The sequence below is a fragment of the Nonomuraea candida genome (assembly GCF_000725485.1).
In the GTDB taxonomy this organism is placed as follows: Bacteria; Actinomycetota; Actinomycetes; order Streptosporangiales; family Streptosporangiaceae; genus Nonomuraea; species Nonomuraea candida.
In genome coordinates this window covers 112862-169346 of sequence record NZ_JOAG01000018.1, presented here as the reverse complement: position 1 = coordinate 169346, position 56485 = coordinate 112862, and the positions used below count along the sequence as shown (strand labels likewise).

The window sequence follows — 56485 nt, the reverse complement described above, 5'->3', positions numbered from 1 at the left end:
TTCGAGCGCGGCCGTGTAGACCTGCTCGTCCGGCACCACCCGGTCCACCAGGCCCATCGCCAGGGCCTCGGCGGCGGGGACGTGGCGGCCGGTGAAGATGAGGTCCTTGGCGCGCGCCGGGCCGATCAGGCGGGGCAGCCGCTGGGTGCCGCCCGCGCCGGGGATGAGGCCGAGCAGGATCTCCGGCTGGCCGACCTTGGCCGACTCGCCCGCCACCCTGAAGTCGGCGCAGAGCGCCAGCTCGCAGCCGCCGCCCAGGGCGTAGCCGGTGATGGCCGCGATGACCGGCTTGCCGATCCGCGCCACCGCCGTGAAGCAGGCCTGGAGGGCGCCGGAATGGGCCGCCATGTCGGCGTAGGACATGTCGGCCATCTCCTTGATGTCCACGCCCGCGGCGAACACCCGCTCCCCGCCGTAGATGATCACCGCCTGCACCTGCGGGTCGGCGTCCACGATCGCGGCCGCCTCGGCGAGCTCCTGCTGGACCTGGCCGCTGAGGGCGTTCATCTTCGGACGGTCAAGACGGATCGTGGCGATCTGGTCGGCCACCTCGACGCTCACAAACTCACCCATGAGCCGAACCTAACAGCCCCTCCCCGATCATGACCGGTGTGCCGCGGCGGACTTGACCGCGTCCGCGGACTTCTTGCTGCGCGAGACGCGTACCAGGGCCGCCGACAGGCGGGCCAGCTCGTCGCCCGAGTGCGCCAGCTCCGCCAGCCGCCGGGTCTGGCGCGGCAGCCCGAGCCTGCCCGCGCCGTCGAGCACCCTCTCGTCCAGGTGCGGCGCGACCTGCGGCCAGACGGCCTGGACCTCGCGCAGGAAGATGTCGGCGCCCGTCGGGCCGATGCCGGGGAACTCCGTCAGCAGGGCCACGATCCGCCGCGCGTCCCCCTCGGCCTCGTCGCGCAGGCGGCGCAGGTCGCCCTTCCAGCGGTCGATGGCGAGGGCGGCGCCGTCGCCGAGCATGGTGGCGGTGCGCTCGTCGTAGCGGCGGTAGTGGCCGCGGCCCAGCGCGTCCACCCGGTCCTGCCAGGTCGCCGCGCGCATGGCCCGCGGGGTGGCGTACCCGGCGGCGAACAGCTCCCTGGCGGCGGCCACCGCGACCTCCGCCGAGATGCGGGCGCTGAGCAGGGTGGCCAGGACGAGGAGCTGGTAGAGAGGTTGGGCCGGTCCGCCAGCTTGATGCCGGCCTCGGCGGCGTACGTGCGGCCGTAGCGGTCGAGCAGGGCGTCCAGCACGGCTGCGTCGGTCTTCCCCATGCCGCTGCGCCTACCCCCCGCCCGTTCGGGCATGCGGGCCGGGGCGCGCCCGGCCGGGTTCGGGGCCGGTGCTCGGGGCGGTGTCCGGGGCGGTGTTCGGGGCGGTGTTTGGGCCGGTGGACGTGGGTTAGGCGGAGGTCCAAACGCCTTCCCGATGTGACAAGGAGCAAGGCCGTGCTGACACTGACCGACAACGCCGTCGTCGCCATCCGCGATCTCATGGTCGGCGAGGACGTGCCCGCCGACGCGGGGCTGCGCATCTCCCCGAAGGCCGACGAGGCGGGGACTCTGGAGGTCTCGCTGGCGAGCACGCCGCACGCCGGCGACCAGGTCGTGGAGAAGGAGGACGTACGCGTGTTCGTCTCGGAGGACGCGGTGCCGATCCTCGACGACAAGGCCCTGGACGCTCAGCCCGGCACGCCCGGGCAGCCCACGTTCCGCCTCGACCGCCGGACCTGAGCGCCCCGGCCACCGGCCCCGTCTCGACCGGGGACCGATCCGTCTCGGCCGGCGGACCCGTCTCGACCGGGGACTCGTCTTGACCGGCGGGCCCGTCTCGACCGGCGGGTCCGAGCCTGGCCGGGGTCTCAGCCCTGGTCGGAGTCGTTCTCGGGCGGGCGGGCGTCGCCGAGGCCGAACAGGCCCACCAGGCTCCCGTCCGCCTGGGTGACCACGACGTGGTCCACCTTCGCCCGGTCCATGCGCCGGACCAGCGCCTCGACCTCCTCGCTCGGCCGCACGGTGGTGGCGCCGACCCGCATGGCGCTCTCGGCGGTGCCGTCGAGGTCGGCGCCCTTGAGTTCGCGCGAGCCGATGACGCCCTGCACGACGTCGTCCTCGTCCACCACGACCGCCATCCCGGCCGGGTCGGCGACGATGCGCTCGGTGAGCGGGCCCAGCGGGTCGTCCAGTGTGGCGATCACCGGGTCTCTGCGCAGGTTCTTCGACACCAGCGCGGCGTGGCCGTCGTAGGGCAGGTCGGCCGAGAGCCAGTCCATCTTGCCGACCCCGTAGTCGTACACGCGCGGGTGGCCCAGCCGCCGGAGCCGGTGCGCGGCGCGCGGGCTCAGGTCGCACAGCCAGTCGTGGCAGTAGACGATGACCGGCCGCTCCTTGTCCAGCGAGCCGTCCAGCGTGCCGTCGTCGATGCGGGCCAGCGGCACGTTGACGGCCTTGGGCAGGTGCGCCCAGGAGTATTCGCGCTCCGGCAGCACCTCGACGAGCTGGGCTTCCTGGGTGGCGATCAGGTCCTGCACGGCTTCGCGGTCGATGATGTGCGTCATGACCTGGTCGTACCCGGGATGGCGGCCCTCGCCCGCACCCCGCCTTGATCGTCTCAAGGCGGGGGTCGTCGGCCGGGTCGAGACCCGCCGGGCCGCCGGGCCTGACGGGCTCCGTCAGCGGATCTGGTGGAAACCTGCCAGGCTCGCGGCAGACCGCGCCTGACGGGCTCCTCAGCGGGCCTGGTCGAAGCCCGCCAGGCCCTCGGGCAGGCCGCGCATGACGGCCTGGACGATCTCCTGGTGCAGGTGCGGGCCGGGGTCGCGCAGGGGGCTGCCCTCGACCTCGTACCACTCGTCGGCGTCCAAATACTGGATGCGCACCGTGACCCGGCCGCCGGACGTCTCCGTCCGCACGGTCACCTCACCGGTGATGACGCCGACCTCCTCGGTCATCACCCCGCCGGGACCGGCGACGACGTCGCTCTCGCGGGTCTGCCCGCTCATTCAGCCGTTCTCCTGCCCGTAGCAGGTCGCCACCATCTCGGCCAGGGCGTCCCGCTCGATCTCGGTGACGGTGAGGTCGTAGCGGGACTTGACGTCGATCCAGGCCCGGCTGTACGTGCACCAGTAGCTGCGCAGCGGCGGCTTCCACTGGTCCGGGGACTGGTCGCCCTTCGACCTGTTCGAGGCGGCCGAGACCGCGATGAGCTGCGGCCCGTCCAGGTCGTTGGCGAACTGCCTGCGCAGGGCGTCGCTCCACTCGTTCGCGCCGGAGCGCCACGCCTGGGCCAGCGGCACCATGTGGTCGATGTCCAGGGCGGAGGCGTCGGTGAACTCCTTGCCGTCATACTCGCTGTGCCAGGTGCCGGAGATGGCGCGGCAGTCCTCGTCCTGCTTGACGTCCACGCCGTCGCGGGCCAGCACGATCTCGCGGGTGTCGCAGCCGTGGCCCAGCCGGGTCCAGTGCGGGAAGCGGGCGCGGCTGTAGCCGGCCATCGAGCGGGGCTCGGCGACGTCGAGCTGCCGGAGTCGCAGGGAGGCCGCCGGGGCGGACAGGGTGGGCGGGAGGCCGGCGGGGGCGGCGGTGACGGCGGGAGACGCGGCGGTGACGACAGGGACGGGAGGGACGGCAGGAGGCGCGGCGCCCGCGCCGGCGGCCGGAGCCAGGGCCAGGAGGGTCGCGGCCGCGGTGAGCGCCGCGCGGGAGGGCCATGATCGTGAAAACATGGCCCACGACTAACAGCGGCGATCACTCTGAGTGATCAGCCTCCCGCGCGGCTTGCCCTCTTCGACCCGGAAGATGGACCCGCCTTTACCGCCCCCCGTCACGCTCCGCGCACGCGCTCCTGGTCCGGCTCAGACAGGTGTCCGGCGCGGCTCACGCGAGCGGCGGTGCCGGAGCCTGGAGGTGCGGCGGAGCGGGGGCCTGCGTGCGCGGCGGGCCGCGGGCATGGATGCCCGGTGTGGGCGTCCGGGTGGGCGGCGGGGCCGGGGCCGGGCATTGTCGTACAGGAGGCCGGGCCGGACAAGAGGCGGGTGTGTCGCATGGGCAACCTGAAGCCGGAGCGGGTCTATGATGTTGGAAAGTAAAGCGGCGGGAGGTCGGGCATGCGGATGTCCCAGTGGGCCCACGACACGTTCGGGCAGCGCGTCCCCCTGATCAGGCAGGGCGTGGCCGAGGCGCTGTCGGTGGCGCTGAGCAATGCCCTCGACGCGCAGAAGGTGGCGCAGACCGATCACCTGCACCCGTTCGGGTTCACGCTCATGTCGCGCAAGTTCGAGGCGCTGGCCGAGGCGTTCGAGGACATGGGCGACGTGCGCGTCGTCAAGCCCGGCGGCTCCCAGCACGAGCTGGTGGTGCTCGACGGCAAGCTGCTGTTCCCGTTCCGCTACGCCAAGGACCGCTCGGTCAGCGTGATGAGCGCGCGCATCGGCGACGGGCGGCCGTCGTCGCTGGTGCAGGCACTGTTCAACCGGTTCGGGCCCGAGCCGCGCATGCGGCAGCTCGCGCTGCACGACGTCGCGCCGCACGCGGCGCCCGTCGCCGAGGCGCTGGGCGACCTGCCGGAGGACACCCGGCTGGTGCTGATCGCCTATGCCTGCAACGCCCACGCCGGGCTGCTCGACGCCTGGTGGGGCGAGGCCGAGCTGCTCGACCGCACCGGCAGCCTGCGCTGGCACCACTGCGAGGAGATCCCGCTGGTCCAGGAGGCGGCCGCGCCCGCCGGGCGCGACGACGCCGAGGTCGCCTTCGACCAGGGCGTGCTGCCCGCGCCCGAGCTCAACCCGCGCACGGGCGCCGCGCGCCTGGCCGCGCCGGTCAGCGAGCCGACCCCGATCAGGCCAGAAGCCGCCAGCGGTGCGTGAGAGCAAGCCCGGCGGGCCGTCCCCCCAGTCCGTCGCCGACGCGTTCGACGCCACCCGCCTCACCCAGGCCCGTCACCTGGCCGCGCTCACCAAGAAGGAGGTCGCCGAGCACCTCGGCGTCTCCCCCGCCGCGGTCGGGCAATACGAGTCCGGCGTCACCCGCCCCCGGGCCGACCTGATCCCGCGCCTGGCCGAGGTGCTGTCGGTGCCGATGGCGTTCTTCCTGCCCGGCCGGCCGCACGGCAAGCTCGACGGCTCCATGGCCCATTTCCGCAGCCTGCGCTCCACCCGCGCCTACCAGCGGGCCAAGGCCGTGGCCTTCGTCGAGCAGGTGTGGGAGCTGACCTACGCCCTGGAGAAGCGCGTCCAGCTCCCCGTCGTCGACCTGCCCGGCTTCGCGGGCGGCGAGATGCACTCCGCGCTGCCGCGCGACCCCGTCGGCGCGGCCCGCGCGCTGCGCGCCCACTGGGGCCTCGGCACCGGCCCGATCAGCCATCTCGTGCGCCGCATGGAGTCCCACGGCATCGTCGTGGCCTTCCCGCGCCACGACCCCGACGCGGTCACCGTCGACGCCTTCTCCACCTCCAGCCTGCCGCGGCCGATCGTGGTGCTGACGCCCAACAGGTTCGACGACATCTACCGTCACCGCTTCACCGCCGCCCACGAGCTGGGCCACCTCGTGCTGCACGGCGACACCGCGGCGGGCGACACCCAGCAGGAGCGCGAGGCCGACGCGTTCGCCGCCGAGTTCCTCACGCCGCGCGACAGCATCCTGCCCCACCTCCCGCTCCGCGCCGACCTGCGCAGGCTGGCCGAGCTGCGGCAGACGTGGGGGGTGTCGGTCGACTCGCTGCTCTACCGGTGCAGGGAGACCGGGCTGCTGTCCGACTCCGCCGCCGGGCGCGCCTACCAGCGCCTGGCCGCGCTGCGCGACCAGCCGGGCTTCACCAACGAGCCCGTCTCCGGCTATCCGGGCGAGCAGCCCGTGCTGCTGGCCCACGCCTTCGAGCTGGCGGGCCGGGAGAGCGGGCTCAGCGCGGCCACGCTGGCCCAGGAGCTGGCCTGGCCCATCGCCCGCGTACGCGAGCTGATCGGCCTGCCCGACCGGCGGCCGTCGCTGAAACTCGTCCCCTGACCAGCCCCGGCCCAGGCGGGTTCCCGGCCGGTTCCGCCGTGACGTGAGCGGCCGGCCGGCCGGCGTGAGGTGATCAGCGGGGGTCGGCCGTCAGGGTGAGACTGCCCGGCAGGGCGGCCACCGTGTCGCGGAAGCGGGCAGCCAGCTCCGGCACGGCCGGCTCCGGCACGGCCGGCTCCGGCACGGCCGGCCGGTCACCCGCCGCCGCGGCCCAGCCGCCCACGGCGTGCCGCCAGGCGGCGACCAGCATGTCGCCCAGGAGCCGGGGCCGGGCGTCGTCGGGCAGGTCGAGCCTGCGGTGCAGCACCTCGATCAGCGAGCACATGGTGCTCTCGCAGAAGTGCAGGTTGTGGGCGTTCATCGAGGAGGTGCTCTCGGACAGGCGGTAGCTCAGCAGGGCGCGCCCCGCCCACGCGTCGTCCGCCACCCGGTCCAGCGCCGTGAGCAGCGCGGTCTCCATCAGCTCCAGCAGCGGCCGCCCGTCGGCGGGGATCGTCTCCAGCTCGACGAGGAAGGCCCGCCACATGTCGTGCAGCGGCGCCATCGCGACGTCCTCCTTGCCCTCGAAGTAGCGGAAGAACGTGCGCTTGGACACCTCCACCTCCTCGCACAGCTCGTCGAGCGTCACCCCGCCGAAGCCCCGGTCGCCGAACAGCCTCAGGGCGGCGTCGATCAGCGCCTGGCGGGTGCGCTGCTTCTTGCGTTCGCGCAGCGGAGGTGCGGTGGTCATGAACGCAAGTGTAGCCGGAGCGGCTAACGCCACTTGCACGCTTATGCCACTCAGTGGCATAAATGGGGGCACACATCCCGACCGAAAGGCATCCGATCCATGCGAGCCCTGCTCATCGACCACACGACCGCCTCCGGCCTGCGCGCCGGCGAGACCGCCCCGCCCGTGCCCGAGCCGCACCAGGCCCTCGTCAGAGTGAGCGCCACCTCGCTCAACTTCGGCGAGGTCAAGCACGGCATCGCGAGCGCCCCGGACGGCGCCGTGCTGGGCTGGGACGCCGCCGGCGTGGTCGAGCGCGCCGCCGCCGACGGCTCCGGCCCGGCCGCCGGCACGCCCGTGGTCACCCTCGGCCTCGACGGCGCCTGGGGCGAGCTGCGCGCCGTCGACACCGGGCTGCTCGGCGTCGTGCCGGCCGGGGCCGACCCGGGCGCGATCAGCACGGTCCCGGTGGCCGGCGCCAGCGCGCTGCGCGCCCTGCGCAGGATCGGCCCCGTGCTGGGCAGGCGCATCCTCGTGACGGGGGCCACCGGGGGCGTGGGCCGGTACGCCGTGCAGCTCGCCCGCCTCGGCGGCGCCCACGTCGTCGCCTCCACCGGCGACCCCGCCCGGCACGGCGACGCGCTGCGCGCGCTGGGCGCCCACGAGGTGATCGCCCATCCGGAGCAGGCCGCCGACCCGGTGGACGGGGTGGTGGACAACGTGGGCGGCGGCCAGCTCGTGGCCGCCTTCGCCAAGCTGGCCCCGCACGGCACCCTGGTCTCCGTCGGGCACGGCACGGGCGAGGGGGAGACCTTCCCGTTCGGCGACCTCTTCGGCGACGCCGGCCGGCACGACCGTTCCCTGGTGACCTTCTACCTGCTGGACGGGGTGGACCTCGTCCCCGACCTGACCTGGCTGGCGGCCCGCGTCGCCGCCGGCGAGCTCGACCCCGGCATCTCGTGGCGCGGGGAGTGGAAGCAGGCCGACGAGGCCGTCGCCGCCCTGGTGGAGGGCCGCCTGCACGGCAAGGCCGTCCTCGACTTCGCCTGAGCCGGCGACGCATTCCGCGCTTCGGGGCGTGTCCTTCCTCCGGGGTCAGGCTCTGGTGAAGCGGGCGCCCCAGGTGTGGAGCTGGTCGCGGAGTTCGGGCGGGCCGATGACGTGGAAGTCGGCGCCGGCCACGCCCAGCACCATGGCCGCCCAGTCCAGGGTGTCCACCGTCATGTGGACCCGGCTGCGCCCGGCCCCGGCCTCCTCGACCGTGCACCACCGGCCGACGCGGTCGCGTACGTCCTGGGCCGGCGCCTCCACCAGGGCCTCCACCCGGTACGGATGCGGCAGCCCCACCAGCCCCGCCCGGACGTACTCGGCGGCGTCGGCGGCGGGCAGGTCGCGGGGCCGGAACCGGAACCCCGTGCCGACCGGCGCGGACACCCGGTCCACCCGGAAGCTGCGCCAGTCCTGGCGGGTGAGGTCGTAGGCGACGAGATACCACCTGCGGCCGAGGCGGACCAGCCAGTGCGGCTCGGCCTCCCGCTCGGTGCGCCGGCCGTCGGCGGCGGTGTAGGAGAAGCCGAGCCGCTCGTTGTCACGGCAGGCCAGCGCGATCGTGGTGAGCACGCCGGGATCGATGCCCGCCGCGTCCGCGCCGCCCCACCCGGCGGGCACGGTCATCGCGTGCAGGGCGTCGATCCGCCGCCGCAGCCGGGCCGGCATGACCTGCACCACCTTGGCCAGCACGCGTACGGAGGCCTCCGCGATGCCCTCCACCATCGCGCCCTGCGCGGTCGTCTGCAGGCCCACGGCCAGGGCGACCGCCTCCTCGTCGTCGATCACCAGCGGCGGCAGCGCCGCGCCCGCGGCGAGCTGGTAGCCGCCGGCCTTGCCGCGCTGCGCCTGCACGGGATAGCCCAGCTCGCGCAGCCGGTCGACGTCGCGGCGCAGGGTGCGCTCGGAGACTCCCAGCCGCTCGGCCAGCTCCGTGCCCTGCCAGTAGCGGTGGCTCTGCAGGAGGGACAGCAGCCTGAGCGTCCGGGTGCTGGTGTTCGCCATGTTTCTGATTCTCCTGGCACTTCCGGTCAAAAAGTGACCGGAATGGCAGAGAGAGTGGTCTTGTCCGGCAGCGCGAGGCCGCGTACAGCACGAACACCAAGAACCACCCGCAGCACGAACACCGAGAACCACGCGCAGCGCGAACGCCACCAAAGCCACGGATTCCCTGGAGGGCACGCCCATGATCGTCAGCGACGCGACCACCCCCGACACCGCCGAGGCCCCCACCACCGGCCGGACCGCCGCCGGCACCTCTCCTGCCGGGGTTCCCGCCGCTGGGGCGCCCGCCGTCACCGGGGAGCGGGCCGATCTGCTGGCCGAGCTGGCCCACGTCCGCGAGTTCCTGCGGCTCACCACCCGCGACCTCACCGACGAGCAGGCCAGGCAGCGCACCACGGTCAGCGAGCTGTGCCTGGGCGGCCTGATCAAGCACGTCACCAAGGCCGAGGAGGGCTGGTGCGACTTCATCCTGCACGGCCCCCAGGTGAGGCGCGACTTCAGCGAGATGACCGAGGCCGACTGGGCCGAGTGGGAGGCCGACTTCCGGCTGCTGCCGGACGAGACGCTGGCCGGGGTGCTGGATGCCTACGCGGAGGCGGCCCGGCGCACCGACGAGCTGGTGGCCGCGCTGCCCGACCTGGACGCCTCCCACCCGCTGCCCGAGGCTCCGTGGTTCGAGCCGGGCGCCCGCTGGTCGGCCCGCCGGGTGCTGCTGCACATCATCTCCGAGACCGCGCAGCACGCGGGGCACGCCGACATCATCAGGGAGTCCCTGGACGGCGCCAAGAGCATGGGCTGACCGGCCGAGCAACCCGGCGGCTCGCCCTCAGGCGAGCCGCCGGACCTCACGTGAGCCACCGGACCTCAGGCGAGCCACCCGGCCTCAGATGAGCCACCAGACCTCAGGCGAGCCGCAGATCTCCAGCGGGCCGCCCGGCCTGAAGCCGGCGATCCGGCCTCCTCAAGGACCCGCCGCTTGACCTCAAGTCGAGTCGAGGTTGCACGCTCGTAGGGCGAACCCGCACACGACCTACGGGGAGAACCACCATGCACGCCGTCGTCCTGCACGCCTTCGGTCCCGCCGAGAACCTCCGTTACGAGACCGTCCCCGACCCCGAGCCCGGCCCCGGCCAGGTGCGCATCGCCGTCAGGGCGGCGGGCGTGCACCTGATCGAGACGATCATGCGGGCCGGCCTGTCCATCGAGCTGGCACCGCCGCCGCCCGAGCTGCCGGCGATCTTCGGGGGCGAGGTGGCGGGCCGGGTGGACGCCGTCGGCCCCGGCGTGGACCCCGCCTGGATCGGGCGCGACGTGGTCACGTCGGCGGGCCGGCCCGGCGGGTACGCGGAACTGGCGGTGGCCGACGTGACCAGCCTGCACCGGCTGCCGGCCGGGCTGGGTCACGAGACGGCCGTCGTCATGATCGTCACGGGCACCACCGCGCTGCAGTTCCTCGACGTGGCCGCGCTGACCTCCTCCGACGTCGTCCTGGTGACCTCGGCGGCGGGCGGCATCGGCCGGCTCGTCGTCCAGTACGCGCGCCACCTCGGCGCCACCGTCATCGGCGCGGCGGGCGGCGAGGAGAAGGCGGCGGCCGTCCGCGAGCTGGGCGCGGACCTGGCCGTCGACTACGACCGGCCCTCCTGGGAGCGGGAGGTCGCCCAGTGGCTCGGCGGCCGCAAGGTGACGGCCCTGCTCGACGGGGTGGGCGGCGACAAGGCGCGGGCCGCGTTCGGCCTCCTGGCGGACGGCGGCCGGTACGTCACCATCGGCACCGCCTCCAAGCAGTCGTTCACCCCTGACCCGGAGGAGCTGAAGGCCCGGGACCTGACCGTGACCAACGCCCTGCTCCTGCTGCTCGGCCGGCCGGAGGACACGCCCCGCTACGAGGTCAGGGCGCTGGCGGCGGCGGCCGAGGGCACGCTCGTGCCGGCCGTGCAGACCTTCCCCCTCGCCGAGGCGGCACGGGCGCACGCCGCCCTGGAGTCGCGCCGCACCACGGGCAAGGTCATCCTCGTCCCGTAGAACGGCAGGCGAAAGCGTAGCGTTGCCGGTCGGGGTGGTAGGAGGAGCCGGTGACCGCCAGGCCGGCCTCGGCCAGCCGCGACTCCAGCTCGGCGGGCGTGAAGGGCCGGAAGTCGATGGGGTAGCGGCGGTGTTCGAGGCGGCCGTCCGGATGCTCCAGCAGGAACAGCACCTCCGCCAGGCACGGCTCGGTCAGGCGGTCGGGGATGGTCCAGACGTACACGCAGGTGGAGCGCAGGCCGTCGCGCTCGCGCACCCGGTCGGCGCAGACGACGCGCGGGCGTTCGCGGTAGAGCAGCTCCCAGTTGCGGGAGTCGACGATCAGCGTGCCGGTGGGCGCGAGCACCCGCCGCATCCCCGACAGCGCGGCCACCATGGCCTTGCGCGAGCCGGCGTGCGCCAGCGAGTTGCCGACGCACATGACCAGCTCGTACGGCCCCGCCACGGTTTCGGGCAGCTCCTCCCACCTGGCGACGCCCACCTCGACTTCGGGCGGCAGCCGGCGCCGGGCCTCGGCCGCCATCTCCGGGCTGCCGTCCGTGGCGGTCACCCGGAAGCCGGCGTGGGCCAGCGCCATCGCGTCCGTGCCGATCCCGCACGCGCAGTCGAGCACGGCGGCGCCCGGCGGCAGGCCGGCCACGACGGACTGGATGAACTCCATGCTCTCCTGGCTGGTGCCGCCGATCATGCCGGGGGCGGTGACGATCTCGTCCGGGAAGATCCAGTGGTAGTCGGTGGCGAGGTCACGGTAGTAGTCGGACACGGTTCGAGCGTCACACGGGTTCCCGCTGCGGTCCATCCCCCCGGGCAAACCGGACTTGTGCCTCACTAATGTGACATCCATGCCGCACCGGATCATGGATCCTGGAACCCCCGACTGCCGCAGCGCCTTCCGGTACCTCTGGTGGCTGGTGACCCGGCAGGGCGGCCGCGTCTCGCTGGGCGCGCTCCTGGGCACCGCCTGGATGGTGGGGCTGACGCTGCCGCCGTACCTCCTGTCCCGCGCCATCGACGACGGGCTGGCCACGGGGCGCTGGCCCGTGCTGGCCGGCTGGGCCGCCGCGCTGTTCGGCGCCGGGGTGCTGACCGCGTGGCTGGCCATCATGCGCCACCGCACGATGACGAAGGTGCGCATGGACGCCATGTTCCGGACCGTGCAGGTGGTGGCGCTCCAGGCGACCCGCCTGGGCGCGGCGCTGCCGCGCCGGGCGACGACCGGCGAGGTGGTCACGATCGGGTTCGGCGACGCGGCCGTGATGGCCGCCACGCTGACCGTCACCGGGCCCGGCGTCGGGGCGGTGCTGTCCTACGTCGTCGTGGCCGGGCTGCTGCTGGCCGTCTCGCCGCTGCTGGCGGCCGTGGTGCTGCTGGGCGTGCCGCTGCTGGTGGTGCTGCTCGGCCCGCTGCTGACCCGGCTGCGCGGCGCGGAGACGGGCTACCGGATCCGCCAGGGCGAGCTGGCCGCGCGCTTCGTGGACCTGGCGGGCGGCCTGCGGGTGCTGAACGGCATCGGCGGCAAGGACGTCTACGCCGAGCGTTACCGGCGCGGCTCGCAGGAGCTGCGGGAGCAGGGCTACCGGGTCGGGGCCGTGACGAGCTGGATCCACGCCCTCGGCGTCGGCCTGCCCACGGTGTTCCTGGGCGCGGTGACGTGGCTGGCGGCCCGGATGGCCGCGCAGGGGGAGATCTCGGTCGGGGAGCTGGTCGCGGTGTACGGCTACGCCGCCATGCTGGTGGTGCCCGTCTCGTTCTTCGTCGAAGGCTCGTACGACATCGGCCGGGGCCTGGTCGCCGCCCGCAGGACCGTGCGCTTCCTGACCCTGCGGCCCGACCGGGCCGAGGGCGGCCGGGACGCCCCACCCGGACCGGCCCCCTTGCGCGACCCGCTCTCGGGCGTCGAGCTGGCGCCGGGGAGGCTGACCGCGCTGGTCAGCGCCCGCCCGGCGGAGGCGGCGGCGGTGCTCGACCGGCTGGGCGGGCTCGCCGAGCCGGCGGCGACCTGGGGCGGGGTGCCGCTCGCCGACATCGACCCGGCGCGCGTGCGCGAGCGCGTCCTGGTCGCCGACAACGAGGCCGACCTGTTCGCCGGCACGCTGCGCGAGGTCCTCGCGGGCCGTGCGGACCCGGACGACGCGGCCGTCGCCCGGACCGTGCACGCGGCGATGGCGGACGACATCGTCCAGGCGCTGCCCCACGGGCTGGACTCGCACGTCTCCGCCCAGGGGCGCAACCTGTCGGGCGGCCAGCGGCAGCGGGTACGCCTGGCCCGCGCCCTGCTGGCCGACCCGGAGGTCCTGCTGGCGGCCGAACCCACCTCCGCCCTCGACGCCCACACGGAGGCGGCCGTGGCCGCGCGGCTGCGCGCCGCGCGGGCCGGCCGGACGACGGCCGTCGCCACCATCTCCCCGCTCGTCCTGGACCGGGCCGACACCGTGTACTACCTGGTCGACGGCACGGTGGCGGCGACCGGCGAGCACCACGACCTGCTCCGCGACGCCCCCGGCTACCGGCGGCTCGTCTCCCGGGGCGAGAACGGAGACGACGACCCGCCCCGCCCGAGCGCCACGACGGCCGGACACGGCCCGGCGCGCGGGAACGACGACCCGCCCCGCCCGAGCGCCACGACGGCCGGACACGGCCCGGCGCGCGGGAACGACGACCCGCCCCGCCCGGACACCACAGCGCCCGGACACGGCCCGGCGCGCGGGGACGGCCGATGACGGCCCGTGCCGGTCAGGACCCCGGCCGGCACCTGCCCGTCGCCGAGCCGGCCAGGACGCGGCGCGCGGCGCTGCGCCTGATCCGGCTGGACCGCCGCGCCTTCGCCGGCCTGCTGGCGCTCAACGCCCTGGCGGCGGGCGCGGGCCTGGCCGCGCCGTGGCTGCTGGGCCGCATCATCGACGCGGTCAAGGCCGGCGCCGGCGTCGCCACCGTGGACCGGCTGGCCCTGGCCATCCTCGTCTGCGCCGCCGCCCAGCTCCTGCTGTCCCGGTACGCCGGTTACGTCGGCCACCGCTTCGGCGAGCGCACGCTGGCCCGCATCCGGGAGCAGTTCACCGAGCGCGCCCTGGCCCTGCCCGCCTCGGCCGTCGAGCGCGCGGGCACGGGCGACCTGACCACCAGGGGCACCACCGACGTCGCGAACGTCGGGGTCACCCTGCGCGACTCGGGCCCGAACGTGGCCATCGCCGCCGTCCGGGCCCTGTTCATCCTGGGCGCCGTCTTCGTGCTCGACCCGCTGCTGGGCGCGTGCGGGGTGCTCGGGCTGGCGGGCATCTGGTTCGCCTCCCGGTGGTACCTGCGCCGGGCCGTCACGGCGTACCTGGCGGAGGGGGCCGCCAACTCGGCGCTGGCCGAGGAGCTGGCCGCCACCACCTCGGGGGCGCGCACGGTGGAGGCGCTCCGGCTCGAAGACCGCCGCCTGGAGCGCTGCCGGGACGCGATCGAGGAGTGCCGCCGCACCCGTCTGGGCACGTTGTTCCTGCGCACCGTGCTCTTCCCGATCGTGGACGTCTCCTACGTCGTCCCGGTGGTCGCCGTCCTGCTGGCGGGCGGCGCGCTGATGGTGCGCGACCCGGCGGCCATGACGCTCGGCACGGTCGTCGCCGCGGCCCTGTACCTGCGCCAGCTCGTCGAGCCGATGAACACCATCCTGGAGGAGCTGGAGCGCGTGCAGGCCGGCACCGCCTCCTTCGCCCGGGTGGAGGGCCTGGCCCTGGCCCCGGAGAACGGCTCCGCCGGCGCCTCCCCCGTGCCGGCCGACGACCGGATCGAGGTCAGCGGCGTGCGCTTCGCCTACGACGGCGGGCCCGCCGTGCTGCACGGCGTGGACCTGCGGGTGCGTCCCGGCGAGCGGCTGGCCGTGGTCGGCCCCTCCGGGGCGGGCAAGACCACGCTGGGCAGGCTCCTGGCCGGCATGGACGCCCCGCGCGCCGGCTCCGTCACGGTGGGCGGGGTGCCGGTGGCCGACCTGGACCCGGCCCAGCTCCGCGAGCGGGTCGTCCTGGTCACCCAGGAGCACCACGTGTTCCTCGGCACCGTACGGGACAACCTGCGCATCGCCGCCCCCTCCGCCACGGACACGGACCTGCGGGCGGCCCTGGCCGCGGTGGGCGCCGACTGGGTCGCCGACCTGCCCGACGGCCTGGACACCGACCTCGGCCACGGGGGCCACCGGCCGGACGGCGCGCAGGCCCAGCAGCTCGCCCTGGCCCGCGTGGTGCTGGCCGACCCGCACACGCTGATCCTCGACGAGGCCACCGCCCTGCTCGACCCCGGCACGGCCCGGCACACCGAGCGCGCCCTGGCGGCCGTGCTCAAGGGTCGCACGGTCATCGCCATCGCGCACCGCCTCCAGACGGCCCACGACGCGGACCGGGTGGCGGTGATGCGGGACGGGCGGGTCACGGAGCTGGGCACGCACGAGGAGCTGGTCGCGGCGGGCGGCGCGTACGCGGAGCTGTGGCGCTCCTGGCACGGCGGCCGGTGAGGCTCACGCGATGACGGCATCCCCTTCGGAGGCGTCAAGACTGAAATTTATCTTCGTAAAGATCTCGCCTGCGAAGGAAAATGTTGAGACGCTGTGCTGGCACCACGCACCCCCAGTCCCGAGGAGTGGTCCATGCGCAGACTACTGGCGATCTCCCTGGTCGCCCTGCTGCCCTTAAGCTACGTCACCGCCGCGCACGCCCAGGAGCCCACCGACCGCCAGCGGGCCTTCGCCGCGGCGGCCGAGGAGTTCCAGGTGCCGGAGAGCGTGCTGCTGGGCGTCTCCTACCTGTCGTCCCGCTGGGACGCCCACGCCGGCCAGCCGTCCAGCGACGCCGGGTTCGGGCCCATGCACCTGACCGACGCGGCCGCGTACACCTCGGCCAACCACCATCACGAGGGCGCGGAGGACGCCCGCGGCGACGAGTCGCGGCCGCTGCCCGCCCCCGCCGAGCCCCCGCCCGCGGAGATCCCCGCCTCGCTGCGGACGATGGAGCGGGCCGCCGCGCTCACCGGCGAGAGCCACGAGCGGCTGCGCGCCGACGACGCGGCCAACATCCGCGGCGGCGCGGCGCTGCTGGCCGACTACCAGAAGGCGCTCGGCGCGCCGCTCAGCGACGACCCCGGCCAGTGGTACGGCGCGGTCGCCCGGTACTCGGGGGCCGAGGAGTCGGGGGCGGCGAAGTTCTTCGCCGACGAGGTCTTCTCGGTCATCGAGCAGGGCGCCGAGCGGACCACCGACGACGGCGAGCGGGTCCGGCTGCCCGCCGTGCCGGGCCTGACGAGGATCGAGAAGTGGCTGGAGCGGCTGCGCCTGCGGCACACCAGGCCCGACGGCGTGGAGTGCCCCGCCTCCATCTCCTGCGAGTGGATCCCGGCGGCCTACCAGGAGCTGCCCGGCGACGACTACGGGCACTACGACCTGGCGAACCGCCCGGTCAGCCAGAAGGTCGACTACATCATCATCCACGACATGGAGGGATATTTCCTGCCCTCCATCCGCCTCAACCAGGACCCGAACTACGGCGCGAGCTGGCACTACTCCATCCGCTCCTCCGACGGCCACATCGCCCAGCACATCAAGACCAAGGACGTCGGCTGGCAGGCCGGCAACTGGTACGTCAACGCCAAGTCCATCGGGCTCGAACACGAGGGCTTCCTGGCCGAGGGCGGCACCTGGTACACCGAGGCGATGTACCGGTCGAGCGCCCGCCTGGTCCGCTACCTGGCGCTCAAGCACGGCGTGCCGCTGGACCGCGCCCACATCCTGGGCCACGACAACGTGCCGGGCACCCTGCCGACCACCGTGCGCGGCATGCACGAGGACCCGGGCCCGTTCTGGGACTGGGCGCACTACTTCCGGCTGATGGGGGCGCCGCTGCACCCGTTCGGCGGGCCCCGGGCGGGCTCGGTGATGATCCGGCCCGACTTCGCCACGAACAAGCCGTACTTCTACGGGTGCGACCGCAAGAACCCGTCGGCCGCCTGCCCGCCGCTGCCCGCCGGCACGGTCTGGCTGCGCACCGAGCCGCGCGACGACGCGCCGCTGGTCAAGGACATCGGCAAGCACCCCACCGGCGAGTCCCTCTACAGCGTGTACGACCACAGCGCCCGCGCCTCCACCGGCCAGCGCTTCGCCGTGGCCGACCGCCAGGGCGACTGGACGGCCATCTGGTACCTGGGGCAGAAGGCGTGGTTCCACAACCCGGCCGCCGCGCCGACCGCGGTGCCGTCGATGGGCCTGCTCGTCACGCCGAAGCCGGGCAAGGCCACCGTCCCGGTGTACGGCCGGGCGTACCCGGAGCAGGAGGCGTACCCGGAGGGGATCCCGTACCAGGCGGTGACGCCCCTGCAGTACACGTTCTCGGCGGGCGAGAAGTACACGCTGGCGGGCCCGGCCGCCACGGAGTACTACCGGGCGGTCACCTTCGACCTGGCCGACCACAGGGTCGTGCGGGGCAAGACGAAGTACTACGAGATCCAGTTCGGGCACCGCGTGATGTTCGTCAAGGCTGACGACGTGCGGGTGATGTTCTCCGGGTGAACTCGTTGACGGCGCGCCTGGTGCTCGCCAGCGCCTCCTGGGAGGAGTCGTAGGTGCGCTGGGCGACGCCGACGAACACGCAGTCGACCACGAGGAGCTGGCTGATGCGGCTGGCCAGGGCGCCGGGGCGGAACTCCGTCTCGCGCCCGGCGGAGATCAGCACGTGCTCGGCCAGCTCCGCGATCGACGAGCGCGGGTTGTTGGTGATCGCGACCGTGGTGGCCCCGGCCTCCTTGGCCCGGGTCAGCGGCTCGATCACGTCGGGGGTCTCGCCCGAGGTGCTGATGCCGATGGCGACGTCGCCCGTCCTTAACAGCACCGCGCTGGTCAGCGCCAGGTGGGCGTCCTGGAAGGCGTGGCTGGACAGGCCGATGCGCAGCAGCTTCTGCGCGACGTCCTCGGCCACCAGGCCGGAGGCGCCCACCCCGTAGGCGTCGATCCGCCTGGCCCCGACGATCGCCTCCACCACCAGGCCCAGCCGCTCGGAGGTGAGCTGGGCGACGGTGTCGTTGATCGCCTCCGCCTCGGCCCGGGCGACCTTGTGGATGACCACCGACAGCGGGTCGTCGGGGGCCAGGTCGCCGGGCACCAGCCGGTCGGGCTGCGCGGCCGCCGCCGCCAGGGCCAGCCTGAGCTGCGGATATCCGGCGAAGCCGAGCAGCCTGGCGGTGCGTACGATCGTCGCCTCGCTGGTGCCGGAGGCGGCGGAGAGCTCCGTGATGGTGCTCCTGGCCACCGTCGCAGGGTCCTCGAGAATGAGGCGCGCGACGGTCTGGGCGGCAGGCGTCAGGGACGGCAGCACACCGCGGACCGTGGCCACCAGAGTGTCGGCCCGCAGGCCGTTCCCGCTGTCGTCCACGGTCCCGATTATGCCGCTTGCCGGGCTTGGCCGAGCAGGGCTAGCGCAAGGTGCCGTTGGTCATGCCCGCGGGCTCCTCCGGCACGGCGATCAGGCCCAGCTCGGCCGGCGTGGCCAGCAGCGGGTGGTACGGCACCACCCGCACGGTGTAGCCGAAGGCGCCCGTCCGGTCGAGCGGCACCGTGCCCGTGTAGTGGGCGCGGCCGTCGTCGTCCACCGAGCGCACCGACAGCTTGGCGTAGGACGGGTGCACCAGCTCGTCGTGCGGCCCGACCTTGCCGTAGGCGGCCTCCACCTGCACGTCGCCCGGCTCCAGGTCGCCCAGCGCGATGGTGGCGTGCAGCTCGATGGCGTGGCCGACCTCCGGCGTGTCGCCCACGCCCGTCGCCTCGGCGTGCTCGACCCGCACCCCGGGCCAGGCCCTGGTCACCCGCACCCGCCAGGCGGCGAACGCCTTGGCCGGGGCGTAGGAGTCGGCGCTCAGCGCGCGGGCGGAGGCGGCGGCCGGGTTGTACAGGTCGACGACGTAGTCGCGCAGCATCCGGCCGGCCAGCACCTTGGGGCCGAGCGAGGTCAGCGTGTGCTTGACCATCTCCATCCACCGGCGCGGCGGGCCTTCCATCGCCCGGTCGTAGAACCGGTCGGACACCTCGTGCTCGATCAGGTCGTACAGGGCCGCGGCCTCCAGCTCGTCGCGCCGGTCGGGGTCGCTCACCCCGTCGGCGGTGGGGATGGCCCAGCCGTTGGTGCCGTCGTACCACTCGTCCCACCAGCCGTCGCGGATCGACAGGTTGAGGCCGCCGTTGAGCGCGGACTTCATCCCCGACGTGCCGGACGCCTCCAGCGGGCGCAGCGGGTTGTTCAGCCAGACGTCGCAGCCCTGGACCATGAGCTGCCCGAGCGCCATGTCGTAGTCGGGCAGGAACACGATCCGGTGCCGGACGTCGGCGCGGTCGGCGAACTTGACGATCTGCTGGATCAGCTTCTTGCCGCCCTCGTCGGCGGGGTGCGCCTTGCCGGCGATGACGATCTGCACCGGCTTGACCGGGTCGAGCAGCAGCTCGGTCAGCCGCTCGGGGTCGCGCAGCATGAGCGTGAGCCGCTTGTACGACGGCACCCGCCGGGCGAACCCGATCGTCAGCACGTCGGGGTCGAGCGCGTCGTCGATCCACCCCAGCTCGGCGTCGGAGGCCCCGCGCTCGCGCCACGAGCGGCGCAGCCGCACCCGGGCCCCCTCGACCAGCCGCCTGCGCAGCCGGCCGCGGATCTCCCAGATGTCGGCGTCGGAGATCTTCTGGATGCCCTCCCAGCCGCGGGCCCGCTCCAGCAGCGAGGGCACCTCGCGCCCGGCCAGCTCCATGAACTCCCTGCCGACCCAGGTGGGCGCGTGCACGCCGTTGGTGATCGAGCCGATCGGCACCTCGTCGAGGTCGAATCCCGGCCAAAGATTTTTGAACATCTCCCGGCTGACCTCGCCGTGCAACCGGGACACCCCGTTGACGCGCTGGGCGAGCCGCATGCCCATGACGGCCATGTTGAAACGCCCGGGGTCGGACTCGGCGCCCAGCGCGAGGATGCGCTCCACCGGCACGGTCGGCCAGGCCCCGTTGGCGTCGCCGAAGTGGCGCTCGATCATGTCCACCGGGAAGCGGTCGATGCCCGCGGGCACGGGCGTGTGGGTGGTGAACACCGTGCCGGCGCGCACCGCCTCCAGCGCCTCGTCGAACGACATCCGCGCCTCGGTCAGCTCGCGGATGCGCTCCAGGCCGAGGAAGCCGGCGTGGCCCTCGTTGGTGTGGAAGACCTCGGGCTCGGCGTGCCCGGTGATGCGGCAGTAGGCCCTGATCGCGCGTACGCCGCCGACGCCCAGCAGCAGCTCCTGCATGAGCCGGTGGTCGGTGCCCCCGCCGTAGAGGCGGTCGGTGACGTCTCTGGCGGCGGTGTCGTTCTCGGCCACGTCGGAGTCGAGCAGCAGCAGCGGCACCCGCCCCACCTGGGCCACCCACACCTGCGCGTGCAGCACACGCTCGTCGGGCAGGGCCAGGCGGATCTTGACCGGCGTGTCGTCGGCGTCCTTGAGCAGGCTCAGCGGCAGCCCGCCGGCGTCGAGCGCCGGATAGTGCTCGAGCTGCCAGCCCTCGGGCGACAGCGACTGCGTGAAGTAGCCATGGCGATAGAGCAGGCCGACCGCGAGGATCGGCACGCCCAGGTCGCTGGCCGCCTTCAGGTGGTCTCCGGCCAGGATGCCGAGACCGCCGGAGTATTGCGGCAGCGCGGTGGCGATGCCGAACTCGGGCGAGAAGTAGGCGATGGCCCGCGCGCCGTCGGGCAGCGTCTGGTACCACCGCGGGGCGGTCATGTATTCGCGCAGGTCGTCTGCGGCGTCGGCGAGCCGGCGCAGGAACCGGCGGTCGGCGGCCAGCTCGGCCAGCCGGGCCGGGGTGACGGCGCCGAGCAGGGCGACGGGATCGTGCCCGACCTGCTCCCAGAGCTCGGCGTCCACCTCCGCGAAGAGGTCCATCGTCTCCGGGTGCCAGGACCAGCGGAGATTGTGGACGAGCTCGCCGAGGGCGGCCAGCTCCGCGGGCAGGACGGTGCGGACGGTAAACCGGCGGATAGCTCTCACGTTTCTGCACCCTACGGGCTAGGAGGGACCTCTGAGTCCTTCACCCCCATGAAGGCCGTTCAAACCCCTTCCGGGAACAAGCATGAAGAGGGACTATTGGGGCAACTTTCCAGGTTGTTGGACCTTCCCGCAGACACTCTCGGGAGGTCTATCCGCTGCTGTCCACAATTTACATGCAAGGATCGTTCCTGCCAGGGAAAGCCTCCGGCGGCACCGGGAGTGCCGCCGCAAACTCTGAAATGCGATGATCGGACGAATTCCCATCACGGACATCTCCCCCGTCGTCGACTGCGGGCAGTGGCCCGCCAAGGCGGTCGCCGGCGAGACCTTCCAGGTCTCGGCGACCGTGTTCAGAGAGGGCCATGACGCCGTTGCCGCGGGCGTGGTGCTCACCTCGCCCGACGGGCAGCGCGGGCGCTTGAGACCGATGCGCGAGCTCGCGCCCGGCACCGACCGATGGTGCGTGGACGTGTGCCTGCCGGCCGAGGGCGACTGGTTGTTCCGCGTCGAGGCGTGGAGCGACCCGATCAGCACCTGGCTGCACGACGCCGAGATCAAGATCCCGCGCGGCATGGACGTCGATCTGATGTGCGAGGAGGGCGCCCGGCTGTTCGAGCGCGCGGCCAAGGCCGTGCGCGCCGCCGACTGCCCCAACGCCGCCCCGCAGAACGGCAACGGCGAGGCCTGCGGGCACCGCGCGGCGCTGCTGTCGATCTCGGCCACGCTGCGCGACGAGGACCTCGACCCGCGGGCCCGGCTGTCGATCGCCCAGCTGCCCGAGACCACCGCGCTGCTGGAGGCGCACCCGTTCCGGGAGCTGGTGACCCGCTCCAAGTCGCACAAGATCAGGGTGGACCGCCGCCGCGCCCTGTACGGCTCCTGGTACGAGTTCTTCCCCCGCTCCGAGGGCGCGGTGGCCGACGAGGCGGGCGTGACCAGGTCGGGCACCTTCCAGACCGCCGCCAGGCGGCTGCCCGCGATCGCGAAGATGGGCTTCGACGTCGTCTACCTGCCGCCCATCCACCCGATCGGCACGACGTTCCGCAAGGGGCGCAACAACACGCTCAGCCCCGAGCCCGACGAGCCGGGCTCGCCGTGGGCGATCGGCTCCGAGGACGGCGGCCACGACGCCGTCCACCCCGACCTGGGCACGCTGGAGGACTTCGACGAGTTCGTCGGCCGGGCCAGGGCGCTGGGCATGGAGGTGGCGCTCGACTTCGCCCTGCAGTGCTCGCCCGACCACCCGTGGGTCAAGGAGCACCCCGAGTGGTTCACGATCAGGGCCGACGGCTCGATCGCGTACGCCGAGAACCCGCCGAAGAAATATCAGGACATCTACCCGATCAACTTCGACAAGGACCCCGAGGGGATCTACACCGAGGTCAGGCGGGTGCTGCGGCACTGGATGGACCACGGGGTGCGCATCTTCCGGGTGGACAACCCGCACACCAAGCCGGTGGCCTTCTGGGAGCGGCTGCTGGCCGACATCCACCGGACCGACCCCGACGTGCTCTTCCTGTCGGAGGCCTTCACCCGGCCGGCGATGATGCGCATGCTGGCCAAGACCGGCTTCCACCAGTCATACACGTATTACACCTGGAAGAACTCCAAACATGACGTGGAGACGTATCTGACGGAGCTGACCCACGAGACCTCGGGCTACCTGCGGCCGAACCTCTTCGTCAACACGCCGGACATCCTGCACGAGTACCTGCAGCACGGCGGCGTGCCCGCGTTCAAGATCAGGGCGGTGCTGGCCGCGCTCGCGTCGCCGACCTGGGGCGTCTACTCCGGATATGAACTGTTCGAGAACGTCCCGGTACGACCGGGCAGCGAAGAATACCTGGATAGCGAGAAATATCAATACAAACCGCGCGACTGGGCCGCGGCCGAACGTGAAGGGCGGAGCCTCGCCCCCTTCATCACCCATCTGAATTTGTTCCGAAGAGCGCATCCGGCACTGCAGGAATTGCGTAATCTACGGTTCCACCGGGTCGACCAACCGGACATCGTCTGCTTCTCGAAGCGGCTCCCCGGCGCCTATGACACGGCCACACGAAGGCACGGGCTGGGCGACGTCGTCCTGGCGGTCATCAACCTGGATCCGCACCACACCCACGAGGCGACCGTAGACCTGGATCTGCCCGCCATCGGCCTGGACTGGAACGCCGAGTTCGTCGTCGACGACGAGCTGTCGGGCGAGTCCTACCGCTGGCGGCAGAGCAACTACGTGCGCCTCGACCCCCACATCCAGCCTGCCCACATTCTCACCGTACGAGCCGCGCCACGGTAGAACTGAATTCAGCGGGGAGTCTTCAACGTGTGTGAAAGCGCCTCCCTCATGAGCCCTCTGCGGGGCGGCTCATGAGCTCCACACCCATTCCCAACACCTTCGACGAGGAAAAACCGCGCGACCCTTACTGGTACAAACGCGCGGTTTTCTACGAAGTCCTGATCCGGGGCTTCGCCGACTCCAACGGGGACGGGACCGGCGACATCCGAGGCTTGATCGACAAGCTCGACTACCTGCAGTGGCTGGGCGTCGACTGCCTCTGGCTGCTGCCGCTGTACGACTCGCCGCTGCGGGACGGCGGCTACGACATCTCCGACTTCATGAAGATCCTGCCCGAGTTCGGCGATCTCGGGGACTTCGTGCGGCTGGTCGACGAGGCCCACAAACGCGGCATGCGGGTCATCGCCGACCTCGTCGTGAACCACACCAGCGACGCCCACCCCTGGTTCCAGGCCTCCCGGCACGACCCCGAGGGGCCGTACGGCGACTTCTACGTCTGGTCGTCCACGGATGAGAAGTACCAGGACGCCCGGATCATCTTCATCGACACCGAGACGTCGAACTGGACCTACGACCCCGTGCGCGGCCAGTACTACTGGCACCGCTTCTTCCACCACCAGCCCGACCTCAACTACGAGAACCCGGCGGTGCAGGAGGCGATGCTGGAGGTGCTGCGCTTCTGGCTGGACCTCGGGATCGACGGCTTCCGCCTGGACGCCGTGCCCTACCTCTTCGAGGAGGAGGGCACCAACTGCGAGAACCTGCCCAGGACGCACGAATACCTCAGGCGCATCAGGGCCGAGGTGGACCGGCTCTACCCCGACCGGGTGCTGCTGGCCGAAGCGAACCAGTGGCCGTCCGACGTGGTGGAATACTTCGGCGACCCGGTCGGCGGCGGCGACGAGTGCCACATGGCCTTCCACTTCCCGCTCATGCCGCGCATCTTCATGGCCGTGCGCAGGGAGTCGCGCTATCCCATCTCCGAGATCCTGGCCCAGACGCCCAAGATCCCCGAGCACTGCCAGTGGGGCATCTTCCTGCGCAACCACGACGAGCTGACGCTCGAGATGGTCACGGACGAAGAGCGCGACTACATGTACACCGAGTACGCCAAAGACCCCCGCATGCGGGCCAACGTCGGCATCCGCCGCCGCCTGGCGCCCCTGCTGGAGAACGACCGCAACCAGATCGAGCTGTTCACCGCGCTGCTCCTGTCGCTGCCCGGCTCCCCCGTGCTCTACTACGGCGACGAGATCGGCATGGGCGACAACATCTGGCTCGGCGACCGCGACGGCGTGCGCACCCCCATGCAGTGGGACCCCGACCGCAACGCGGGCTTCTCCGACTGCGACCCCGGCCGGCTCTACCTGCCGGTCATCATGGACCCGATCTACGGCTACCAGGCCATCAACGTCGAGGCCCAGCAGAAGAACGCCGGCTCCCTGCTGCACTGGACCCGGCGCATGATCGAGATCCGCAAGCGCCACCCGGTCTTCGGCCTGGGCGGCTACGCCGAGCTCAACTCCTCCAACCCCAGCGTGCTGGCGTTCGTCCGGGAGCTGGGCGACGACCGGATGCTGTGCGTGAACAACCTGTCACGCTTCCCGCAGCCCGTGGAGCTGGATCTGCGGAGGTTTGTCGGCGTCTCTCCCGTGGAAACAATGGGAGGCGTGCCATTTCCGGCAATTGGCGAACTTCCGTATCTTTTGACGCTTCCCGGGCATGGGTTCTATTGGTTCACGCTCCCGCCGGCCATCACCCAGGAGGAGTAGGACGTGCTTGATGAGCTCCTTGCCGCATGGATCAGCCGCCAACGTTGGTTCGGCGGCAAGGGGCGCCCGATCGACGGCCTGTCGATCGACGCGGACGTCGAGCTGACGCCCGGCCTCAGACACCTGATCGTCGCCGTCTGGCAGGAGGGCTCGCGCGACCGCTACCAGCTCCTGCTCGGCGAGCGCGCCGACCTGCCCGACCGGCTCGGGCACGCCCTCATCGGCACCGCCGGCGGCACCCACCTCTACGACGCCGTGCACGACGCCGACCGCATGGGCTGGCTGCTCGACGGCATGGCCCGCGACGAGACCCGCCGCGGGCTGCGCATGCGCCACGTGCCCGGCACGGACATCGACACCGCGCAGCGCAGCCTCGTCCTGGGGGCCGAGCAGTCCAACACCTCGCTGGTGTACGGCGACGCCTACATCTGCAAGCTGTTCCGCCGGCTCATCCCGGGCGTCAACCCGGAGCTGGAGATCGTCACCGCGCTGGCGGCCAGGCACGCGCCGCACATCGCGCAGCCGTACGGGTGGATCGAGGCCGACCTCGACGGGACCACCACCACGCTGGCGATCATGCAGCAGTTCCTCTCCCCCGCCAACGACGGCTGGGAGATGGCCCTGGCCAGCGTGCGCGACCTGTACGCCTCGCTGCCCCAGGTGCCGGCCTCCGAGGCGGGCGGGGACTTCGCGGCCGAGGCGGTGCGGCTGGGCGAGGCCACCGCCCGCGTGCACCACGAGCTGGCCCGCGCCTTCCCCACCGGCATCGTGGAGATCCACGAGGTCAAACGCATGGCCGAGACGTTCAGGCGGCGGCTCGGGCGGGCCGTGGCCGAGGTGCCCGAGCTGCGCCGGCACGTGTCGGCCATCGAGGACGCCTACCACCAGGTGGAGCTGCTCACCAACGAGGTGCCCGTGCAACGGGTTCACGGGGACTACCACCTGGGCCAGGTGATGCGCACGCCGACCGACTGGGTCGTCCTGGACTTCGAGGGCGAGCCCGGCCAGCCGCTGAACGAGCGCCGCGCCCTGTACTCCCCGCTGCGGGACGTGGCGGGGATGTTGCGCTCCTTCGACTACGCGGCCCGGCACCTGCTGGCCGACCACCCCGACGCGGCGGAGCTGGAGCCGCGCGCCCAGGAGTGGGCCGACCGCAACCGCGCCGCCTTCCTCGACGGCTACACCGAGGGCGGCGGCGTGATCAGCCCGGCGGACGCGGCGCTGCTGCGGGCGTTCGAGCTGTCGAAGGCGGTCTATGAGGTCGTGTACGAGGCCCGCAACCGCCCCTCCTGGATCCCCATCCCGCTGGCCGCCTTCGGCCCCCGCACCGCCTAGCGCCGCGCCCCGGGATCCGGCGGGCGGGTTCGTTCAGGCCAGCTCTTCGGCCAGGCCGGACAGGCCCTCGTGGCCCAGGCCGCGGGCCGTGCGCTGGTCGACGATCGCCTTCAGCGGGAGCAGCAGGTCCGGCTTGACGTTCTGCTCCCGGAAGGCCCGGACGATGTTCTCCAGCCCTGACCGGTTGATCTCCAGGTTGGAGACCTCCGTGCTGTGGTCGCCGGAGTCGATCTTCTCCGCCCATCCGGACTGCTGCCCCGCCATCGCGACCATCCACGGGGTCAGCAGCGACGACTCGAACTCCGCCAGCGGGAAGCCGGCCGACCTGGCCAGGGCCGCCGCCTCCAGGAAGCCGGCGATCTGGCCGTACATGCCGGTCAGCATGGCCAGGTCGAGCAGCGGCGCCATGCCGGGGTCCGTGCCGGTGAAGCGGGGCTGGGCCATGGCGGCGAGCGCGCCCTCGTACCGGTCGAAGGCGGTCTTGGAGCCGCTGTAGAGGATGAGGGCGCCCGGCTGGGCGATCATCTGGGGGACGGCCATGATGCCGCCGGCGAGGTACTCGCCGCCGCGCTCGGCCACCCACGCGGCCGTCTCGCGGGCCTCCTTGGGCCGGCCCGTGGTGAGGTTGGCGATGATCCGGCCGTCCAGCGGGATGCCGTCCAGCGTCGCCAGCACCGAGGGGTAGTCCAGCAGGCAGACGATCACGAAGGGGCTCGCGGCCACGGCCTCCTCGGGGGTGGCCGCCTGCTTGGCGCCCTTGGCGGCCAGCGCCTCGGCCTTGGCCGGGGTGCGGTTCCAGACCGTGACCTGGTGGCCGGCGGCGAGCAGGCTCTCCGCGAGAGCGGTGCCCATGAGTCCGAGGCCAAGAATGGAGATGTTTTCCGACATTTCAGTGTTCCTTCTGAGTAGTGGTGATGCGGCTAGCCTCCTCTCGGGCGGTTATGGTCGGGTTCCGAGTTGGTTATGGGGGGCGGATGCGGTTCGGGGTGCTTGGCCCGCTCGCGGTGTGGACGCCGGACGGGCGGCCGGTCCAGGTGCCGGAGGTCAAGGTCAGGGCGCTGCTGGCGGGGTTGCTGATCCACGCGGGGCGGACGGTCTCCGCCGACCGGCTGATCGAGGACCTGTGGGGCGACCGGCCGCCCGCCGACGCCGCGGCCGCGCTGCGGGTGAAGGTGTCGCAGTTGCGCCGGGCGCTGGGCGAGCGGGAGCTGGTGGCGTACCGGGCGCCGGGGTACGCGCTGCGTGCCGAGCCGGAGTCCCTGGACGCCGGCCGCTTCGAGGCCCTGCTCGCGCGCGCCCGGCGCACCGGCGACCCGGAGGCGCGGGCCGTGCTGCTGCGCGAGGCGCTCGGGTTGTGGCGGGGCGGCGCGTACGCCGAGTTCGCCGACGAGCCGTTCGCCAGGGCGGCGGTGGCCCGGCTGGAGGAGCAGCGGCTGGTGGCGGTGGAGGAGCTGGCCGAGGCGCGGCTCGGGCTGGGCGAGCACGCGGCGCTGGCGGCCGAGCTGACCGACCTGGTGGCCGAGCACCCGCTGCGGGAGCGGCTGCGGGCCGTGCACGTACGGGCCCTGTACCGGGCCGGGCGGCAGGGCGAGGCGCTGGCCGGCTACGAGGATCTGCGCCGGCGGCTGGCCGACGAGCTGGGGCTGGACCCAGGGCCGGAGCTGGTGGCGCTGCACCAGGCGATCCTGGAGCAGGACCCGGCCCTGGAGGCGCCCGCCGCGCGGCCCCGTACGAACCTGCCCGCGCCGCTGACCAGCCTGGTGGGCCGGGACGAGGCGGTGGCCGAGGTGCGGGCGCTGCTGCGCGCCAACCGGCTCGTCACGCTCACCGGCCCCGGCGGCGTCGGCAAGACCCGCCTGGCCCTGGCCGCCGCCACGCCCGACCACCGGCCCGCGCCGACGGGACCTGTCCGTACGCCCGCCGAAACGGCCGGCGCCGCCTTCGGCGCGGCGGGTCCGGAGGGCTTCGAGGGTGGCGTGTGGCTGGTGGAGCTGGCCGCGCTCGGGGCCGGGGCGCAGCTGGTCGAGGTGGCCGAGGTGGTCGCGGGCGTGCTGGGCCTGCGCGACGACGCGCCCGGCTCCCTCATGGAGCGCCTGTCCGCCGTCCTGGCCGACAGGCCCACGCTGCTGGTGCTGGACAACTGCGAGCACGTGGTCGAGCAGGTCGCGACGCTGGCCGCGCAGCTCCTGCGGGCCGCGCCGGAGCTGCGGGTGCTGGCCACCAGCCAGGAGTCGCTGCGCATCGAGGGCGAGGCGCTGTGGAGCGTGCCGCCGCTGGACCGGAAGGCGGCGGTGGAGCTGTTCGCGGCGCGGGCCGGCCTCGGGGCGGGCAGCACGGCGGACGCCGACCTCCTGGAGATCTGCGAGCGGCTGGACGGCATCCCCCTCGCCCTGGAGCTGGCCGCCACGCGGATGCGCGTGCTGAGCCCGAGACAGCTCGCCGAGCGGCTCGACGACCGCTTCCGGCTGCTCGCCTCGGGCCTGCGCGGCGCTCCGGCCCGGCAGCAGACGCTGCGCGCGATGATCGACTGGAGCTGGGAGCTGCTGACGGAGTCGGAGCGGGTGGTGCTGCGGCGGCTGGCCGTGCACGCGGACGGCTGCACGCTGGAGGCGGCCGAGGAGGTCTGCGCGGAGCCGGGCCTGGACGTGCTCGACCTGCTGGCCCGCCTGGTGGACCGCTCCCTGCTGGTACGGACGAGCGGGCACGCGGCGGGCCCCGCGGGGCCGCGGTACCGGCTGCTGGAGTCGGTGGCCGCCTACTGCCAGGAGCGGTTGCGGGAGGCGGGCGAGCTGGACGACGTGCGGCTCAGGCACGTACGCCACTACGCCGCCCTGGCCGTACGCCTGGAGCCGTCCCTGCGCGGGCACGACCAGCGCCGCGCGCTCGCCCGGCTCGACGCCGAGGCCGCCAACCTCAGGACGGCCCTGGAGACGGCGGTCCGCCTGCGGGTCCCGGACGAGGCGCTGCGCCTGGTGAACGCCATGGCGTGGTACTGGATGCTGCGCGGCAGGCTGGGCGAGGCCCGCCGCGCCCTGAAGTCGGCCCTGTCCATCGCCCAGCCCGCCACACAGCCCGCCGCCCAGCCCGCCGCACAGCCCGGCGACCTGGCCACCGCACAGCCCGGCGACCCGGCCACCGCGGGGAGCTGGGAGCCGGCCGCGGCGCGGGCCGCGACGTGGCTGGCCGGGTTCGAGATGCTGGCGGGTCACGGCCGGGTCGTGCCGGTGGACGGCGCGCTGTTCGAGGCCATCACGGATCCGTCGGAGCGCGCGCGGGCGCGGTGGTTCATGGGGTTCGCCCTGTTCGGGTACGACGACCGCGCGGCGAGCGAGGAGCTGGCGACGACGGCGCTGGCGGAGTTCCGGCGGCTCGGCGACGACTGGGGCACCGCGGCCGCGCTCACCCTGCTGGGCGGCCAGGCCGCCATGCGCGGCGACCTGCCGGCGCTGGGCGAGTCGGCCGAGCGGGCGCTGGCCCTGTTCAGGCGGGCCGGTGACCGGTGGGGCGAGCTGCGGGCCACGGAGAGCCTGGGCACGCTGGCCGAGATCACCGGCGACTACGAGCGGGCGGCGGCGCTGCGCCTGGAGGTCCTGGGCATGGCCGAGGAGCTGGGCCTGTGGAGCTCGGTGTCGGACGCGCTGTCCCGGCTGGGCCGGATCGCCATGCTGACCGGCGACCACGTACGGGCCGACGACTACCACGAGCGGGCCAGGCGGCTGGCGGTGGCGCAGTCGAACCGGCCGGCCGAGGAGTTCGCCGAGGTGGGCCTGGCGCTGAGCGCGCGCAGGCAGGGCAGGCTCGACGAGGCCGAGCGGCGGCTGCGGGCCTGGCTGGACTGGGTCAAGGACGTGGCCGGCGACCCCGGCGCGGCGCTGATCCTGGCCGAGCTGGGGTTCGTGGCCGAGCAGCGCGGCGACGCGGCGGCGGCGCTGGACCTGCAGCGCCAGGGGCTCGCGGCGGCGCGCAAGGTGGGCGACCCGCGGGCGGCCGCGCTGGCCCTGGAGGGCCTGGCGGGCGCGCTGGCGCTCGGCGGGCGGCACGGGGAGGCCGCGCGGCTGCTGGGCCGCGCCGCCGCCCTCAGGGAGTCGGTGGGGGCGCCGCTGCCGCCGGGCGAGCGGGGCGACGTCGAGCGGATCACGGCGGCCCTGAGCGCCGCCCTGGGCCCGGAGGCGCTCGCGGTGGCCCTGGCCGAGGGCGCCGATCTCCCGCTGGAGGCGGACCCGCATTCCTGACAAAAGCCCCAGGCGAGGCGGGGACCCGGCAGGCGACCGCAACCTCATCTAAACCCAAGAACACGTCCCGTTTTTCGCACTTCCCGTGATTGTCCCGGTGAAAGCGGGCAGTGCCTGGGATGGACGGGCCGGCATAAGGCAGTGTTGGGAGCATGCCGATGAGGACAGAGCTCGACCGCCTGGCGGGCGGTGCGCACCACGATCCGCATTCCGTGCTGGGAGCACACCCCGTGACGGGCGGGGTGGTGTTCCGCACGCTGCGCCCGCTGGCGGAGAAGGTGCGGGTGGTGCTGGAGGACGGCTCTGCCCACGACATGAAACACGTGGCCCACGGGGTCTTCGAGGTGACGGTGCCGGGCCTGGACAAGGTGCCTGGCTACACGCTGAGCGTGAAGTACGCCGGGGCGGAGCCGTACGAGGTGCGTGACCCGTACCGGCACTGGCCCACGCTCGGGGAGGTGGACCTGCACCTGATCGGCGAGGGCCGGCACGAGCGGCTGTGGGAGGCGCTCGGGGCGCGCGTGATGGAGCACGAGGACGTCCAGGGCACGGCGTTCGCCGTCTGGGCGCCCAACGCGCGCGGCATCAGGGTCGTCGGCGACTTCAACCACTGGGACGGCACCGCCTACCCGATGCGGTCGCTGGGCCGCTCGGGGGTGTGGGAGCTGTTCGTGCCGGGCCTGGGGGCGGGCCAGCGCTACAAGTACCAGGTGCTGGGCGCCGACGGGGTGTGGCGCGACAAGGCCGACCCCATGGCCAGGCGCACCGAGGTGCCGCCGATGACGGCCTCGGTGATCGACAAGTCCGACTACTCCTGGCAGGACGACGCCTGGATGGTCGAGCGGCGCGAGCGGCAGGCGCAGACCGGGCCGATGAGCGTCTACGAGGTGCACCTGGGCTCGTGGCGGCCCGGCCTGTCATACGTGGAGCTGGCCGAGCAGCTCTCCGAGTACGTCGCCGACCTGGGCTTCACCCACGTCGAGCTGCTGCCCGTGGCCGAGCACCCGTTCGGCGGGTCGTGGGGCTACCAGGTGACCTCCTACTACGCGCCGACGGCCAGGTTCGGCACGCCCGACGAGTTCCGCCACTTCGTGGACCGCCTGCACCAGCGCGGCATCGGCGTGCTGCTCGACTGGGTGCCGGCCCACTTCCCGATGGACGACTGGGCGCTGGCCCGCTTCGACGGCACGCCGCTGTACGAGCACGCCGACCCGGCCAGGGGCGAGCACCCCGACTGGGGCACGTACGTCTTCGACTTCGGCCGCAGGGAGGTGCGCAACTTCCTGGTCGCCAACGCGCTGTTCTGGCTGAAGGAGTTCCACATCGACGGCCTGCGGGTGGACGCCGTGGCCTCGATGCTCTACCTCGACTACTCGCGGCGCGAGGGCGAGTGGACGCCCAACGTCTACGGCGGCCGGGAGAACCTCGACGCCGTCGAGTTCCTCAAAGAGATGAACATGGTCTGCTACCGGGAGGCGCCCGGCATCTCGACCGTGGCCGAGGAGTCGACGGCCTGGCCGGGGGTCTCGCGGCCGGTGCACCTGGGCGGGCTGGGCTTCGGCTTCAAGTGGAACATGGGGTGGATGCACGACACGCTCGAATACCTGCGGCACGAGCCGGTCTTCCGCCAGTACCACCACCATCAGATGACGTTCTCGCTGCTGTACGCCTACTCCGAGAACTACGTGCTGCCGCTGTCCCACGACGAGGTCGTACACGGCAAGGGCTCGCTGCTGGGCAAGATGCCGGGCGACGAATGGCAGCGCTTCGCGCAGCTGCGGGCGCTGCTGGCGTTCATGTGGGCGCATCCGGGCAAGCAGCTGCTGTTCATGGGCGGCGAGTTCGGCCAGGGCTCCGAGTGGTCGGAGGAGCGCGGGCTGGACTGGTGGGTGCTGGAGTTCGACGGCCACCAGGGCGTGCAGCGGCTGGTACGCGACCTCAACCGGCTCTACCGCGAGACCCCCGCCCTGTGGGAGCAGGACTCGCGGCCCGAGGGGTTCCGGTGGATCGACGCCGACGACGCCTCGGGCAACACGTTCTCGTTCGTGCGTTACGCCAACGACGGGTCCGCGGTGGCGTGCGTGGTGAACTTCAGCGGCGGGCCGCACGAGAACTACCGGCTCGGGCTGCCGTACGCGGGCCGGTGGACGGAGGCGGTCAACACCGACGCCTACGACTACTGGGGCAGCGGCGTGGGCAACATGGGGGCGGTCGAGGCCGGGGACGAGCCGTGGCACGGGCTGCCGTACTCGACGACGCTGCGGGTGCCGCCGCTCGGCGCGGTCTGGCTCACGCACGAGGGCGACCGCGCCCCGGAACAGGACCGCCCGGCCGAGACCGCCCTGCCGAAGCCGGTTGACCGGGGCCGGGTGACCGGAGCCTGATGCGCGGGGCCCGCTGAGCCCGACCTGGCGAGCGGGGCCCGATGAGCGGGCCCTGATAAGCCCGGCTCGGTGAGCCCGGCCTGATGAGCGGGGCCCGATGAGCGCACCGGCCGGCCCGGTCGAACGGGCCGGCCGGGGGCCGGGGCGGGCTGAATGGCCGGGGTGCGGCCGCTGAAAGTTCGGTGAGAAACGCCGTGCAGACCTGTGCGTGTCGGGCAAATCGCCCTAAACTCCGAGATCATCCCCTTCGGAGGACGCGTGCGATTCCGCCCCCTGATCGTCAGCACGATCGCGCTGGCCCTGCTGCCGCTGTCGGGTCCCGCCCACGCGGAGACCCCGGCGCCCGCCCCCACCCCGGGCGTGGCGCAGACGCCGACAGAGCCACCGCCCCCGGAGCAGCAGCCGACAGAGCCACCGCCGTCCGAGCAATCACCGTCCGAGCAGCCGCAACCCGGGCAATCACCGTCCGAGCAGCCCACCTCCGGGGAGCCCCAGCGGCCCGAGGACAAGGTCGAGGACGGCTTAGGCGTCGACGGCGGCACCGAACGCGCCATCGTCGAGCTGACGAACCCGGCCGAGAACGCCCCCGTGGCGACCGAGGCGGCGGCCGAGAGCGTGGACGTGGTGCTGCGGCCGCAGAGCCAGTCGTTCATGGTCGTCGAGGGCACCGCGGAGGAGCTGGCCAAGCTCGCCGAGGACCCGCGGGTCTCGGCCATCCGCCGGGACCGCACGTACACACCGTCGGAGATCACCCCGAACCTCGCCCTCATCGGCGCCGACCAGGCGCGCGCCAAGAGCGGGAATGGCGCGGGCCAGGTCGTGGCCGTGCTCGACACCGGCATCGACCCCGACCACCCGTGGTTCGCCGGCCGGATCGTGGCCCAGGCGTGCTTCTCCGCCACGGAGGCCGGCGTCGAGTCCCTCTGCCCCAACGGCCAGACCTCCCAGACCGACGGCAACGCCGCCGACGCCACCTGGGAGCGGTGCCTGCTCGACGGCATGAACCTGTGCGACCACGGCTCCCACGTCGCGGGCATCGCGGCCGGCACCGGCGGCGTGGCGCCGGGCGCGGGGATCGTCGCGGTGCAGGTGTTCAGCCGGGTCAACGACGAGGACCTGTGCGGGGCGGCGGCGTGCCTGCTGGCGTACGAGTCGTCGCTGCTGCAGGCCATGAACTACGTGGCGGGCCTGAGTCAGCCCGTGGCCGCGGTCAACCTGAGCCTGGGCGGCTACCTGTACGAGTCGTCCTGCGACGGCACCCCGGAAGGCGCGGCCTTCAAGCAGCAGATCGACGCGCTGCTGGCCAAGGGCGTCGCGACCGTGGTGGCGGCGGGCAACGAGTCGTACGCGGGCGTGTCGCACCCGGCCTGCGTCTCCAGCGCGGTGGCCGTCGGCGCGAACGACAACTCCGACCGCATCGCGGACTTCTCCAACGTCGGGTCGATGGTGGACCTGTACGCGCCGGGCGTGGACATCGACTCGGCCGTGCCGGACAACGCCCAGGCCGTCTACAGCGGCACCTCGATGGCGACCCCGCACGTGGCGGGCGCGCTGGCGCTGATGAAGGCGGCCGGCCCGACCACGCCGATGGCCGAGCTGATCGACAAGCTGAAGGCCGCCGGCCGGCCGTACGTGTACGACCTCGGCGGCACGCAGGTCACCACGCCGCGCCTGGACCTGGCGGCGGCCCTGGCCGGGGCGGCCGTACAGGAGCCGGTGCCGCAGAGCCCGGACCCGTGGACGTCCGACGACCCGCAGCAGCCCGACCCGCGCGACAGCAGCGGCCCCAGCCCCGAGCCCGAGAGCCCGCCCGCGGACCCCGCCCCGGACCCCGCGCCGGCGCCGTCCACCAGCCCGGTCCCGCTGCCGACCGTGACGGTCACGGTGACCGTGACGCACACCGCGGCGACGCAGGGCGCGCTCTGCAAGCGCGGCACGACCGCCAAGAAGCTGGCGGCCAAGACGTGGACCGTGGAGATCCACCGCAGCAGCGGCTCGATCCCCGACGCCACGCTCACCTGCTACCTGAAGCTGATCAGCAAGTCGAGCAAGGTGTTCCCGGAGCTGACGAAGGCGTCGTCACTGGGCAAGGCGTACCGCGTGCTGAAGAGCGGCAAGACCGGCAAGGCCCGCCTGGACGCGGCGCTGCTGACGGCCTGGCTGAACTGGGCGCACGGCACGAACGGCACCACGGCGCTGAACGCGGCCGAGAAGGTCCGGCTCTCCAGCAAGCCGTCCGCGGCGGCGCTGAAGAAAGCCACGAAAAATCTCCTTAAGACCGTCAAGTAACCAGATATCGGAACTAGACCTCGAAAAGGCCGATCACTTGCGACCGGCCTTTCGCTTGCGTCACTTAAAAGCAAAAACGCCCCCAACGCTGTCTTGAGTTGCATACGTCACCGACATCACAGTTGTCACACGCGGGGAGATAACCGGCTGTACAGCAGCCGGGAGCCGGACGGCTTCACGGCTCCAGCTCCGGGAGGAAGACGTGAGGCTACGGTCCCTGCTGGCCGGCGCGACGACGCTGGCCCTGACCACCGCCGTGCTCTGCGCCGGTCCGGCGCTCCAGGCCGACACCACCGACACCGGCAACCCGATCATCAGCCCCGCGCTGGTCTCCGAGATCCGGGCGAAGAGCAAGGTACGCTCCATCATCCAGATCAAGCCCGGCCAGAGCGTGGAGGCCGTGGCCAGCGACCTCGAACAGGCCTCCGAGAGCAGCCGCGTCCTGGAGTCGGCCAAGTCGAACAGCTTCTTCGTCGCCGAGGTCGACAACGCGACGCTGGCCAAGCTCAAGCAGGACCCGCGCGTCCAGTCCGTCTACAAGGACGAGCTGAGCATGCCCTTCCTCGACAGCACCACCCGCACGATCCGCTCCGTCCAGGCCAACGCCGCCGGCTGGACCGGCACGGGCACCACCGTCGCCGTGCTCGACACGGGCATCGACCGCGACCACCCGTTCTTCGCCGGCCGCATCGCCGACGAGGCGTGCTTCTCCTCCTCCAGCGCCAGCGACGGCACCGTCTCGCTCTGCCCGAACGGCCAGCCCAGCCAGACCGGCCCCGGCGCGGCCGACGTCGAGACGGCACAGTGCATCGTCGAGAACGCCAACGCCAACGCCAACGCGCGCGTCAACGCCTGCAACCACGGCACGCACGTGGCGGGCATCTCCGTCGGCCGGACGACCCAGGGGGCGCCGGCCAGCGGCGTCGCTCCCGAAGCCCGCATCCTGCCCATCCAGGTGTTCACCCGCGTCAACAGCGCGCTGACCTGCGCCATCGGCGGCGCGCAGGCGCCCTGCTTCCGCAGCTACACCTCCGACCAGAAGCTGGCGCTGGAGTACGTGACGCGCGTCGTCAGGACGCACAACATCGCGGCGGTGAACATGAGCCTGGGCACCGCCCGCGGCTTCACCGAGGCGTGCGACGGCGACCCGTCCGCCGCCGCCGTCAAGCCCGAGTTCGACGCGCTGGCCGCCCTCGGGGTGGCCCCGGTGGTCGCCGCGGGCAACAGCGGCCTGCCGAACGCCGTCGCCTCCCCCGCCTGCATCTCCACGGCCATCGCCGTCGGCGCCACGAACGACGCCGACGCCGTGGCCCCGTTCAGCAACCGCGGCAAGCTGCTCGACCTGTTCGCGCCCGGCGTGGACGTCACCTCGGCGGTCCCGGACGACACGTGGGGCGTCAAGAACGGCACCTCGATGGCCGCGCCACACGTGGCGGGCGCGTTCGCGCTGCTGCGCCAGGCGTACCCGAACTTCACGGTCGCGCAGAGCCTGCAACAACTGCAGACGACCGGCGCCCAGGTGCAGTACGACTCGTCGGGCGCCCCGGCGATGACCTCCAGGATCAACATGGAAGCCGCCATCACCACCACCCAGACCCCTGCCAACCCCGGGGTGTGACCATCACCGCCCCGGCATCCGGACAGGATTGTCCCGAGAATCCACCCACACGTACTGCCCCCCAGGCATCACGCACAGCCCGAACCGGCTCAGCTCCGGGCTCCCCCACCCCACCCACCGCAGGAAAGCCCTCTCCACCTCCCCCCACAGGCCACGGGCCCCGGCCTCCGCCACCTGCGAGCCCGACACATAAGCCTTGGAGTCGCCGGCCCACAACCACGCCTGGTAGTCGTCTTCCCTGTCCACGCTCACCGCCAGGTCGGGGATCATTCCGGCGACGGCCACGTCCGCCCCATAACCGGCGGCGAATATCGTCACAGGAGCGATTTCCGCAGACCTGTAGCGGAACTCGCCGTCGAACGTCGGCGGGGAAGCGGCGCGCTGGCTTCTCAGCAGCATGTATCCGGCGAAGCCCGTGAAGTTTCCCGAGGCCGCGCCATCGGAGGAAACGGACAGTCGAAGCTGATATCCGGGCTCGTAACGAGGCATCCACGGCAGCGCGATCACCCCGCCGGCCCGGGTCTGACGCACCCATTCATAGGGGACCTCACGTACGCCGCAAGTGACGTGCACCCGATCGTAGGGAGCATTTCCCGGCCACCCTCGTACACCATCGCCCAGTACCAGGTACGGCCGGCGGCCGGCCGACGCGAGGTTGGCGACGGCGGTCGCGTGCACCTCCTGGTCGATCTCCACGCTGGTCACGCCTTCTGCACCGACCCGGTGCGACAGCAGGCCGGCCGTCCATCCCGGCCCGGTGCCGATCTCGAGCACCCGGTCGTGCGAGTCGGCGTCGAGCAGTTCGAGGAAGTCCACCACGACTCCCGGAGCCGACAGGGACGAGGTATAGCGCCCCGGCCCTTCGGTGATCTTCGTGGCGCCGTCGTCAAACTGCGTGATGATCGCGTGGTCGGCGTACGCGGCCTTGAGCCAGGTGTCCGGGTCGTTCTCCCGGTCGATCAGATAGCCGGGAGCGTCATCCGGGTCGGCCCAGGCCGTGCACGGCACGAAAAGGTGTCGAGGCACGGCGAGCAGGGCCGCCCGCCATGCCTCATCCGTCAACTCCCCGCCGGCGGCCAGGGCGTCGGCCATCGCAACGTTGAGCCTTTCCGGATCCACTAGTGCCTGCCGCCGCCCTTGCCGTTCTTCTCCGGGCCGCTCGGCTGCTTGGGCTCGAACGGCACGTCCTTCTTCTGCCCGCCCGCGTGTTTCGGCACGGGCTTGCCACCCTTGTCTTCCTTTTCCTTGCCGCCCATGACGCTCCTTTCCGCGCACTTCCAAGGCGATATTAGCCCCGGGTTTCCCGCTCTCTATAGAACGTGTCAGTGAGAAAAACGAGCCCGCGCTCCCTGATGGCTATTCCTCCAGAGGATGCCATTACCCATTTCCCATAGAGTGAAATAGCGGCATTTATAGGGGCGGCCGGCACCCGCCAGCGGTCCGGCGCGTACAGGAAGGTGAAGGTGATCGTCCGGTGCCGGTGCTCCGACGTCACCGCCAGGGTGCCGATCGCGGCCGGGACGAAGGCGGTGAAGCCGAGGAAGCCGAGGAAGCCGAGGACGGCCCGGACCCCCGCCTCGGTGTGCAGGCCCGGCATCGGGGGGTCGAAGTTCTCCGGTCCGACGAGAGCCAGCATTCCGATCATCCGCAATCGCCAGCTCGGCCCAGCGCTCTTTCGAAGTGCTCACACCCACGCGTTATCACTCTCGATAATGAGAATGACTCGTTGGAGCCTCCCCTCCCCGATTCAGCCCCTCTCTCACGCCCGGCCGCTGGACGAAGATCAGCCCACCGGCCGGGCGGCACGGGTGGAGATCAGGCCAGGTGGCGGGAGAAGAAGCGCAGGGCGAAAGGCGCCGCCGGCGTTCAGAGCGCCCAGCCGAGCTCGACGGACCGGCGGCAGCGTACGGGGTCGTCGCCCGCGCCGACGAACAGCGCGGTCAGCAGCGGCACGCCGTGCGCCAGCGCCTGCGGAGGCAGGGGGCCGGTGGCGACCAGCGAGGCCAGGCCGTGCCCGACGGTCCAGCTCTGGGTGGCCAGCTCCAGCGGGTCCACGTCGTCGCGGAAGCGGCCGGCGGTCTTGGCCCGCTCGGCAGTACGTACGAGGTGGTGCAGCGTGTCGTCCGCCGCCGCCGCGTCCTCCAGCTCGAACCCGGCGTCGAACATGACCCGGTAGAGGTCGGGGACGGCCAGGGCGTTGGACAGGTACGCGGCGCCGAGGGCGGCCAGGTCGCGCACCGGGTCGTCGGTCGTCTCGACCGTGGCGAGGCGGGCGGCCAGACGGGTGAAGCCCTCCTGCCGCATGGCCGTCCACAGGCCGTCCATGCCGCCGAAGTAGGTGTAGACGGCCATGGTGGACATCCCGGTCCCGGCCACCAGCGAGCGGAGCGTGACCGGCTGCCGGGCGGCCAGCATCTGCGCGGCCCGCTCGATCAGCAGGGACCGGACCGCCGGGTCCTTCCTCCTCACCATGACACCCCACAATACATAACGCTGCTATGTTCTGGTGAAGCGCCACAACGCGCTTCCGTACGTGCGTGCCGTACGCGCGTGCCGTACGCGCGTGCCGTACGCGCGTGCTGCTACGTACGACCTGATTCGAGATGCGAGGAGCCGACATGACCGTGACGCTGATCAACCCCGACGGGCTGCCGAAACCCGACGTCTACCGCCAGATGTCGGTCGCCACCGGATCGAGGCTGGTGTTCCTGGCCGGCCAGGTGGCCCGCGACGCCGAGGGCCGGCCGGTCGGCGAGGGGGACCTGGCCGCCCAGGTGGAGCAGGCGTACCTCAACATCGCCACCGCCCTGGCCGCGGCGGGCGGCTCCTTCGACGACGTGGCCAAGCTGACCGTCTACGTAGTGGACTGGACGCCGGACAAGATGCCCCTGCTGGGCGAGGGCGTCTCGCGGGCGGCGGCCAAGCTCGGGATCGACCCGGTCAAGCCGATCACCCTGCTGGGCGTCGCGGCCCTCGGCGAACCCGACCTCCTGGTCGAGGTCGAGGCCACGGCCGTCCTCGACTGACAGAGGCGAACGCTTCCGGCCAGGGCCAGGCCCAGCGGCCGACGGCGCCCCTTCGGCAACCGTCACCACCAGGTCCCTGCCGGCCTTCCGGCTGATCGTTGAAGGCCGAGATCGAAGGGCGAGGCGTCAGAAGTCGAACTCGCCCTTCTTCACGCCGTCGACGAACGCCTCCCACACAGCGTCCCGGACCACGAACGGCGCCCGCTCCGGCGCCTCCGAATCACGGATCCCCACCCGCCCCCCGGAAAGCCGGGCCACCTCAAGACAGTTGCCGCCGTTCGAGCCGGACTTCGCGGCCTTGCGCCAATCGGCCCGGGCCAGTTCGTCCGCCAGCTCGTCACTCATTACCCGTACCTCTCTGCCGTCTCACGAATGATGCCCTCGGTGATGTGCCGGGGATGAGCCCATGCCCGGATAGCGTCAAATCTCAGGCTAATTGCCCGCACCTCCTCCACACGATCGGTCACCTGACCATGTGAAGCTGACTCCAGGTAAGCCGTGTCATGCCCATGCGGAAGCTGTGCGATGGCGAAGCCGCCGAGCAGGCCAGGAGTCGCCCCCACGCCGACAGGGACGACCTGGATGACGAACTTCGGATGAGCCGCCAGGACCAGCAGCCGTTCGAGCTGCTCGCGCATCACCTTGCCGCCGCCGATCGGCCGGCGCAGAACCCCTTCGTCGATGACCGCCGCATACATCGGCGGCGTCGCTCCCTCGAAGAGGGACTGCCTCTCCAACCTCGCCCGCACCATCTCCTCCACCTGCTCGGCCGTCGCGCCGGGCTCGGCGCTCAGCAGCGAGCGGGCGTACGCCTCGGTCTGCAGCAGGCCAGGCATCACAAGAGGCTCCCACGTCCGGATGGCCAGGGCCGCCTTCTCGATCTTCGGCCACTGCCTGAACCACTTCGGCGTGTGCTTCGGGTTGATCTCTTTCCAGAGCACTGCCAGCTCCCCCTGGAGCCCCAAAGCCTCTTCGGCGGTCGCGACGAACGCCTCCGGTACGGGACGCTTCGCGAGCTCGAAGTACCCGACCATCGTCCCCGAGTATCCGACCCTGGCCCCGAGCACGTCGAGCGTCCAGCCCCGGGCCAGACGCAGCCGGCGAAGCTCGCGCCCGAACACCAATTCCGGGGGCTCTTCCGGCTGGGTCACCGTCTCCGTCGACATGTCGCCTCCGTTCGGCGCGAGAAAACAGGAGTTGCGAACGGCCACAACACGGCCACCGCAGGATTGCGTGAGGGTGTTACCGCAGTTCCGTACAGAAAATAGCCCGGCACGAGCACGCTTGAAATACCCAACGAGAAAGTCTTCGGAAGTTCCCGTCTGACAAATCTGGACATCCCTACCCGCACCGGACGTCAACAGAGGAAAAGAAAAGTGCCAGCCAGAGAATACCTCCCAGCCCGCCGCGAAGAGCAGGACACGAACGCCCTGAACCGGCTCCACATCGCCCTTTCGTCGCTGAACGTCTCCGCCACCATCATCAAAGTAATCCGCCTGAATATGCGACCGGGAAATCCCGCCCACCTTCACCACGAGCCTCCCACGCTGGAGGTGCGAGGAGAGCAGGGCGACCTGCGGGCGCAGATCCTGGTCCTGGAGGTCGCCGGGGAACGCGCCTACGTCGTGCGGCCTACGATCGGCCATGCCGAGGACGTCACCTTCTCGATCGGCTCGCATGAGGAAGCGGCCATTCACATTCACGGCCTCATACGCGGTTGGCGGGTGTCGTGACGGCAGACGACCGATTTCCCGGCTGGGAGATCATGGCGGGCGCCGGTGGCGGTTACATCGCGTACCGCGTCATCCTGGTGCCCCACGGTTCCGGGCTGTCCAACGTCCGCTGTGGCGCCACCCTGGATGAATTGCACGGCAATTTGGCGCAGGAACTCCGCCGCGAGCAACAAACGCGTCGGCTCAGGCGTCCGGCCCGCGCCGCCTGACCTCGCCGGCTCTGTTCCGCGTTCTGGCGCATCGGGTTCGAGTGGTGCTTCCGGTCAGGATCCGGGGTGCCGGGGGCTCGGCCGGGAAGGGTCTGCTCTCGTACGATGGCGGCGTGCAGGGCCTTCTTCGGTCGGTGTGGGACGAGCCCCGGCCGCCCCGTCCCCCTCGCCGGGTGTGGCGTGACTGGGTGGTCGTCGGGGTGCTCGTCCCGGCCATCGTGCTGGAAGGCGTCCTGCGTACGGACCTGCAGTGGCGGCCGCTGTCGGTGATCGTCGCGCTGGTGATGACGCCCACGCTGTTATGGCGTCGTACGAGACCGCTGCTCGCCCTCGCCGTCCCCGTCGTCGTCGCCGGCCTGATCCAGCTCGTCACCGGCGCCGACCCGGCCGAGCTGGGCACGATGGCCTACCTGCTGATCCTGCTGTACGCGCTGTCCCGGTGGGGGTCGGGGCGTGAGGTCGCCGCCGGGGCCGGGCTCATCGCCGCCGCGATCCTGGCCTCGGCCGGGGCGGGGCATCTCGTGCTGCCCGGTGACGTCGTCGGGGCGTTCGCCGTCGTGCTGGCGGCGATCGCGCTGGGCGGCGCGTTCCGGTACCGGGCCAGGGCCAGGATGCGCGAGCTCGACCAGGTCAAGCTGCTCGAACGGGAGCAGCTCGCCCGCGACCTGCACGACACCGTCGCCCACCACGTCTCGGCGATGGCGATCAGGGCCCAGGCGGGCATCGCGACCGCCGCCGCCAACCCGGACGCCGCCGTGGACGCGCTGCGCGTGATCGAGGCCGAGGCGTCCCGTACGCTCGCCGAGATGCGCACGATGGTGCGCGTCCTGCGCCGGGGCGAGGAGTCCGAGCCGCCGGAGCTGGCCCCGAACCCGCACCTCGCCGACCTTGAGCGGCTCGCCGGCCGGTCGCGGGTGGGGCCGGCGGTGGAGGTGCTGATCGACGGCGATCTCGACGGTGTCCCGGCCTCGGTGGGGGCCGCCGTCTACCGCATCGCCCAGGAGTCGGTGACCAACGCCCGGCGGCACGCCCGGCACGCCACCAGGATCGAGGTCCGCGTGGCGGCCGACGACACCGCCGTGCGGCTGCGGGTGAGCGACGACGGTGACAGCACCGCGGGCCGTCCGGTGGTGCCGCACGGGTACGGGCTGCTCGGCATGATCGAACGGGCCGACCTGCTCGGCGGCACCTGCGAGGCCGGCCCCAACCCCGGCCGCGGCTGGACCGTGACCGCCGTGCTGCCCCGGACGGGGGCCGCGACATGACCACGGGAGCCGTGACATGACCCCAGGAGCCACGACACGACCGCGAAGGCCGCCGACATGACTTCGGAGAGTCGCGGCATGACCGTTGAAGCCGCCGATGAGCCGATCCGGGTCATCGTCGCCGATGACCAGGAGATCGCCCGCACCGGGTTGCGCATGATCCTCGACGCGCAGCCCGGCATCGAGGTGGTGGCCGAGGCGGGCGACGGTCTGCGGGCGGTGGAGCTGGCGCGCCGGCTGCGTCCCGACGTGTGCCTGTTCGACATCCGGATGCCCCGCTGCGACGGCATCGAGGCGACCGCCCGCCTGGCGGGGCCCGACGTGGCCGACCCGATCGCGGTCGTCGTCATCACCACGTTCGACCTGGACGAGTACGTCTACGCCGCGCTCCGGGCGGGCGCGCGCGGGTTCCTGCTCAAGGACGCGGGCCCGGCGCTGCTCGCCCAGGCGATGCACGCCGCCGCGCGCGGTGACGCGCTGATCGCTCCGAGCATCACCGCCCGCCTGCTGTCCGCGTTCGCCGGCACGGGCCCGGCGCGGCCGGGGGCGCAGCCGATCGAGGCGCTCACGGACCGGGAGGAGCAGATCCTGCTGACGGTGGCGCGCGGCCGCACGAACAGCGAGATCGCCGCCGAGCTGCACATCTCACTGAGCACGGTGAAGAGTCACGTCGCGAGCCTGATGACCAAGCTCGGGGTCCGCAACAGGGTCGAGATCGCCATGTGGGCGTACGAGACCCGCCGCGTCAGGCTCTGACCGTCGCCTCCGAACCCGGGAGCGGCGCGGGGCACGGGGGCGGCGGCGAATAAGCCGTTCGGCCACCGCCAGGTTGATCAGCCAGGCCGCCCCGAGGAGCCAGGCCCGGGTGAGGTCGTCCGGCGGGCCGGCGGCCGCGATCCACGCCCCCTGGGTGAACGCCTGCGTCCCCGCCCCGAGCCCGACCGCGTACGCCCGCATCATCCAGGCGCGGTGCCGGCGGAGGTCGCGGCGGCGGGCGGCGGCCAGGCCGAGGGCGAGGGAGGCGAACATGCCCGTCCCGAACACCACCCGGAACACGGCCGGCAACCCCGCGTCCCCGGGCGGCAGGACGGAGAACAGGGTCAGCCACACCCCCGACAGCGCCGCCACCATGCCGGCCCCGACCAGCGCCCGCCCGGCCGCGCGGTGCCATCGGGGCCGGCGCCGCCGGAACCCGGGCGCGAACTGGAACGCCCCGGCCAGGCTGTAGAGGGTGACGGTGACGATGTGCACCGTCAGGGGGAGCGCCGAGGCGGTGTGCCGGTCGTCGGCCACGCCGCCCGCGAACTCGGTCAGGCGGACGGCGCCCGCGAGCAGGGGGACGAAGCTCAGAGTGATCAGCCCGGCGGGGATGAGCCGGCCGGCCAGGGAAGTGGTCCGCATGTCCCCGATGGTGCGGGCAGGGCCCCTCTCCCTTCATCGGCCGCCGGGCCCGGCCGAACCGAGCCGATCGGCCAGCGGAGTCGTCGTACTTTCGGCTGTTACGCCGCCCTTCGCGCCCTCTCACACTGAGGGCCATCGACGCACACGAAGGAGAAGGCGATGAACCTGACGGCGACGAAGATGAAGGCGTTCGTCCTGCACGCGTACGGCTCCCCCGACGCCCTGGAGCTCAGGCAGGTGGACCGGCCGTCCCCCGGTCCCGGCGAGGTGCTGGTGCGGGTGCGCGCCACCTCCGTCCAGCCCTGGGACTGGCACTACATGCGCGGCGAGCCGTACATCGCCCGGCTGATGCCCGGCGGCCCGGCGCTGCGCGGGCCGGCGATCTCGATCCTCGGCGCGGACGTGGCCGGGGAGGTCGCGGAGGCCGGCCCGGGCGTGACGGAGTTCGGGCCGGGCGATCTCGTCTACGGGATGCCGCCGAACGGCGGCGGGTTCGGCGAGTACGCCTGCGTGCCGGTGAGCGAGCTGGCGCCGAAGCCCGCGAGCCTGTCGTTCGAGGAGGCGGCGGCGGTGCCGCTGGCGGCCGGCACGGCCCTGCTCGCCGTGCGCGACCGGGGCAGGGTCGGGCCGGGGCAGCGGGTGCTGGTCAACGGCGCCTCCGGCGGCGTGGGGACGTTCGCGGTGCAGCTCGCCAAGGCGTACGGGGCGCACGTCACCGGGGTGTGCAGCACGGGGAACGTGGACCTGGTGCGCTCGCTGGGCGCGGACGAGGTCATCGACTACCGCGAGCAGGACTTCGTCAGGGACGGCGGGGAGCCGTACGACGTGATCGTCTACAACGCCGGCCGCCGCTCGTTCGGCGAGTGCCGCAAGGTGCTCACCCGCAAGGGCGTCTGCGTGATGGTGGGCGGCGCGGCGGGACGGTGGGTGCAGCCGGCCGGCATCGTCTTCACGGCGGTCCTGAGGTCGCTGTTCACCTCGCAGAAGGCGGTCGTGGCCGAGGTGGTGGGCAGCAAGGAGACCCGGCGCAACCTCCTGGAGCTGTCGGCGCTCATCGAGGCCGGCCGGGTCCGCCCGGTCATCGACCGCGTCTATCCGTTCGAGGAGCTGCCGGCCGCGGTCAGGTATCAGGAGGAGGGCCACGCCCCCGGCAAGGTCGTGGTCACCCTCTGACGACCACCGGCGAACGCCGGCCGCCTCACGCGTACAGCTCCTCGATGCCGAGCTCATTTCGAATTGTGTCGCTTAGGGTGGCTTCTATGGACGCAGGCAAGGCGATCTTCGATACCGTCGACAAGTTCCGCCAGCGGCGTACGGCCCCGCTGGTCCTGGAGCTCGATCTCACAGAGGGGCTTACCGAGGGCCCGCCGGCGGACCCGCTCGCCGCGGTGCTGTCCATGCGCAAGTCGCGCCTGGCCGACGTGCTGTCCGGGCTCAAGCGGGCGCGGCAGGACTCCCGGGTCAAGGCGCTGATCGTGAAGGTCGGCGGCCAGCCGCTGGGGCTGGGCATGGTGCAGGAGCTGCGCCAGGCGGTGATCCACTTCCGGGCCTCGGGCAAGCTGACCGTGGCTTTCGCCGAGACGTTCGGCGAGTTCAGCGGCGGCACCGTGCCCTACTACCTGGCCACCGCCTTCGAGCGGGTCTACCTGCAGCCCAGCGGCGACGTCGGGCTGACGGGCGTGGCGATGGAGCAGCGGTTCGTCAAGGGCGCGCTGGGCAAGCTGGGCGTCGGCTACGAGCTGGGCCAGCGCCACGAGTACAAGACCGCGGCCAACATGTTCACCCAGGACCACATGACCGACCCGCACCGCGAGTCCATGTCCCGCATCGTGGAGTCGGTCACCGAGACGATCTCGGCCGGCATCGCCGACGGCCGCCGCCTCGACCCGGGCAAGGTGCGCGAGCTGATCGACCGCGGGCCGTTCACCGGCCCCGAGGCGCTGGAGGCGGGCCTGGTCGACGGGCTGGCCTACCGCGACGAGGTCTACGACGAGGTCAAGCGCGCCGCGGGCGAGGAGGCGCACCTGCTGTACGTCGCCCGCTACGCCAAGGGCGCGGCCGTGCGCAAGCTGCCGCAGCCGGCGGCCGACGGGATCGCGCTGGTCCACGGCATCGGGATGATCAGGTCGGGCCGCAGCGGCCGCAGCCCGCTCGGCGGGGGCGGCGCGATGGGCTCCGACACGATCAGCGCCGCGCTGCGCGCCGCCCGGCGCGACGATCACGTCAAGGCCGTGGTGTTCCGCGTGGACAGCCCCGGCGGCTCCTACGTGGCCAGCGACACGGTCTGGCGCGAGGTGACGCTGACGCGCAAGGTCAAGCCGGTGATCGTCTCGATGGGCGACGTGGCGGCCTCCGGCGGCTACTTCGTCTCGATGGCCGCCGACGTGATCGTGGCCCAGCCGGGCACGCTGACGGGCTCGATCGGCGTGTACGGCGGCAAGGCCGTCCTCGCCGAGCTGATGGAGAAGATCGGCGTCAACACGGAGATGGTGGCGCAGGGCGCCAACGCCGGCATGTTCTCCACCTCCCGCGGCTTCTCCCCCGAGCAGTGGGAGCGGGTGAACGCCTGGCTCGACCGCATCTACGACGACTTCGTGGGCAAGGTGGCCAAGAGCCGCGACCTGACCCGCGAGCGCGCCCACGAGCTGGCCCGCGGCCGGGTCTGGACCGGCGCCGACGCCCACGCGAGCGGGCTGGTGGACGAGCTGGGCGGCCTGGAGGACGCGCTGGCCCTGGCCAGGAAGCGGGCGGGGCTGGCGGACGACGCGCCGGTGCGCAGCTATCCGCGGCTCAACCCGCTCGAACGCCTGCGCGGCCCCGAGTCGAGCGAGGACAAGTCGGCGGCCCTGGCCAGGGTCCGCCTGGACGCGTGGGGGCCGCTCGCCCGCCTGTCGGCCGAGCTGGGCCTGCCCGCCGCCGGCCCGCTGATCCTGCCCTCCTGGTACGTGATCCGCTAGCGCGGACAAACGCCACCGGTAAGGACGCCATCGTCAGAACAACACCGTCAGAACAACACCGTCAGAACAACACCGTCAGAACGGCACCGTCAGGCCGCCGGTCAGGAGGTCGCGGTCGAGCGGTAGCGGCCCCGCAGGCGTACCAGGGGCTGCCGGGCGGAGTCGACGTAGTCGACGGCCAGGACGGCGGCGATGAAGAGCGTGTGATCCCCGGCCGGGACCACCTGGGTGGTCTCGGCCTCGATCGCGGCCACGCCGCCCTCGACGACCAGCGCCTCGGTGTGCGGCCCGCGGTGGTGCGGCGCGCCGGCCACCAGGTGGCGGGCGCTGGGCCGGCCCGGGGTGGCGAAGCGGCTGGCGATGGCCGCCTGCCCCGACGACAGCAGGGAGGCCGCCCAGCGGTCGCGGCGGAGCAGCACCTCGGCGAGGTAGCCGCCGCTGGCCAGGCTGACCAGCACCAGCGGGGGCTCCAGGGAGACGGACATCAGCGCCGACACCGTGACGCCCAGGTCGTCGCGCCCGTCCCGGGTGGTCACGACCGCCACCCCGGCCGCGAGCTGCGCCATCGCCTCCGTGAACAGCTCGCTCACCGCAGGGCCCCCTCCGGCGAGAGGGCCCGGTGCGGCGGTCGCGGGCTCAGCCGAGGCCGTTGGTGGTCAGCCATTCCTTGGCCACGGTCGCGGGCTCGTCCTTGTTGACGGAGATCTTCTGCATCATCTGCAGGAGGGACTCGGTCGTCAGCTTCGCCGAGATGCCGTTCAGGGTCGTCCTGATCGGCTCGGTGGCGGAGGCCTTGTGCAGCAGCGGGGTGACGTTCTGGGCGGGGAAGATGTTCTTGGTGTCCTGGAGGGGCACCAGGTTGTTGGCCGTCATCTTGGGGTCGGTGGAGAAGACGTTGCCGACCTGGATCGAGCCTTCCTTGATCGCGTCGGACGTGGTCGGCCCGGTGGGCTTCCACTCCTTGAACTCCAGGCCGTAGACCTCCTTGAAGCGCGCCTCCCAGCGGCTCTTGAACTCCGGCGGCCCGCCGACGACCATGTCCTTGGAGACCTTCGCCAGGTCCTCCATGGTGTTCAGCGACTGCTTGGCCTGGGTGTCCTTGGTGATGGACAGGGTGTCCTTGTCCTCGGCGGGCGAGGAGTCGAGCACCTCCAGCTCGGCCGGCAGCTTCTCCTTCAGCGCCGCGTTGACCTCCTCGGTGGTCGCGGCGGTGGCCGTCTTGTCGATGAAGGCCAGCAGGTTGCCGTTGTACTCCGGCACGATGGTCAGGCCGCCGCTCTTGACCTGGTCATAGACGGCCTCGCGGCTGCCGATGCGCGGCTTCTCCTCCACCTGCACGCCCTTGGCCTCCAGCGCCTGGGCGTAGATCGAGGCGAGCAGCACGCTCTCGTCGAAGTCGAAGGAGCCGATGACGGCCTTGCCGCCCGCCGCTCCGGAGGCCGAGCCGGTGGGGGCGGCGCTCGTGGTGTCGAGCGGGTTGCCCCCGGTGCTCCCACCGCCGCCGCCACAGGCGGCCAGTGCGAGCATCGCCGAGAGCAGCACCCCCGTGATGCCGTACGTGCGTCTCATGTCGCTTTTCCCTTCTAACCGGGAGGTAATACAGGAGATTATCGGACCTTCAGTCGCCGGCTCACTCCCGGAGAGACCGTCACCCTCTGGAGGAGGGCGAACAGGACCTGCACCACGAGCGCGAACAGCACAATCAGTACTGAACCCCCGACAACGCTCGCGTAATCCTTGGTCGCGTAACCGTCTATGACATATCGCCCCAGACCGCCCAGCCCGGTGTAGGCGGCGACCGTGGTGGTGGCCACGACCTGGATGGCCGACAGGCGGCAGCCGAGCAGGATCAGCGGCAGCGCCACCGGCACCAGCACCCGGCCGAGCACCTGGCCGCCGCGCAGCCCCATCCCGTACGCCGCGTCGCGCAGCTCGGGATCGACCCCTCTGATCCCCTCGAAGGTGTTGACCAGGATCGGCGGCACCGACAGCAGCACCAGCGGAATGATCACCGGCCAGATCGAGGACGCGCCGAGCAGCAGCACGAACATCACCAGCAGCCCCAGCGTGGGCAGCGCCCTGGCCAGGTTCGCCGACACGACGACGATCACCTCTCCCCGGCCGGTGTGCCCGATGAGCAGGCCCAGCGGCACGGCGATCAGCATGGCCAGCACCAGCGCCAGCGCCGAGAACTGCAGGTGCTCCAGCAGCCGCGCGGGGATGCCGCCGGAGCCCGTCCAGTTGTCCGCGTCGCCGAAGAACTCCCCGAGCCAGCCGAAGAACGACAGCAGCCAGTTCACGCCGCCGCCCCCTTCCGCGCCCGCACCCAGGGGGTGAGCAGCCGCTGCGCCAGGACCAGCAGGCCGTCGGCGATCAGCGCCAGCGCCACGATGAGCACGATGCCGACGATCACCGGGGGCAGGAACGGGTTCTGGTAGGCCCGGGTGAACAGCCCGCCGAGCCCGCCCTGCCCGATCAGCGCGCCCACGCTGACCAGGCTGATGCTGGAGACCGCCACGACCCGCAGCCCGGCCAGCACCACCGGCGCCGCGATCGGCAGCTCCACCAGCAGCAGCCGGCGCAGCGGGGTGAAGCCCATCGCCACGGCCGACTGGCGCACGTGGTCGGGCACCGAGTTCAGCCCGTCCACCACGGCCGGGATCAGCACCGCCATGCCGTAGAAGGTCAGCGGGATGATCACCGTGGCCTGCGACAGCCCGGTCACCGAGATCAGCAGCATGAAGACCGGCAGCGACGGGAGCGCGTAGACGACGTTCATCAGGCCCGAGGTGGGCTGGTAGAGCCAGCGCCAGCGCACGCAGGCCAGGCCCAGCGGCAGCGCCACGAGCAGCGCGAGCAGGATGGGCACGAACGACATGGTGAGGTGGTCGGTGAGCAGGCTCTTGATGCTGTCGACCCGGCCGGTGTCCCAGTTGCGCCCGATCCACTCCCAGATGGAGGGGGGACCATCACCCATCTGCCGCCTCCGCCAGCGCCTCGTCCAGTGCCCGCCTGGTGGCCACGCCGACGACCCTGCCCTCCTCGTCCACGGCCACCGCGCAGCCCGACGGCGACAACAGCGCCGCGTCGAGGGCCGTGCGCATGCTGTCGCGCCCGTGCACGAACGTCCCGTACGGCTCCAGCTCGCCCGGCCGCTCCCCCGAGCGCCAGCCCACGGGCCGGCCGTCGCCGGTCACGACCAGCAGCCACGGCTCGCCGGACGCGCCCCCGGCGCCGCCCTCGGGCACGGTCAGGTCAGTGCGCAGCCGCAGCGCCTCCGTGGAGACGAACTGCAGCCGCCTGATGCCCCGGTCGTGCCCGAGGAACTCGCGCACGAAGTCGTCGGCCGGCTCCGACAGCAGCGTCTTGGGGTCGGCGACCTGGGCCAGCGTGCCGCCCACGCGCAGCACCGCGACGCGGTCGCCGAGCTTGATGGCCTCGTCGATGTCGTGGGTGACGAACACGATCGTCTTGTTCAGCTCGCTCTGCAGCCGCAGCAGCTCGTCCTGGAGGTTGGTGCGCACGATGGGGTCGACGGCGCTGAACGGCTCGTCCATCAGCAGCACGGGCGGGTCGGCGGCCAGCGCCCTGGCCACGCCCACCCGCTGCTGCTGCCCGCCCGAGAGCTGGAAGGGGTAGCGCCGGGCCAGCGCCGGGTCCAGCCCGACGCGCTCCAGCAGCTCCATCGCCCTGCCCCGGGCCTTCTTGCGGTCCCAGCCGAGCAGGTAGGGGACGGTCGCGACGTTGTCGACGATCTTTCTGTGGGGGAAGAGCCCGGCCTGCTGGATGACGTATCCGATGCCGCGCCGCAGCGTCGGCGGGTCGATGCCCTGCACCGGCTCGCCGTCGAGCAGGATGCGGCCCTCCGTGGCGTCGATCATCCGGTTGATCATCCGCAGGGAGGTCGTCTTCCCGCAGCCGGACGGCCCCACGAGCACGGTGATCTCGCCGGTGGGCGCCTCGAGGCTGAGGCGGTCAACGGCGACGGTCCCGTCCGGATAACGTTTGGTGACAGACTCGAATGTGATCACGCGCGATCTCTCGCTTCGGGCTTCGGTGGCAGGGCCGCAGCCCCCTGCCACGACCACCGCATGATCTCTCTTGACCCCACAGACTACGGCGGCAGAAACCCCTTTGTCCCCTCGGGCATCCCTTAAACGCTTCACTTGACCAGGGAGATTCACACCAAATCTGGATCTGGTAGTGCGCCGGACCACGCGGTGTTGGCATGATTACCCTCACAATTCCTGACGCATCAGCCCACGAACTCCTGACGCGCCCCTCACCCCTCAGCGTCCGCACCCAGCAAGAGGATCGGCCCGTGTCTCAGCCGCTCACCGATCAGCGCCAGCGCGCCGAACTGATCGCAGAGCTCTACGACCTCCACGCCGCCGGGTTGTTCGCGTACTGCGCCGACCAGCTCGGCGACCTCGGCTCGGCGTCCGACGTGCTGGTGGCCGTGCTCGGCGGCGTCCCGGCGGCCACCGCGCCGCCGCGCGCCGCGCTCTACGCCTTCGCCCGCCGCGAGATCCACCGGCGCGACGTCGTCTACGCGCCGCCCGCCGTCGATCCGCTCATCGACCCCGCCACCGCGCTCGTCGAGCGCTCCCTGCGCGAGCTGCGGCCCCACCAGCGCGAGGTGCTGGTGCTGTGCGCCGTGTGCGGGCTGAGCAAGGCCGAGCTGGCGTGGGTGCTCGACGTCGCGCCCGACACCGCGGAGGAGCTGGCGGTGGGGGCGGGGCACCGGTTCAGGCAGTCGCTGGGGGCGGCGCTGGCCTCGACCGGCATCCGCGTGCCCAAGCCGGTGGCCGACGTCTACGGCGCGCTGGGGGTGGCGCCGCTGCGTGACGTCCTCGGCCGGCTGCCGTGGCCGCAGCCGCCCGGGGCGCTGCGCATCCACTTCGCCGGCTCCCGTACGGCCGCGCCCGCGCCGCTGTTCGTCAAGCCGCGCTGGCCCAGCCCGCCGGTGTGGCCGCAGCCGCTGGCCGAGGCCGATCCGGCGACCAGCACCGTCATCTTCCCCACCGAGCTGCTGACGCCGCCCTCGTCCGGCCGGGTGGCCGAGCACGAGGCGACCACGGCCCCGATGCCGAAGCTGCGCGACGGGATGCCGCCGCCCCGCGACATCCTGGACCCGGGCCTGCCGCTGCACGACGCGGCGCGACCTGCCTGGCAGTCCGGCCTGCCGGCTCGCGACCCTGGCCTGCCGCTCCGCGATCCGCGCGTGCCGCTCCGCGATCCGGGAGTGCCGCTCCGTGACCCGCTGGGGGAGGCGCCCCGGGAGCGGCCGTTCTTCATGGCGGCGCCGGAGCCGACGGCGGCCGAGCCGTTCGCGACGGGCGACGTGATCCTGCCGAAGGACGCGCCCGATCCGTACATGACGGGTGACGTGCTCGTCCACAAGGGGCCCGCCCGTCCCCTCCCCCCGCCGGGGCGGGCGGCGGAGGGAGGGGACGGGCGGCGCCTGCCGCCACTCGATCCCCAGCCGGCCCCGGAGGAGTTCCTCCGGGAGACCCGGCCCGAGATCCGGTCTGAGCCGCGGCGGGAGGCGGGGGCCGGGTCGCGGCGGCCGTCGCGGGCGGAGGAGCCGGTTCGCGCTCCGGCGGCCCCGCTGTTCCAGCCGCGCGAGAAGCCGGCCGCCGAGCCCGTCTACCGGCTCCCCGAGCGACGCGAGAACCCGAAGGAGTCACACCGGGACCGGCCGGAGCCGCGCAAGGGCCCGAAGGAGGCGCGGAAGGGCGAGGCCGGCGACGGGTTCCGGGACAGGGTGGCCGGCTCTGCCGCGTCCTCAGTGCTGGCGCCGCGGCCGGTGCGGGCCCGTCCCGCTCCCAAGCGCCGCCCCGAGTCCGCGCGCCCTCCGAAGAAGACCAAGCGCCGCAAGGACCGCCACCACGACTGGGTCTGGGAGGTGGCCGGGTTCCTGCTCTGCGTGGCGATCGCGATGATCGTGTTCTTCTCCATGCCGATCTTCGTGGACCCGTGACCCCCTTCCGGCGGACCCGTCTCGGTTCGGGCGCCGGCGTCAGCTCGCCGACAGGATCAGGCCGCTGGTGGGCACGCCGGTTCCGGCCGTCACGAGGACGTTCTCGACGCCGGGGAGCTGGTTGGCGGCGGTGCCCCTGATCTGGCGGACGGCCTCGGCGATGCCGTTCATGCCGTGGATGTACGCCTCCCCGAGCTGCCCCCCGTGCGGGTTGACCGGAAGGCGGCCGTCCAGCTCGATGCCCCCGTCCGCGAGGAAGCCCGGAGCCTCGCCGCGCCCGCAGAAGCCGAGCTCTTCGAGCTGGGTCAGGACGAACGGGGTGAAGTGGTCGTACAGGATGGCCGTCTGGATGTCCGCGGGCGTGAGGCCGGAGAGCTCCCAGAGCCGGCGGCCGACGACGGACATCTCCGGCAGGCCGGTCAGGTCGTCGCGGTAGTAGCTGGTCATCATCATCTGCCCGGCCCCGGCGCCCTGGGCCGCTGCGGAGATCAGCGCCGGGGACCGGCGCAGGTCGCGGGCGCGTTCGGCGGAGGTCACGACCAGGGCCACCGCGCCGTCGCTCTCCTGGCAGCAGTCGAGCAGGTGCAGCGGCTCCACGATCCACCGGGACGCCTGGTGCTCCGCCAGCGTGATGGGCCGGCCGTGGAACCAGGCGGCCGGGTTGGTGGCCGCGTGCCTGCGCATCGCCACCGCCACCCGGCCGAAGTCCTCGGAGGTCGCGCCGTGGACATGCATGTAGCGGCGGGCGAACATGGCCACCCAGGCGGCCGGCGTCATCAGCCCGTACGGCACGTGCCAGCTCATCTCCAGGCCCTGGGAGGTGGGCCGGCCGGTCAGGTCCGCGTTCGGCCGGCCGAAGCGGTGGCCGGAACGCTCGTTGAAGGCCCGGTAGCAGACGACCGTGCGGGCCGCGCCGGTGGCCACGGCCATGGCGGCGTGCGCGACGGTGCCGCAGGCCGCGCCGCCGCCGTACTCGACGCGGGAGAAGAAGGTCAGCTCGCCGATGCCGGTCTCCCTGGCCACGGCGATCTCCTGGTTGGTGTCCTGGGTGTAGGTGACCAGGCCGTCCACGTCGGCGGGCGACAGGCCCGCGTCGTCCAGCGCCGCCAGCACGGCCTCGGCCGCCAGCCGCAGCTCCGAGCGGCCCGACCGCTTGCTGAACTCGGTGGCCCCGATGCCCGCGACCGCCGTCTTCCCCTTCATCGGCCCTCCAGCGTGACGGTGCCGGTGGCGTGGTCGCCCAGGCTCACCCTGCCGCGCACCTCGACCTTGAGCAGGTCGCCGGCGTCGGACACGACGGTGCCGCTGAAGGTGAGGCGGTCGCCCGCGTACGCGGGCACGCCGAGCCTGACGTCGATGCCCCTGATGACGGCGCGGGGGCCCGCCCAGTCGGTGACGTAGCGCTCGACCAGGCCCATCGTGGTCAGGATGTTGAGGAAGATGTCCTTGGAGCCCTGGGCGCGGGCGAGCGCGGTGTCGTGGTGCACGGGGGTGTGGTCCATGGTGGCCAGGGCCGTGGAGATGACCAGGGTGGGCGTGAGGTCGATGGACAGCTCGGGCAGCGCGGCGCCGATCATCGCCCCTCCGGGGCCCACATGGGCAGCACGAGCCGGTCGTCCATCCGGCGGTAGGTCACGCGCAGCGGCATGCCGATCCTCACTTCCTCGATGGGGCAGTCCACGACGTTGCCCACGATCCGTACGCCTTCCGGCAGTTCCACCACCCCCACCACGAACGGCGTCTCCCGCCCCGGCACGGGCGGGTGGTGGTGCACGACGTAGCTGAACAGGGTGCCCGTGCCGCTCGCGACCCGGTGGGTGCGCTCGGCCGAGCGGCAGCGGGGGCAGAGCGGGCCGGGCGGGTGGCGCAGCTCGCCGCAGTCGGCGCAGGACTGGATGCGCAGCTCGCCCTGGCCGGCGCCGTCCCAGAAGAACGCGGTGTCCTGGTTGACGGCGGGCTGCAGGGGGTACGGCGGCAGCTCCGCCGCCTGCTCCTGCGGCTCTGTCTTTTGTGGTGGGCGAAATTTCAGGACACGGAACATCATCTCGGCGACCGGCTCGTCGTCCCCGCTGTACCAGGTGATGTGCCACGTGGCGAAGTAGCCGACGCCGAGAGCCGTCCGCTTCGGGCCCGCCAGGCCGGAGAACCTGGTGGCGGGGGTGAGCAGCTCCCCGACGCGTACGTACCGGTGGTAGGTCTGCTCGCAGTTCGTGGCCACCACGCCCGTGTAGCCGTGCCCGTTGAGCGCGGTCATCATGTCGTCCACCGGCGAGCGCTCCTTCGGCCCCCGGCTCAGCCCCGGCATCGTCCACACCTGGGCCATCGTGGGCGGGGCCAGGCCCTGTTCGAGATAGACCGGGTTCTCGTCGCCCATGGCGGCCAGCCAGTGCCTGATCATGGGGACGTTCACGGGGTCGGCGGCCGGAGCGCCGCGCACCTCGCCCAGCGCCACCTGCTTGGCCGCCAGCTCGCGCAGCTCCTCGTCGGCGTTCTTCGCGCTCCCGGTCATCGCGGCGGCCTCGGCAGGTTCAGGCCGAGCATGGCGATCAGCTCGCGCTGCACCTCGTTCACCCCGCCGCCGAACGTCAGCACGACCGCCCCCTTCACCCCGTGGTCCAGCCGCTCGACGAACTCGGCCGTCTCAGGGTCGGACGGGTCGCCGTACCTGGCCAGGACGTCCCCCACGATCCTGCCGGCCTCCTGCATGCGCTCGGAGCCGTAGATCTTGGTGGCGGAGGCGTCGGGCGCGCCCAGCCAGCCGAGGTCCATGTTGGCGGCCACCTGCCAGTTGAGCAGCTCGTTCGTCCGGAAGGCCGCCCACACCCGCGCCAGCGCCCGCCGCACGTCGGGCTCGGCGTCCAGCCCCGTGCGGGTGGCCCAGGCGTGGAACCGGTCGTAGGTCTGGCCCAGGTTGCCCGCCGGGCCGAGCGTGACGCGTTCGTGGTTGAGCTGGTTGACGATCAGGTCCCAGCCCCGGTCCACCTCGCCGACCACCCTGTTCACCGGCACGCGCACGTCGGAGTAGTAGGTGGCGTTGGTGTGGTGGCGGCCGTCCATGGTGACGATCGGGGTCCAGGAGAAGCCGGGGTCGTCGGTGTCGACGATCATCATGGTGATGCCCTTGTGCTTCCTGGCCTCGGGGTTCGTCCGCGCGGCCAGCCAGATGTGCTGCGCGTAGTGGGCCCCGCTGGTGAAGAT

At 72.5% G+C, this 56485-nt stretch carries 51 protein-coding genes (2 of these 51 cut by a window edge); 24 read left to right on the top strand and 27 right to left on the bottom strand.

All coding sequences use genetic code 11. From position 1 onward, the window contains the following. Window positions 1-573: the 5' portion of an enoyl-CoA hydratase/isomerase family protein gene (locus tag IO39_RS18950; protein WP_043624583.1), read on the bottom strand. It extends 201 nt beyond the left edge of the window; only the first 573 of its 774 coding nucleotides appear in the window; it begins with the start codon at window positions 571-573; its stop codon lies off the left edge, out of view. Between the two features lie 27 nt (window positions 574-600). After that, window positions 601-1101: an endonuclease gene (locus IO39_RS18945; protein WP_342671426.1), complete on the bottom strand. Its 501-nt coding sequence runs from the start codon at window positions 1099-1101 to the stop codon at window positions 601-603. A 335-nt stretch (window positions 1102-1436) separates the two neighbouring features. On the opposite strand from IO39_RS18945, the gene IO39_RS18940 reads away from it, so the two are divergent. Next, entirely contained in the window at window positions 1437-1721 is a 285-nt protein-coding gene (locus tag IO39_RS18940; RefSeq protein ID WP_052423065.1) for a hypothetical protein, read from the top strand. A 128-nt stretch (window positions 1722-1849) separates the two neighbouring features. On the opposite strand, the gene IO39_RS18935 is transcribed toward IO39_RS18940, so the two are convergent. The 3 genes from IO39_RS18935 to IO39_RS18925 form a co-directional block, all read right to left on the bottom strand. Further along, window positions 1850-2545: a rhodanese-like domain-containing protein gene (locus tag IO39_RS18935; protein WP_043624580.1), complete on the bottom strand. Its 696-nt coding sequence runs from the start codon at window positions 2543-2545 to the stop codon at window positions 1850-1852. A gap of 171 nt (window positions 2546-2716) precedes the next feature. Continuing rightward, a complete protein-coding gene (locus IO39_RS18930; RefSeq protein WP_043624575.1) occupies window positions 2717-2989 on the bottom strand; it encodes a hypothetical protein in 273 nt (90 codons plus the stop codon). After that, entirely contained in the window at window positions 2990-3712 is a 723-nt protein-coding gene (locus IO39_RS18925; RefSeq protein ID WP_043624572.1) for an HNH endonuclease family protein, read from the bottom strand. Between the two features lie 381 nt (window positions 3713-4093). Between IO39_RS18925 and IO39_RS50765 the strand changes: the two genes are divergently transcribed. Both IO39_RS50765 and IO39_RS18915 read left to right on the top strand, forming a co-directional pair. Beyond that, window positions 4094-4852 (top strand): hypothetical protein, encoded by a 759-nt coding sequence (locus tag IO39_RS50765; RefSeq protein ID WP_052423064.1) that lies wholly within the window; start codon window positions 4094-4096, stop codon window positions 4850-4852. Further along, window positions 4845-5987, top strand: coding sequence for a helix-turn-helix domain-containing protein (locus IO39_RS18915; protein ID WP_043624676.1), 1143 nt, complete (start codon window positions 4845-4847; stop codon window positions 5985-5987). Before IO39_RS50765 ends, IO39_RS18915 begins: the two co-directional genes overlap by 8 nt. 73 nt (window positions 5988-6060) lie before the next feature. On the opposite strand, the gene IO39_RS18910 is transcribed toward IO39_RS18915, so the two are convergent. Then, window positions 6061-6717 carry a TetR/AcrR family transcriptional regulator gene (locus IO39_RS18910; protein ID WP_043624569.1) on the bottom strand — a complete coding sequence of 219 codons (657 nt, stop codon included), beginning with the start codon at window positions 6715-6717 and terminating at the stop codon, window positions 6061-6063. Window positions 6718-6816: 99 nt separating this feature from the next. Here IO39_RS18910 and IO39_RS18905 point away from each other — a divergent pair, with 99 nt between their 5' ends. Continuing rightward, window positions 6817-7746, top strand: a complete 930-nt coding sequence (locus IO39_RS18905) for a zinc-binding dehydrogenase (protein WP_043624566.1) — start codon at window positions 6817-6819, stop codon at window positions 7744-7746. A gap of 45 nt (window positions 7747-7791) precedes the next feature. Here the strand turns inward: IO39_RS18905 and IO39_RS18900 are convergent, their stop codons facing one another. Then, window positions 7792-8748 (bottom strand): helix-turn-helix transcriptional regulator, encoded by a 957-nt coding sequence (locus tag IO39_RS18900; protein ID WP_043624564.1) that lies wholly within the window; start codon window positions 8746-8748, stop codon window positions 7792-7794. 181 nt (window positions 8749-8929) lie between these two features. Here IO39_RS18900 and IO39_RS18895 point away from each other — a divergent pair, with 181 nt between their 5' ends. Further along, a complete protein-coding gene (locus tag IO39_RS18895; protein WP_043624562.1) occupies window positions 8930-9547 on the top strand; it encodes a DinB family protein in 618 nt (205 codons plus the stop codon). A gap of 248 nt (window positions 9548-9795) precedes the next feature. Then, entirely contained in the window at window positions 9796-10773 is a 978-nt protein-coding gene (locus tag IO39_RS18890; RefSeq protein ID WP_043624559.1) for a zinc-binding dehydrogenase, read from the top strand. Here the strand turns inward: IO39_RS18890 and IO39_RS50760 are convergent. Then, on the bottom strand, window positions 10757-11536 hold the full coding sequence (locus IO39_RS50760) for a class I SAM-dependent methyltransferase (RefSeq protein ID WP_052423063.1): 780 nt from the start codon (window positions 11534-11536) through the stop codon (window positions 10757-10759). The genes IO39_RS18890 and IO39_RS50760 overlap by 17 nt on opposite strands. A gap of 79 nt (window positions 11537-11615) precedes the next feature. Here IO39_RS50760 and IO39_RS18880 point away from each other — a divergent pair, with 79 nt between their 5' ends. The 3 genes from IO39_RS18880 to IO39_RS58925 all read left to right on the top strand — a co-directional run bounded on the left by IO39_RS18880 (window position 11616) and on the right by IO39_RS58925 (window position 17305). Further along, window positions 11616-13493 (top strand): ABC transporter transmembrane domain-containing protein, encoded by a 1878-nt coding sequence (locus IO39_RS18880; RefSeq protein ID WP_084773075.1) that lies wholly within the window; start codon window positions 11616-11618, stop codon window positions 13491-13493. Further along, window positions 13490-15262: an ABC transporter ATP-binding protein gene (locus IO39_RS18875; RefSeq protein ID WP_043624556.1), complete on the top strand. Its 1773-nt coding sequence runs from the start codon at window positions 13490-13492 to the stop codon at window positions 15260-15262. The genes IO39_RS18880 and IO39_RS18875 overlap by 4 nt, the downstream gene beginning before the upstream one ends. 132 nt (window positions 15263-15394) lie before the next feature. After that, on the top strand, window positions 15395-17305 hold the full coding sequence (locus IO39_RS58925) for an N-acetylmuramoyl-L-alanine amidase (protein ID WP_043624553.1): 1911 nt from the start codon (window positions 15395-15397) through the stop codon (window positions 17303-17305). On the opposite strand, the gene IO39_RS18865 is transcribed toward IO39_RS58925, so the two are convergent. After that, a complete protein-coding gene (locus IO39_RS18865; RefSeq protein ID WP_043624551.1) occupies window positions 17268-18164 on the bottom strand; it encodes a MurR/RpiR family transcriptional regulator in 897 nt (298 codons plus the stop codon). The two genes, IO39_RS58925 and IO39_RS18865, sit on opposite strands and share 38 nt — an antisense overlap. A gap of 40 nt (window positions 18165-18204) precedes the next feature. Next, on the bottom strand, window positions 18205-20790 hold the full coding sequence (gene glgP / locus IO39_RS18860; protein ID WP_043624548.1) for an alpha-glucan family phosphorylase: 2586 nt from the start codon (window positions 20788-20790) through the stop codon (window positions 18205-18207). 244 nt (window positions 20791-21034) lie between these two features. On the opposite strand from glgP, the gene IO39_RS18855 reads away from it, so the two are divergent. From IO39_RS18855 to IO39_RS18845, 3 genes are all read left to right on the top strand, one after another. Beyond that, complete coding sequence (locus IO39_RS18855; RefSeq protein WP_043624546.1) at window positions 21035-23083, top strand: alpha-1,4-glucan--maltose-1-phosphate maltosyltransferase; 2049 nt, start codon at window positions 21035-21037, stop codon at window positions 23081-23083. 71 nt (window positions 23084-23154) lie between these two features. After that, complete coding sequence (gene treS, locus IO39_RS18850; protein WP_043624543.1) at window positions 23155-24855, top strand: maltose alpha-D-glucosyltransferase; 1701 nt, start codon at window positions 23155-23157, stop codon at window positions 24853-24855. A gap of 3 nt (window positions 24856-24858) precedes the next feature. Continuing rightward, window positions 24859-26190, top strand: coding sequence for a maltokinase N-terminal cap-like domain-containing protein (locus tag IO39_RS18845; protein ID WP_043624540.1), 1332 nt, complete (start codon window positions 24859-24861; stop codon window positions 26188-26190). Window positions 26191-26223: 33 nt separating this feature from the next. Here the strand turns inward: IO39_RS18845 and IO39_RS18840 are convergent, their stop codons facing one another. Then, window positions 26224-27078, bottom strand: a complete 855-nt coding sequence (locus tag IO39_RS18840) for an NAD(P)-dependent oxidoreductase (RefSeq protein ID WP_043624538.1) — start codon at window positions 27076-27078, stop codon at window positions 26224-26226. Window positions 27079-27164: 86 nt separating this feature from the next. Between IO39_RS18840 and IO39_RS18835 the strand changes: the two genes are divergently transcribed. From IO39_RS18835 to IO39_RS18820, 4 genes are all read left to right on the top strand, one after another. Then, window positions 27165-30422 (top strand): AfsR/SARP family transcriptional regulator, encoded by a 3258-nt coding sequence (locus IO39_RS18835; protein ID WP_043624534.1) that lies wholly within the window; start codon window positions 27165-27167, stop codon window positions 30420-30422. 158 nt (window positions 30423-30580) lie between these two features. After that, complete coding sequence (gene glgB / locus IO39_RS18830) at window positions 30581-32806, top strand: 1,4-alpha-glucan branching protein GlgB (RefSeq protein WP_245642052.1); 2226 nt, start codon at window positions 30581-30583, stop codon at window positions 32804-32806. Between the two features lie 258 nt (window positions 32807-33064). Continuing rightward, the gene (locus IO39_RS50755) at window positions 33065-35095 is read left to right on the top strand and encodes a S8 family peptidase (protein WP_052423062.1); all 2031 of its coding nucleotides are present in this window, start codon (window positions 33065-33067) and stop codon (window positions 35093-35095) included. A 202-nt stretch (window positions 35096-35297) separates the two neighbouring features. Further along, window positions 35298-36713 carry a S8 family peptidase gene (locus IO39_RS18820; protein ID WP_052423061.1) on the top strand — a complete coding sequence of 472 codons (1416 nt, stop codon included), beginning with the start codon at window positions 35298-35300 and terminating at the stop codon, window positions 36711-36713. A gap of 3 nt (window positions 36714-36716) precedes the next feature. Here IO39_RS18820 and IO39_RS18815 read toward each other — a convergent pair whose 3' ends face one another. From IO39_RS18815 to IO39_RS18805, 4 genes are all read right to left on the bottom strand, one after another. Then, window positions 36717-37805, bottom strand: coding sequence for a methyltransferase domain-containing protein (locus IO39_RS18815; RefSeq protein ID WP_052423070.1), 1089 nt, complete (start codon window positions 37803-37805; stop codon window positions 36717-36719). 26 nt (window positions 37806-37831) lie between these two features. Beyond that, window positions 37832-37969 (bottom strand): hypothetical protein, encoded by a 138-nt coding sequence (locus IO39_RS54520; RefSeq protein WP_157548562.1) that lies wholly within the window; start codon window positions 37967-37969, stop codon window positions 37832-37834. A gap of 32 nt (window positions 37970-38001) precedes the next feature. Continuing rightward, complete coding sequence (locus IO39_RS56770; protein ID WP_052423060.1) at window positions 38002-38349, bottom strand: hypothetical protein; 348 nt, start codon at window positions 38347-38349, stop codon at window positions 38002-38004. Window positions 38350-38579: 230 nt separating this feature from the next. Next, a complete protein-coding gene (locus IO39_RS18805; protein ID WP_043624531.1) occupies window positions 38580-39185 on the bottom strand; it encodes a TetR/AcrR family transcriptional regulator in 606 nt (201 codons plus the stop codon). A gap of 146 nt (window positions 39186-39331) precedes the next feature. Between IO39_RS18805 and IO39_RS18800 the strand changes: the two genes are divergently transcribed. Further along, on the top strand, window positions 39332-39739 hold the full coding sequence (locus tag IO39_RS18800; RefSeq protein ID WP_043624529.1) for a RidA family protein: 408 nt from the start codon (window positions 39332-39334) through the stop codon (window positions 39737-39739). 126 nt (window positions 39740-39865) lie between these two features. On the opposite strand, the gene IO39_RS18795 is transcribed toward IO39_RS18800, so the two are convergent. Both IO39_RS18795 and IO39_RS56055 read right to left on the bottom strand, forming a co-directional pair. After that, window positions 39866-40084 carry a DUF397 domain-containing protein gene (locus IO39_RS18795; RefSeq protein WP_043624527.1) on the bottom strand — a complete coding sequence of 73 codons (219 nt, stop codon included), beginning with the start codon at window positions 40082-40084 and terminating at the stop codon, window positions 39866-39868. After that, complete coding sequence (locus IO39_RS56055; protein ID WP_052423059.1) at window positions 40084-40905, bottom strand: DUF5753 domain-containing protein; 822 nt, start codon at window positions 40903-40905, stop codon at window positions 40084-40086. The genes IO39_RS18795 and IO39_RS56055 overlap by 1 nt, the downstream gene beginning before the upstream one ends. 210 nt (window positions 40906-41115) lie before the next feature. Here IO39_RS56055 and IO39_RS56050 point away from each other — a divergent pair, with 210 nt between their 5' ends. The 4 genes from IO39_RS56050 (at window position 41116) to IO39_RS18770 (ending at window position 43702) form a co-directional block, all read left to right on the top strand. After that, window positions 41116-41472 (top strand): hypothetical protein, encoded by a 357-nt coding sequence (locus IO39_RS56050; RefSeq protein ID WP_043624524.1) that lies wholly within the window; start codon window positions 41116-41118, stop codon window positions 41470-41472. Then, a complete protein-coding gene (locus IO39_RS18780) occupies window positions 41469-41681 on the top strand; it encodes a hypothetical protein (protein WP_157548556.1) in 213 nt (70 codons plus the stop codon). The genes IO39_RS56050 and IO39_RS18780 overlap by 4 nt, the downstream gene beginning before the upstream one ends. 113 nt (window positions 41682-41794) lie before the next feature. Then, window positions 41795-42946, top strand: coding sequence for a sensor histidine kinase (locus IO39_RS18775; RefSeq protein WP_043624518.1), 1152 nt, complete (start codon window positions 41795-41797; stop codon window positions 42944-42946). Window positions 42947-43024: 78 nt separating this feature from the next. After that, window positions 43025-43702, top strand: a complete 678-nt coding sequence (locus IO39_RS18770; RefSeq protein WP_043624515.1) for a response regulator — start codon at window positions 43025-43027, stop codon at window positions 43700-43702. Here IO39_RS18770 and IO39_RS18765 read toward each other — a convergent pair. Continuing rightward, window positions 43592-44347 carry a DUF2306 domain-containing protein gene (locus IO39_RS18765; RefSeq protein ID WP_043624512.1) on the bottom strand — a complete coding sequence of 252 codons (756 nt, stop codon included), beginning with the start codon at window positions 44345-44347 and terminating at the stop codon, window positions 43592-43594. The two genes, IO39_RS18770 and IO39_RS18765, sit on opposite strands and share 111 nt — an antisense overlap. A 159-nt stretch (window positions 44348-44506) precedes the next feature. Between IO39_RS18765 and IO39_RS18760 the strand changes: the two genes are divergently transcribed. Together IO39_RS18760 and sppA are read left to right on the top strand one after the other, a co-directional pair. Further along, window positions 44507-45520: an NAD(P)-dependent alcohol dehydrogenase gene (locus IO39_RS18760; RefSeq protein ID WP_043624509.1), complete on the top strand. Its 1014-nt coding sequence runs from the start codon at window positions 44507-44509 to the stop codon at window positions 45518-45520. A gap of 86 nt (window positions 45521-45606) precedes the next feature. Then, window positions 45607-47304, top strand: coding sequence for a signal peptide peptidase SppA (gene sppA, locus IO39_RS18755; RefSeq protein ID WP_043624507.1), 1698 nt, complete (start codon window positions 45607-45609; stop codon window positions 47302-47304). Between the two features lie 101 nt (window positions 47305-47405). On the opposite strand, the gene IO39_RS18750 is transcribed toward sppA, so the two are convergent. From IO39_RS18750 to IO39_RS18730, 5 genes are read right to left on the bottom strand one after another with little or no spacing between them, the layout of a single operon-like run. Beyond that, window positions 47406-47894, bottom strand: coding sequence for a flavin reductase family protein (locus tag IO39_RS18750; protein ID WP_157548553.1), 489 nt, complete (start codon window positions 47892-47894; stop codon window positions 47406-47408). Window positions 47895-47940: 46 nt separating this feature from the next. Continuing rightward, window positions 47941-48873, bottom strand: coding sequence for an ABC transporter substrate-binding protein (locus IO39_RS18745; protein ID WP_043624505.1), 933 nt, complete (start codon window positions 48871-48873; stop codon window positions 47941-47943). A gap of 38 nt (window positions 48874-48911) precedes the next feature. After that, on the bottom strand, window positions 48912-49604 hold the full coding sequence (locus IO39_RS18740; protein WP_043624502.1) for an ABC transporter permease: 693 nt from the start codon (window positions 49602-49604) through the stop codon (window positions 48912-48914). After that, window positions 49601-50281 carry an ABC transporter permease gene (locus IO39_RS18735; protein ID WP_043624499.1) on the bottom strand — a complete coding sequence of 227 codons (681 nt, stop codon included), beginning with the start codon at window positions 50279-50281 and terminating at the stop codon, window positions 49601-49603. Before IO39_RS18735 ends, IO39_RS18740 begins: the two co-directional genes overlap by 4 nt. Next, window positions 50274-51335 (bottom strand): ABC transporter ATP-binding protein, encoded by a 1062-nt coding sequence (locus tag IO39_RS18730; RefSeq protein ID WP_043624496.1) that lies wholly within the window; start codon window positions 51333-51335, stop codon window positions 50274-50276. The genes IO39_RS18735 and IO39_RS18730 overlap by 8 nt, the downstream gene beginning before the upstream one ends. A gap of 290 nt (window positions 51336-51625) precedes the next feature. Between IO39_RS18730 and IO39_RS18725 the strand changes: the two genes are divergently transcribed. Further along, on the top strand, window positions 51626-53287 hold the full coding sequence (locus IO39_RS18725; RefSeq protein WP_043624494.1) for an RNA polymerase sigma factor: 1662 nt from the start codon (window positions 51626-51628) through the stop codon (window positions 53285-53287). Window positions 53288-53326: 39 nt separating this feature from the next. On the opposite strand, the gene IO39_RS18720 is transcribed toward IO39_RS18725, so the two are convergent. The 4 genes in view from IO39_RS18720 to IO39_RS18705 are tightly spaced (each overlapping or abutting the next) and all read right to left on the bottom strand, a layout consistent with a single transcriptional unit that may run on beyond the window. Continuing rightward, window positions 53327-54490, bottom strand: coding sequence for a lipid-transfer protein (locus IO39_RS18720; protein ID WP_043624492.1), 1164 nt, complete (start codon window positions 54488-54490; stop codon window positions 53327-53329). Continuing rightward, window positions 54487-54864, bottom strand: coding sequence for a MaoC/PaaZ C-terminal domain-containing protein (locus IO39_RS18715; protein WP_052423058.1), 378 nt, complete (start codon window positions 54862-54864; stop codon window positions 54487-54489). The genes IO39_RS18720 and IO39_RS18715 overlap by 4 nt, the downstream gene beginning before the upstream one ends. After that, complete coding sequence (locus IO39_RS18710) at window positions 54861-55796, bottom strand: bifunctional MaoC family dehydratase N-terminal/OB-fold nucleic acid binding domain-containing protein (RefSeq protein WP_084773069.1); 936 nt, start codon at window positions 55794-55796, stop codon at window positions 54861-54863. The genes IO39_RS18715 and IO39_RS18710 overlap by 4 nt, the downstream gene beginning before the upstream one ends. After that, window positions 55793-56485 carry the 3' portion of an acyl-CoA dehydrogenase family protein gene (locus IO39_RS18705; protein ID WP_043624488.1) on the bottom strand. The gene runs 462 nt beyond the window's last position, so only the last 693 of its 1155 coding nucleotides appear in the window; its start codon lies off the right edge, out of view; it ends in the stop codon at window positions 55793-55795. The genes IO39_RS18710 and IO39_RS18705 overlap by 4 nt, the downstream gene beginning before the upstream one ends.

What these genes read in the sequence shown, in the direction of transcription:
- IO39_RS18935 (WP_043624580.1), bottom strand. Translation starts at nt 2,545, where the DNA reads ATGACGCACATCATCGACCGCGAAGCCGTGCAGGACCTGATCGCCACC.
- IO39_RS18930 (WP_043624575.1), bottom strand. Translation starts at nt 2,989, where the DNA reads ATGAGCGGGCAGACCCGCGAGAGCGACGTCGTCGCCGGTCCCGGCGGG.
- IO39_RS18925 (WP_043624572.1), bottom strand. Translation starts at nt 3,712, where the DNA reads ATGTTTTCACGATCATGGCCCTCCCGCGCGGCGCTCACCGCGGCCGCG.
- IO39_RS50765 (WP_052423064.1), top strand. Translation starts at nt 4,094, where the DNA reads ATGCGGATGTCCCAGTGGGCCCACGACACGTTCGGGCAGCGCGTCCCC.
- IO39_RS18910 (WP_043624569.1), bottom strand. Translation starts at nt 6,717, where the DNA reads ATGACCACCGCACCTCCGCTGCGCGAACGCAAGAAGCAGCGCACCCGC.
- IO39_RS18905 (WP_043624566.1), top strand. Translation starts at nt 6,817, where the DNA reads ATGCGAGCCCTGCTCATCGACCACACGACCGCCTCCGGCCTGCGCGCC.
- IO39_RS18900 (WP_043624564.1), bottom strand. Translation starts at nt 8,748, where the DNA reads ATGGCGAACACCAGCACCCGGACGCTCAGGCTGCTGTCCCTCCTGCAG.
- IO39_RS18895 (WP_043624562.1), top strand. Translation starts at nt 8,930, where the DNA reads ATGATCGTCAGCGACGCGACCACCCCCGACACCGCCGAGGCCCCCACC.
- IO39_RS18890 (WP_043624559.1), top strand. Translation starts at nt 9,796, where the DNA reads ATGCACGCCGTCGTCCTGCACGCCTTCGGTCCCGCCGAGAACCTCCGT.
- IO39_RS18880 (WP_084773075.1), top strand. Translation starts at nt 11,616, where the DNA reads ATGCCGCACCGGATCATGGATCCTGGAACCCCCGACTGCCGCAGCGCC.
- IO39_RS18875 (WP_043624556.1), top strand. Translation starts at nt 13,490, where the DNA reads ATGACGGCCCGTGCCGGTCAGGACCCCGGCCGGCACCTGCCCGTCGCC.
- IO39_RS58925 (WP_043624553.1), top strand. Translation starts at nt 15,395, where the DNA reads ATGCGCAGACTACTGGCGATCTCCCTGGTCGCCCTGCTGCCCTTAAGC.
- IO39_RS18855 (WP_043624546.1), top strand. Translation starts at nt 21,035, where the DNA reads ATGATCGGACGAATTCCCATCACGGACATCTCCCCCGTCGTCGACTGC.
- treS (WP_043624543.1), top strand. Translation starts at nt 23,155, where the DNA reads ATGAGCTCCACACCCATTCCCAACACCTTCGACGAGGAAAAACCGCGC.
- IO39_RS18840 (WP_043624538.1), bottom strand. Translation starts at nt 27,078, where the DNA reads ATGTCGGAAAACATCTCCATTCTTGGCCTCGGACTCATGGGCACCGCT.
- IO39_RS18835 (WP_043624534.1), top strand. Translation starts at nt 27,165, where the DNA reads ATGCGGTTCGGGGTGCTTGGCCCGCTCGCGGTGTGGACGCCGGACGGG.
- glgB (WP_245642052.1), top strand. Translation starts at nt 30,581, where the DNA reads ATGAGGACAGAGCTCGACCGCCTGGCGGGCGGTGCGCACCACGATCCG.
- IO39_RS18815 (WP_052423070.1), bottom strand. Translation starts at nt 37,805, where the DNA reads ATGGCCGACGCCCTGGCCGCCGGCGGGGAGTTGACGGATGAGGCATGG.
- IO39_RS54520 (WP_157548562.1), bottom strand. Translation starts at nt 37,969, where the DNA reads ATGGGCGGCAAGGAAAAGGAAGACAAGGGTGGCAAGCCCGTGCCGAAA.
- IO39_RS56770 (WP_052423060.1), bottom strand. Translation starts at nt 38,349, where the DNA reads ATGCTGGCTCTCGTCGGACCGGAGAACTTCGACCCCCCGATGCCGGGC.
- IO39_RS18805 (WP_043624531.1), bottom strand. Translation starts at nt 39,185, where the DNA reads ATGGTGAGGAGGAAGGACCCGGCGGTCCGGTCCCTGCTGATCGAGCGG.
- IO39_RS18800 (WP_043624529.1), top strand. Translation starts at nt 39,332, where the DNA reads ATGACCGTGACGCTGATCAACCCCGACGGGCTGCCGAAACCCGACGTC.
- IO39_RS18795 (WP_043624527.1), bottom strand. Translation starts at nt 40,084, where the DNA reads ATGAGTGACGAGCTGGCGGACGAACTGGCCCGGGCCGATTGGCGCAAG.
- IO39_RS56055 (WP_052423059.1), bottom strand. Translation starts at nt 40,905, where the DNA reads ATGTCGACGGAGACGGTGACCCAGCCGGAAGAGCCCCCGGAATTGGTG.
- IO39_RS18770 (WP_043624515.1), top strand. Translation starts at nt 43,025, where the DNA reads ATGACCGTTGAAGCCGCCGATGAGCCGATCCGGGTCATCGTCGCCGAT.
- IO39_RS18765 (WP_043624512.1), bottom strand. Translation starts at nt 44,347, where the DNA reads ATGCGGACCACTTCCCTGGCCGGCCGGCTCATCCCCGCCGGGCTGATC.
- IO39_RS18760 (WP_043624509.1), top strand. Translation starts at nt 44,507, where the DNA reads ATGAACCTGACGGCGACGAAGATGAAGGCGTTCGTCCTGCACGCGTAC.
- sppA (WP_043624507.1), top strand. Translation starts at nt 45,607, where the DNA reads ATGGACGCAGGCAAGGCGATCTTCGATACCGTCGACAAGTTCCGCCAG.
- IO39_RS18745 (WP_043624505.1), bottom strand. Translation starts at nt 48,873, where the DNA reads ATGAGACGCACGTACGGCATCACGGGGGTGCTGCTCTCGGCGATGCTC.
- IO39_RS18735 (WP_043624499.1), bottom strand. Translation starts at nt 50,281, where the DNA reads ATGGGTGATGGTCCCCCCTCCATCTGGGAGTGGATCGGGCGCAACTGG.
- IO39_RS18720 (WP_043624492.1), bottom strand. Translation starts at nt 54,490, where the DNA reads ATGAAGGGGAAGACGGCGGTCGCGGGCATCGGGGCCACCGAGTTCAGC.
- IO39_RS18715 (WP_052423058.1), bottom strand. Translation starts at nt 54,864, where the DNA reads ATGATCGGCGCCGCGCTGCCCGAGCTGTCCATCGACCTCACGCCCACC.
- IO39_RS18710 (WP_084773069.1), bottom strand. Translation starts at nt 55,796, where the DNA reads ATGACCGGGAGCGCGAAGAACGCCGACGAGGAGCTGCGCGAGCTGGCG.